Here is a 57,671-nt window from a genome sequence, read left to right as displayed (position 1 = left end):
CCGTCACCATGATCCGAGCGAGAGACACAACGCCCATGCGGCAACAGCGATTTTCACGACTCCCTTTTTCCTACCTATTGGCAAGCCTGCTCCTGCTCGCTCTGGCGCTGTGGCTGGCGCTGGGGGATTTCAACGCCTTTCGCCGCGATGCCCCCGCCGACACCATTTCCGAACCCGCCCCCACGCGCGTTGAAATCCAACAGATAGAGAGCATGGACTACACGCCCGTCCAGGTGGTGCAGGGCGAGCTTGAAGCCGCCCGCGACGTCGCGCTGCGGGCAAGCGTCGAGGGCTTTGTCCAAGATAAGCCGGTCAAGCAGGGCGAGCGCGTCAGCCAGGGCGACACATTGCTGGTGTTGGATAACGACGCCCTGCCCGAGCGCCTCAAGGAGGCCCGGGACAACGTCGAGCTGGCCCGCGCGGAGCTTGCCGGTGCAGAAAAGCTGCGCCGCCGGGAGCTGATTGCCAAGTCCGAGCTGCTGCGCCGGCGCGCCGCGCTCAGCCAGGGCATCGCCGAGGTCGCGCGGCTGGAAAAGCAGCAGGCAGACACCCGCCCCCAGGCCCCCTTTGCCGGCCGGCTCGATCGCATCAGCGTGGACCTGGGCGAGCTGGTGCAGCCCGGTGAAGAATGGGGGCGGCTGATCGCGGACGACACGCTGAAAGGCATCGGCTGGGTCTCCCAGCAGGACGTGGGCCCGCTCGAAGAAGGCCAGCGCGTGACTGCCCGGCTGCTTAACGGCAACGCCCTGGAAGGCACGCTCACTCACGTGGCCAGCCGCGCCGAGGACGACACCCGCAGTTTCTACATGGAAGCGACCCTTGCCAACCCCGAGCACCGCGGGCTGGCCGGCGCCAGCGCCGAGCTCAGCGTCGAGCTGCCCACGCGCCGGGTGCATACGCTGTCCCCGGCGCTTTTGCGCCTGAACGATAGCGGCGAGCTCAGCGTGCGCCACGTCGGCGACGACGACTGCGTCAGGCAGTCCGCCGTCGAGCTGATCAGCGCCGACACCGACCGTGCCTACGTGGCCGGCCTGCCCGACCCCACCCGGCTGATTACCCTGGGCGCCGGGCTGGTCGAGCCCGACGACCCGGTCAAGACCGTGCCGGCGGACGGCGCCAATCAGGGTGAACGCTGATGCGCCAGCTGATCAACGCCGCGATGACCTATTCGCGCACCACCCTGATGCTGCTGGTGGGGCTTCTGCTTGCCGGGATCGCCGCCTGGCAGGTCATTCCCAAGGAAGCCAACCCCGACGTCACGATTCCCATCATTTACGTGTCGATGACCCTCGACGGCGTCAGCCCCGAAGACGGCGAGCGGCTGCTCATTCGCCCCATGGAACAGGAGCTGCGCGGCATCGAAGGGCTCCACAAGTTCACCGCTCAGGCAAGCGAGGGCCACGCCTCGGTGACGCTTGAGTTCGACGCCGGCTTTGACGCCGACACTGCGCTTTCCGACGTCCGCGAAAAAGTCGACATCGCCCGCAGCGACCTACCCGATGAAGCCGATGAACCCCGGGTCAACGAAGTCAACGTCTCGGAGTTTCCGGTGCTTACCCTGGGGCTTTCCGGCGAACTGGATCTGCGCGAGCGCGTCGCCGTGGCCCGGCAGCTCAAGGATGAAATCGAAGGCATCGCCGACGTGCTGGAAGTCGAGATCGCCGGCGAGCGCGACGACCTGCTGGAGATCGTCGTCGACCCGCTGGTGCTGTCGAGCTACCGGCTGGACTTTGACACCCTGCTCAACCGGGTGCGCAACAACAACCGCCTGGTCGCCGCCGGCAGCCTCGATACCGGCGCCGGGCGCACGCCGCTCAAGGTCCCCGGCATCATCGAAAACCTCGACGACGTCATGAACATGCCGATCAAAGTAGAAGAGGACCGCGTGGTCACCTTCGGCGACGTCGCCTGGATACATCCCACCTTCAAGGACCCCGACGGCTTTGCCCGAATTGCCGGCAAGCCCGCCGTGGTGCTGGAAATCTCCAAGCGCGCCGGGGCCAACATTATCGCCACCATCAGCGCGGTGGACGAGCTGATGGACACGGCCAGCGAGGAGTTTCCCGACGCGCTGAGCCTGACCACCATCCTCGATCAGTCGACCACCGTGGAAGACATGCTCGGCGAGCTTCTGAACAACGTGCTCACCGCCGTGGTGCTGGTGCTCATCGTGGTCGTGGCGGCCATGGGCTGGCGCACCTCGCTGCTGGTGGGGCTGACCATCCCCGGGGCGTTTCTCACCGGCATCATGCTGATCTGGGCGCTGGGTTTCACGCTCAACATCGTCGTGCTGTTTGCCCTGATCCTGGTCGCCGGCATGCTGGTAGACGGCGCCATCGTGGTCAGCGAGCTGGCCGATCGCCACCTGCGCGAAGGCATGGCCCCGCGCGAGGCCTGGCTTGCCGCCGCCACGCGCATGAGCTGGCCGGTCATCGCCTCCACCGCCACTACTCTGGTGGTGTTTCTGCCGCTGTTGTTCTGGCCCGGCGTGGTCGGTCAGTTCATGAAATACCTGCCGGCCACAGTGGTGCTGTGCCTGCTGGCGTCCCTTGCCATGGCGCTGGTCTTTCTGCCGACCCTGGGCAGCGTCTTCACCCGCCGCAGCGTCGCCTCAGCCGACGCCACCCCCGCCGGCGCCACCGCCTTTGGTCGCGGCTACCGGAAGCTGCTGGCACGGCTGCTCGGCCACCCGGGCTGGGTGGTGCTGCTGGCCGTGCTGCTGATGGGCGTGGCCTACAGCGGCTATGCGCGCTTCAACTACGGGGTGGACTTCTTCCCCAGCGTCGAGCCCGACAGCGCCCAGGTCCTGGTACGCGCCCGGGGCGACTTCTCGGCCGAAGAAACCGACGCCATCGTCAAACGGGTTGAGCAGCGCCTGGGCGGCATGGGCGAGGTAGAAGCGCTTTACGCCCGCTCCTTTGCCGTGCCCAACGAGCAGATGGGCAACGACGTCATCGGCGTGCTGCAGTTTCAGTTCATCGACTGGTACAAGCGCCGCCCGGCCCGGGCCATCCTTGACGATATGCTCGAGCGCACCGCCTCGCTGCCCGGCATCGTGCTGGAAACCCAGGAGCAGGAAATGGGCCCCACCAGCGGCAAGCCCGTGGTGCTTGAAGTCAGCGCCGCCGAGCCCGACAAGGCCAACCAGGCCGTGGATCAGCTCAAGCGCGCCATGCACGACCTGGGTGGCTTTATCGACATCGAAGACAACCGCAGCCTGCCGGGCGTGGAGTGGCGCATTAAGGTCGACCGCGAGGCCGCCGCCCGGCTGGGCGCCGACGTCACCACCGTGGGCAGCGCCGTGCAGCTTTTGACCAACGGGCTGAAAGTTGCCGAATACCGTCCGCCCACCGCCAACGACGAAGTAGATATCCGCGTGCGGATGCCCGAAGGCTGGCGCTCGCTTGACCAGCTCGAACGTCTCACCATCAACACCCCCCGCGGGCAGGTGCCGATTACCCACTTTGTCGATATCACGCCGTCGCCCCGGGTAGGCACGCTTAGCCGCATCGACGGCCGGCGGGCGATCACCGTCAAGGCCGACCTGGCGCCCGAGGCCCAGTCCGCCGAGCGCCTGGAGGCGCTATTCAATACCTTGGAAGGCACGCTGCCCGACGGCGCGCGGGTCAACGTCGCCGGCCAGCAGGAAGACCAGCAGGAAGCATCGCAGTTTCTGTTCAGCGCCTTCGCCGTCGCCATCGGCCTGATGACGCTGATTCTGGTCACCCAGTTCAACAGCTTCTATCAGGCTGTGCTGGTCCTCTCGGCGATTGTGTTTTCCACCGCCGGGGTGCTGCTGGGGCTTTTGGTCACCGGCCAGGCGTTTGGCGTGGTCATGGTGGGCATGGGGATCATTGCGCTGGCGGGCATCGTGGTGAACAACAACATCGTGCTGATCGACACCTACAACGAGCTGCGCCGGGGAGGCGAAACGGCAAACGAGCCGATGGCGCCGACGGCGGCGGCGCTGGAAGCGGGCTCCCTGCGACTGCGTCCGGTGCTGCTCACCGCAATCACCACGGTGCTGGGGCTGATGCCCATGGTGCTGGGGATCAACGTCAACCTGATGGCGCCGGCGCTGGGTTTCAACGCGCCCTCGACCCAGTGGTGGGGGCAGATGTCCAGCGCCATTGCCGGCGGGCTGACCTTCGCCACCGGCCTTACGCTTTTGCTTACGCCCTGTATGCTGGTGCTGGGCGAGCGCCGTCGCCGGGGAGGTTGACCGCGTGCAGCCGCGCGATCAGCTGATCTTCCAGAGCAAAGCGCTCGGCAAGCCCCCGGGCCAGGCGGTCAAGCCAGGCCGGCAGGCGCCCCAGGTTCTGCCGGCAGCGCACCGGACTTGAATAGTCGTCGTCGAACGCCAGGGTCAGCTCGGTCGACATTTCCAGGCGTTCGAGCAGCTTGCCGGCAAGCGCCAGCGCTGCGTGGTCGTCAAAGGCGCGGGCCTCCTTGGCGAGCTGCGGATAAACGCTGAAGTGCCCGGCGCTGATGTAGTCCATCAGGCGCTCGCTGAACGTGTCCAAATGCGCCTTGTCGACCTTGGAAAGCTCGGCATCGCAGCTCTCCTGAAGCACGATGAGGCTCTCCAGCAGCGCCCTGCGCTGCACTAGCCAGCGGTCGATGACGTCGTGCACACCGCCCCTGCGCTCCAGGGCATCGTTGCAGTGATCCAGCATGGCGAATCTCCTTTCCAGCAGCGGCGGCAACCTGCCGAAGGCCGCTTGACCCTGAGCAGACCAGACAGCCTGTCAGCCAGAGAGTCGCTTTTCCCCGCGCGGGTGTCAATTGCCGCCGCCCGCCGGGCCTTTCAACGCTTGGCGGCGCGCCACAGCATGGCAAGCGGAAACGCCGCCAGCACGATAAAACCGACCAGGGTCCAGGCCGGGAGCGAAACGCCCAGCAGCGCTGCGTCAACGTCGGCGCACTCGCCGGAGCCGGAAAGCACCGTGGCGATCACTTCCTGCATGGGCAGCACGTCGATCATGTAGTCAAGCCCCGGGCCGCAGCTGGGCACCTGGTCTGCGGGCAACGACTGCAGCCAGACGTGGCGCCCGGCAACGAACGCCCCGCCGGCCACGGCAACGAGCCCCAGCACGGCGTAAACGCTGCGACCGATGCGACCGCCAGGGTTATGCCCCGCCGCCACGGCCAGCGTAAGCCCGGCGGCGATGACGCCCACGCGCTGGAAAACGCACAGCGGGCAGGGTTCGAGTCCGCCGATATGCTCAAGCCCCAGGGCCACCGCCATCATCAACGCGCAGAACGCCACGCCGGCCAGGGGCAGCCACCCCCACGCCGGCCTCACCGGGCGGCTCCCAGGCTCAGCGGCGTTACCGCGTGGGACTCGCGCGCCTGGGCAAAGTAATCTTCCAGAAAGCGATCAAAGCACGGCTCGTCGGCGGCGTCCATGTCGCGCTGCTGCTGACGCGAGGTCACCGCCTGCTGTTCCATCAGGGCTTCCCGGGTGGTGGTGGCCGGCTGCTGGCGCAGCATGTCGGCCTGATCCCGGGCCAGCGACATCACCACGTCGGCGAAGGAGCCGTCCCCCTCGCGCAGCCGCTCAAGCAGCCGGGCGGAAGGCGTCAGCGCGGCATCCTGCAGCCGCGGGGCAAGCGCAGCGACGGCGTCCAGGTGCGGCGTACCGTCTTCGTCGGCATCAAGAAGCCCTGCCACCGGCTCCATCTCGGCGACGATCTGCTCGCCCCATTCGCGCAGGCTGATGGCGCCGCCGTCCTTGTTCAGACGCAGCGCCGGGTCCCGGCCGCGCTCTACCACCAGCCGGCGGTTGTCGTCCAGGTGGTCGCACTCCTCATCCGAAATCCACGGGCTTTCGCTGAGCAGGCACCACATGAGAAAGGTGTCCAGAAAGCGCATCTGGGGTTCGCTCACGCCTAGCGGCTCGAAGGGGTCAAGATCCAGACAGCGTACCTCGATGTACTCCACGCCCTGGGCCTCCAGCGCCTGGCTCGGGGTTTCCCCCGACCGGGCCACGCGCTTGGGGCGGATATCGCTGTAGTACTCGTTTTCGATCTGCAGGATATTGGCGTTGAGCTGGCGCCAGTCGCCGTCCACCTTCACCCCCTTGGCCTGATAGTCCGGCCAGGGCGTGGAAATGGCGTTGCGCAGCGTGTTGACGTAGTTCGACAGCGAATTGAAGCAGATCTTGAGCTGCTCCTGCACCGTATTCTGGTAACCCAGATCGGACATGCGCAGCGTCGTGGCGTAGGGCGCTATATAGGTATCGTCGCCCAGCGGCTCGAGCTTGGTAGGCACTTTCTTGCCGTCGAGAAAGCTCTTGTCGATGGCAGGCGACGCGCCGAACAGATAAAGCAGCAGCCAGCTGTGACGACGAAAATTGCGGATCAGGCTGAAATAGCGCGTCGACCGGTAGTCGTTGAACGCCGTATCGTCCTCGCTTTCGACTTCGCGCAGGGCCTGCCACATCTCATCGGGCAGCGAGACGTTGTAGTGCACCCCGGCAATGGCCTGCATGATGCGCCCGTAGCGCACGTCGAGCCCCTTGCGATACACGCGCTTCATGACGCCCGAGTTGGAGCTGCCGTAATCGGCGATGGGCACGCTATCGTTTCCCGAGAGCCTGGACGGCATGCTCGCCGGCCAGATCCACTCGCCCTCCAGGTGACGATAGCTGTAAGCGTGCAGATCAGAAAGAAACGCCATCGCTTCCCGGGGCTCGCTGAGCACCGGCGTGACGTATTCCAGCAGCGCTTCGGAATAGTCGGTGGTGATGTGCGGGTGAGTCAGCTTCGAGCCCAGCGCCTTGGGGTGTGGCGTCTGGGCAATATGGCCACTCGCATCCACGCGCAGCCCTTCTTTCTCGATGCCCCGGCGCAGGCGGCCAAGGCGCCCGTCGCGTGCCGCCGGCAGCAGCTTCTCGATGCGTTGGCCAAGCGTGGACGACACGGTGAGTGGTTCAGACAAGGGGTGCACTCCCAGTTAAGCGGCCCGCCGTCGCGGGCCTGAATGCCTGGTTCATCGGCTCGCCGTCGCGAGCCTGCATAAAAGCGTCAGGCTGTACCATCGGGGTACAGCCAAAAAACGGTTACGCGTAAGATATGATGCCTGGCTAACGATATTCAAGCGGTGTTACTTGCCGCCCCTGGCCTTCAGCAGCGCAGCGCCCAGCGCCCCGACGTCAGCTTCCTTGCTGTCTGCCTTGCCGCCGCGCGATCGGCGGCGGGATTTGTTGGCCCCGGCCTTGCCGTCGGCTGCGCTTCCGGCATTGCTGCTGGCGGCATCCGCCTTGTCCGCTTCCGGCTGGTCATCAAGGCGCATGGATAGCCCGATACGCTTGCGCGGAATGTCCACGTTCATAACCTTCACCTGAACGATATCGCCGGCCTTGACCACGCTGCGCGGGTCTTCCACAAAGCGGTGGGAAAGCGCCGAGATATGCACCAGGCCGTCCTGATGCACGCCGATATCCACAAAGGCGCCGAAGTGGGTGACGTTGGTGACGGTGCCTTCCAGCACCATGCCCGGCTCAAGGTCGTTCAGGGTTTCCACGCCTTCGCGGAACTCTGCGGCCTTGAACTCGGGGCGCGGGTCGCGGCCGGGCTTGTCCAGCTCGGAAAGAATGTCGGTGACCGTGGGCACGCCAAAGCGCTCGTCGGCAAAGTCGGCGGGCTTGAGCGCCTTGAGCGTGGCGCTGTCGCCGATCAGCCCCTTGAGTTCGCGGCCGCTCTGGCGGGCAATGCGCTCCGCCAGCGGGTAGGCCTCGGGATGCACGGCGCTTGCGTCCAGCGGGTTGTCGCCGCCGGTCACGCGCAAGAACCCCGCGCACTGCTCGTAGGTCTTGGGCCCCAGGCGGTTGACGTCCAGCAGCGCCCGGCGGCTGTTGAAGGTGCCGCGCCGGTTGCGCTCGGCGACGATATTGTCGGCAAGCGTGGATGACAGCCCCGCCACCCGAGAAAGCAAGGCGCTCGAGGCGGTGTTGAGGTCTACGCCGACGGCGTTCACGCAGTCTTCGATTACCGCCTCGAGGCTTTTGGACAGCTGCAGCTGGGAGACATCGTGCTGATACTGGCCCACGCCGATGGACTTGGGCTCGATCTTGACCAGCTCGGCCAGCGGGTCCTGGAGGCGACGGGCGATGGACACCGCGCCGCGCACGGTGACGTCGAGGACGGGAAGCTCCCGGGAGGCGTATTCCGAGGCCGAATACACCGAGGCGCCGGCTTCGGACACCATTACCTTGCTCAGCGGCTGCGAGGCTGACAGCGCCTTGACCAGCTCGCCGGCGAGTTTGTCGGTCTCGCGGCTGGCGGTACCGTTGCCCACGGCGATCAGCGCCACGCCGTGCTGCTTGACCAGGCGGGCCAGCTCTTCCAGGGATTCGCGCCAGCGGTTTTGCGGCGCGTGGGGGTAAATCGTGGTGTGGGCGAGAAACTGCCCCGTGGCGTCCACCACCGCCACCTTGCAGCCGGTGCGCAGCCCCGGGTCAATGGCCAGCGTCACCTTCGGCCCGGCGGGGGCGGCAAGCAGCAGATCCTGCAGGTTGGCGGCGAATACTTCGATGGCGGTAAGCTCGGCCTGCTCGCGCAGCTGCCCCAGCAGCTCGGTTTCAAGCGCAGTGTAGAGTTTCACCCGCCAGGTCCAGCGCACGACTTCGGCGAGCCACTTGTCGCCGGCGCGGCGGTCTTCAACGGCCGAGGCCAGCCTGATACCCACCTGCTTGGCAATCATGACCTGAGCCGGATGAATCGGCGCCTCGTCTTCGCCGGGCAGGCGAATGGCTAGGCTCAGCACGCCTTCGTTGCGCCCGCGAAACATCGCCAGCGCCCGGTGAGACGGCACCTTGGCCAGTTTCTCATCGTGCTCAAAGTAGTCGGCAAACTTGGCGCCCTCGCGCTCCTGACCGCCAAGCACCCGAGCGGAGAGCTCGCCTTCCTGCCACAGCCGTTCGCGCAGCCGGCCGATGAGCTCGGCGTCTTCGGCAAAGCGCTCCATCAGGATCTGCTTGGCGCCGTCGAGTGCGGCCTTGGCGTCTTCCACCGCCGGCGTCTCGCCCTCGGCTGGGCGCAGGTAGGCCTTGGCTTCCTGCTCGGGATCGAAGCCGGGGTCAGCAAGCAGCGCATCGGCGAGCGGCTCAAGGCCGGCCTCCCGAGCCATCTGGGCCTTGGTGCGGCGCTTTTTCTTGTACGGGCGGTACAGGTCTTCCAGACGCTGCTTGGTATCGGCGGCGTTCAGGTCGGCGGCAAGTTCAGACGTCAGCTTGCCCTGCTCGTCAATCGCGGCAAACACCGCCTCGCGGCGCTCTTCCAGCTCGCGCAGGTAGCGCAGGCGCTCGTCCAGGCGCCGCAGCTGAGTATCGTCCAGCGCGCCGGTGACTTCCTTGCGGTAGCGGGCGATAAAGGGCACCGTCGCGCCCTCGTCCAGCAGGCCTACCGTGGCGGCTACCTGGGCAGTGCGAACGCCCAGCTCATCGGCCAGGCGTTCCAGAATACGCTGATTGACATTCATATATCGCAACTAACTCATGCAGCAATGAAGAGGGCCACAAGGTACCACACTCGTCCGCGCCCCGCTTCCGGCAGCGGCAAACACGGCAGCGTCCCGAAACGCCGATACTGGCGACGCCTTGCAAGTGACCTACGTAACGATTAAAAAACCCTTCAGGCTAGGGCCTGTTGACGTTTCACATTGGTAGCCATAAAAAGCCGCATGCCAAGGCCACCATGCTTTCGTAATTTCGTTTGAGCTTATCGTAGCGCGTCGCAATGGCGCGATACGGTTTCAATCGAGCAAAGGCATTCTCAACCAGATGCCGGTAGCGATATAACCCTCTGTCCAGATTGGCATTTCCTTTTTTCGAGTTACGCCTGCGTGGAATGACGGCAGCCATTCCTTTGGCTTCGACCTGCTCACGGATACGTTCACTGTCATAGCCTTTGTCAGCCACCAGCGCGTCACCTGCCGGCAAACCGTCAATCAATGCCTGGGCTTCCGTGCTGTCGTGCACTTCACCCCCGGTTATTCTGAAGGCGATCGGCAACCCATAAGCATCCACGGCCAAGTGGATCTTGCTGGTATTGCCTGCACGACTTTTGCCAATGGCTTCTGCATCTTCCGTGGCAGCCCCAGTGCTATCTTGGTGAGCCTTGACGTAGGAACCATCAATAAATAGCCACTCGACATCAGGATCTTCCACCAGAGAGATGAAAATCCTCATCAGCTTTCCACTCGCTGACCAGGCGTTGAAGCGCTTGTAGACCGTGTTCCAGGGGCCAAACGCCTCCGGTAGGTCCCGCCACGGGCAGCCGGTTCGCATCCGATAAAGGATGCCTTCCACCGTGGTACGCAGATCGGTCTTGTCATAAATACCTTGTTGAAGCAGGATAGATTTCAGCTTCGGCCAGTGTTCATCCGTGAGCATTTGTCGGGGCATGGCAGGCTTGCAGTTTGTTGGCTTAGGAACCTTTATTCTGTGAGCTTGCCCCTATCCTGCCAATACCCCTGCCATGAAACGTCAACAGACCCTACAAGGAACACGCCCAGCTTCCACCTTACAATATCGTGCTGGACAGCGGCTATCCGGCCATCATTGCCGAAAAGGGCTTTGGTACCGTTGACGCCTACTTCCCTCTCACCGAGGTAGACGGCAACGGCCCGATCATCACCGAGATCACGGGCGGACTGGCCACCAATCAGATCCCCTCCAAATCGGTTGCCACCATTGAAGCCAATAACGCCGGGGCAATAAGCCAGCAGCTCAAGGCTCAGGGCAAAGCGTACGCCGAGGACAACGGCGGCGACTTCACGGTAGCCACTGAGGTGGAAGGCGATACCGTCAATCTGACGCTCAAGGGGCAGTCCGCCCATTCTTCCCGCCCGCAGTCCGGCGTCAACCCTGTCCCTCGCCTGGCAGGGCTGCTGGCCGAAGTCGACATTGACTTTCAGCCCAACCACTATACCCGTGCCGTTCACTATATCGACGACAACTACGGGTTGGACTACCAAGGCAAAAAGCTCGGCGTCGGCTACGACAACGACTTTATGGGACCGCTGACGCTGACGCCGACCTACCTGGAGGAGCAGGAAAACAGGCTGCGAGTCGCCGTCAACGTGCGCGCACCCGAGGGTGAGCAGTCCGTTGACGACCTGGCTCAAACGATCCATGACAAGCTGATGGCCTACGGCCAGGAACAGAACCTGGACATGGAAGTGGACGCCGAAATCCGCGACTGGATGCGTCGCGACCCCCAGGGGGAATGGCTGCAGACCCTGCTCAATATCTTTGGCGACACGACCGGCCAGAAGGCAGAACCCATTGCCACTGCCGGCAGCACGACGGCCAAGCTGCTGCCCAATGCCATCAACTTCGGCCCTTCCATGCCGGGTGAAGACTATACCGGCCACACGGCCAACGAATTCAAAAAAATAGATAACCTGATGCTGGACATCCAGATGTTTACGGAAATGCTGGCACGAATTGGCAACCAGGATCAGCTGGACTAACAACGTCGCCAAGAACTGATAGCAGGAAGTATCGCCGCTGCTGACTTATCGTCAGCGGCGGCTTTTTTGTGGGCCGGTCAGGCAGGCTCAAAGCGTAGCGCCAGACCGTTGTTGCACCAGCGCAGGCCGGTGGGCTCGGGGCCGTCTTCAAACACGTGCCCCTGGTGGCCGCCGCAGCGCGCGCAGTGATATTCGGTGCGCGGCCAGATCATGCTGAAGTCCAGCTTGCTGAGCAGGTGCCCTTCGACGTGTTTGAAAAAGCTCGGCCAGCCGGTGCCGGAATCGTACTTCATGGCGCTTTTAAACAGCACCAGGTCGCACCCGGCGCAGCGGAACTCGCCCTCCCGGTTCTCGTCGTCCAGGGGGCTGGAAAAAGCAGGCTCGGTGTCGTTTTCGCGCAGCACCTTGTAGGCCTCGGGCGACAGGCGTTCGCGCCACTCGTCCTGCGTCAGTTCGAGCGGCTGGATATCGTCGGCCGCGGTCAGATCAAGGCTCGGGTAGCCGAATGACATGCCGGGCAGCGCGCCGACGACGCCGGTCAGGCCGGCAAGGCCAAGAAAATGGCGGCGTTTCATGAAAGGCCTCCTCAGGGTTGTGGGTCTTTCAGCCAGTATAGTAGCACCACACCTGTACACCGCATCCAATAAAAAAGACCAATGTACAACCATTGGCCTTTTTAATACGAAGCCACCGCCCTCGCGCGGCACAGCCGCCCTCCCACAAGCTCACTGGCGCTATCAGGTCATATGTGGGAGGCCGATTTATCGGGCGACGCGGGCCAAAGGCCCGCCGAGTGATGGCCTTCCAAGGCGCCTGGCGGTGCCGGTAGCCACAAACCCCGAGATTGCTTCGCTACGCTCGCAACGACACTGGAAACGAGTGCTGCATCTGCCCTGCCCGTCAATGCACCGTGGGCGACGGGGCATCCGGGTCGCCGGAGAGCAGCGCTTCTATGTCGGCGGCGGTATAGCGATAGTTCGAGTGGCAGAAGTGGCACTGAGTGTCGATGGCGCCCTGCTCCTTGACGATATCGCGCAGCTCTTCGGCGCCCAGGGTCAAGAGACCGTCGGCCATGCGCTCCCGGGAGCAGGTGCAACCAAAGTACAGCGCCTTGGGCTCGAACACGCGCACGGTTTCTTCATGGTAGAGCCGGTAGAGCACCTGGCGCTGATCCAGGCCCAACAGCTCGTCGGGCTTGATGGTCTCGGCCAGCTTGACGCTGCGCTCCCAGGCGTCCACGTCCTGGTTCTGCGCTTCGTTGGGCAGGCGCTGAAGCAAAAGCCCGCCGGCGCGCTTGCCGTCGGCCTCAAGCCACAGCCGGGTGGGCAGCTGTTCAGACTGGCTGAAGTAGGCCTCCAGGCATTCGGCCAGGGTCGGGTGGTCCAGCGCCACCACGCCCTGATAGCGGTTGCCCTCGCGCGGATCCAGAGTAATCACGATCTGGCCTTCGCCCACCAGCTCGCGAAACGCCGCGCCGGCATCCGGCAGCGCGGCGTCTTCGGCGACCCGGGCAATGGCACGCAGCTCGCCGCCGGGGTTGGACTCGGCCATCAGCAGCGACAGCGCACCCTCTCCGCGCACCTCAAGGCTCATCACGCCGTCGAGCTTGACGGTATCGGTCAGCAGCGCCACCGCGGCCAGCAGCTCGCCTAGCAGCGCGTTCACCGCCGGGGGATAGGCGTGGCGGCTGAGCACGTCGCTGTAGGCTTTCTCCAACGTGACGATTTCGCCGCGCACGTTGGTGTTATCAAACAAAAAGCGTTGTATCTGGTCGTTCATTTATGCGGTTACCTGCAAAGAAAAAATCGCGGCCGACGCGAGGATTAGCCGCCCTGGTTGCGCTGGAACTGCTTGATCTCGCGGCGCTCTTTTTTATCCGGGCGCCGGTGCGGATGCTGCATGACCTGCTGGCCCAGCCGCCGGGCTTCCAGCTCGCGCGCCCGGCGCTCGGCGCTTTCCGCGGTCTCTTCGTAGAGCTTTCTGGCTTCCGGCGCCCCTCGGCGCTGGCCGGAAAGTCCGGTCACGCGGACCTCGTAAACGTCAAATCCCTGGGGCACGCGAATCAGCGCGTCCAGCTCCACCAGCTTGCTGGTTTTGGCCCGGCCGCCGTCGTAGTGCACCTTGCCGCCCTCAATGGCTTTTTTCGCCAGCTGACGGGTTTTGAAAAACCGCGCCGCCCACAGCCACTTGTCCAGACGTACGCTATCAGCCATGAAGCCCCTCCTTCATTGCGGTTTCCGGCACCTCGGCGGGATAGATCTCGGCAAAGCGGCCAAGCGCGGTAAAGGTCTGCAGCTCCCGCTCCGGGCGCCGGCTGTCCGGCTGTTTGATACCCAGAAGATGGCGGATGCCAAACGCTTTGGCGCTTTCCAGCACCCGCGGATTGTCGTCGATGAACAGCGTCCGCGCCGGGTCGAACGGCTCCCGGGCCCTGAGCGCGTGCCAGAACGCCTGCTCCTCCTTGGCCGCCCCCAGATCCTGAGACGACACAATCGCATCCAGGTAGGGCTCAAGGCCGGTCAGCGGCAGCTTGAGCTCAAGACTTTCGCGGTCGGCGTTGGTCGCCAATACCACCCTTGGGTGGGCGACTTTCAGCCAGCGGAGAAAATCCAGCGCGTCGCCGCGCAGGCCGATCAGGTGCTGCACTTCGCGCTTGAGCGCGACGATATCCACGTCAAGCTCTCGGCGCCAGTAGGCCAGGCTGTACCAGTCGAGCGTGCCCTGCTCGCCCACAATGCGCGCCTCGAGCGCGCGCTGGGAGGCCTCGTCAAGCTGGTGCAGCTCCACGTAGCGGCGCGGCAGATGCTCAAGCCAGAAATGGCTGTCAAAGTGCAAATCCAGCAGCGTGCCGTCCATGTCCAGCAACACCGTATCGATGGTCTGCCAATGTATCATCGCCGCTCCTCTTGGGGTGTTTTCCGCGCGGTACCCGGGGCCGTTGGGCAACGTCAGGGCTTGCCTGCGCCGGCCCGGTCAGGCGTGCTATTGTAGACTATCGATGATGCATCAACGACCGCTGGCCCACGAGTGCCGATCCGCGTTCACCGATCGCAACCCATTTTGCCAGGGGCGCCGCGCCTCTGCCCTGCCACGGAGACAGCATGTCCGCGAACGCTTCTTCTACCGTCCTGCAAAAGCCGCAGATCCTTTCCTGCACGCCCGTTGCCCAAAGCCGCCTGTTTCGCGTGGAAGCTCTTGACCTGCGCTTTTCCAACGGCGAAGAGCGCCAGTTCGAACGCCTGGGCGGCAAGGGCAGCGGCGCGGTCATGATTGTCGCCATGCCCGACCCGGAAAGCGTGCTGCTGATCCGCGAATACGCCGCCGGCTTCGAAGACTACGTGCTCACGCTGCCCAAAGGGCTCATCGACCCCGGCGAAGACGCCGTTACCGCCGCCAATCGCGAGCTGATGGAGGAATGCGGCGTCGGCGCTCGCCAAATTGAGCCGCTGTGCGAGCTGTCGCTGGCGCCCAACTACATGCGCCACCGCATGAACGTGCTGCTGGCCACCGACCTCTACGATAAGCGCCTGCCCGGCGACGAGCCCGAACCGCTGGTGGTGGAAAGTCAGCCGCTCGACGACATCGACGCCCTGCTCGCCCGGGACGATTTCCACGAGGCCCGCGCCATCGCCGCGCTATATATTGCCCGGGACCGGCTGCGCGCCGAGCGCGAAGGGCTGGTGCCGTAACGGCTTGCCACAGCGCCCACCGGTCTTTCGTCAAAAGGGGCTGCCTGCATGGCAGCCCCTGGCGTTGACGGCCTATTACAGAAGCCGACGCGGCATTACTGAAACACGACCTTGGCCACGTCGCGGTAGCGATCGGCGAAATGGACCGTCATGCCCTCGCGGAGAAACTCGGGCAGCTCGTTATAGTCCTGGCGGTTGGCCGCCGGCAGCACGACTTCGTAGATGCTGCTTCGGCGCGCGGCGATGATTTTTTCGCGGATACCGCCCACCGGCAGCACCTGGCCGGTCAGGGTCAGCTCCCCGGTCATCGCCAGCGGCCGGCCGATAGACTGGCGCCGGGCCATGGACAAAAGCGCGGTGGTCATGGTCACCCCGGCAGAGGGGCCGTCCTTGGGCGTGGCGCCTTCGGGCACGTGCAGGTGTATAAAGGACGAGTCGAAGAAGTCCGCCGGCGCGCCGTTTTCGCGCAGGTGACCAAGCGTATAGCTGTAGGCGATGTTGGCCGACTCCTGCATCACCTCGCCAAGCTTGCCGGTGAGCTTGAGACCGCGGTCCAGCCCGTGCACCCGGGTCGCCTCTATCGGCAGCGTGGCCCCGCCCATGGAAGTCCAGGCAAGGCCGGTGACCACGCCTTCGCCCTTGAGCACCTTCTCCTTGCGGAACAGCGGCGCCCCGAGGAAGTCTTCGAGGTTTTTCACCGAGACCTTGACCGTGGCCTCGCCTTCCTCCTGCTCGCTTTCCAGCAGCCGTACCGACGCCTTGCGCACGATGCGGTGGAGCTGCTTTTCCAGCTGGCGCACGCCGGCTTCCCGGGCATAGCCATCGATCACCTGCCTGAGCGCGGCATCGGTCAGGTTGATGCGCTTTTTGCTCAGGTTGTTGCGCTTGAGCAGCTTGGGCCAGAGGTGATGCTTGGCAATGGCGACTTTTTCTTCGGCGATATAGCCGGAGAGCCGGATTTGCTCTGTGCGGTCCAGCAGCGCCCGGGGAATGGAATCCACGGTGTTAGCGGTACACACGAACAGCACCTTGGAAAGATCCATGCGCACGTCGAGGTAGTGGTCGAGAAAGTCCACGTTTTGCTCGGGGTCGAGCACCTCCAGCAGCGCCGAGGCCGGGTCACCCTGAAACGACTGGCCAAGCTTGTCGATTTCGTCAAGCATTATTACCGGGTTTTCCACTTCGACTTCCTTGAACGCCTGGACAAACTTGCCCGGCATGGCGCCGATGTAGGTGCGCCGGTGGCCCTTGATTTCGGCCTCGTCGCGCATGCCGCCTACCGAAAAGCGGTAGAACTTGCGGCCCAGCGCGTCGGCGATGGAGCGGCCTACCGAGGTCTTGCCCACGCCTGGCGGCCCTACCAGCAGCAGAATCGAGCCGCCGACGTCGCCCTTGAAGGTGCCTTCAGCGAGGAACTCGACGATGCGCTCTTTCACTTCCTCAAGCCCGTCGTGGTCGCGGTTGAGCACCTCACGGGCGTGATTCAGATCCAGCTTGTCGTCGCTGGTGATGCCCCAGGGCAGGCTGGTCAGCCAGTCCAGGTAGTTACGCGTGGTGCCGTATTCCGGCGAGCCGGTTTCCAGCACGCTGAGCTTGCCCAGCTCCTCGTCGATGCGCCCCTGCACGCGCTCGGGCACGGTGAGCCCCTCAAGCCGAGCGCGGAAGGTGTCGACGTCGTTTTCGCGGTCGTCCTTGGAGATGCCCAGTTCGCGCTGAATGACCTTGAGCTGCTCGCGCAGAAAGAATTCGCGCTGGTGCTCCTGCATCTTGGCGTTGACCTGCTCGCTGATTTCGCCTTGCAGCTTGGCCACGTCAATTTCCTTGCGCAGCAGCGGCAGCACCTTCTGCATGCGCTCGATCACCGGCAGCGTCGCCAGCACGTCCTGAAGCTCGGGGCCCTTGGCCGAGGTGATCGCCGCGGCGAAGTCGGTCAGCGGCCCGGGCTGGTTGGGGCTGAAGCGGTTGAGATAGTGCTTGAGCTCCTCGCCGTAGAGCGGATTGATCGGCAAAAGCTCCTTGATGCCGTTGATGATCGCCATGGCCCAGGCGCGAGTTTCCTCGTTTTCGCTATCGACAGGCTCTCTGGGGTAGCTCACCTCGACCAGGTACGGCGGCTTTTTCGACAGCCAGCGCCGGATACGAAAGCGCTGCAGCCCCTGGGCGATAAACTGGATCTGGTGGTCTTCAGCCTTGAGCTTGTGCACCCTGACGGCGGTGCCGAACTCGGGAAAGTCGTCTTCCCCCGGCGCCTCGCCGTCGTCATCGCCGTCACCGACAAAGGCGACGCCGATGGTGTGATGCGGCGTATTGGCCACCCGCTGCATGGTTTCTTCCCAGCGCTCGCGGTTGATCAGCAAAGGCTGCACCTGGGCGGGGAAAAACGGCCGGTTGTTGATGGGTAAAAGATAGATGCGCTCGGGCAGCGCTTCGCTTGCCGGCACGATATCGTGGACGCGCTCGCCGTCGGAACGGTACTCGTCCTTAAGCTCGTCGCCGGCATCCTCGTACGCCGTGGTCTCGTCTTGCGCGTCCCACTGGGGAGCCTGGTCGTCGCGGTCAAAGCCCTGGTCGCTATAGTCCTGGTCGCTCATGCACCCTCCGTTAACAAAAGCCGGCGATATAGCTGCCGGGCGGTTGCTAAGGGAATGCGGGCGCCAGGGCCAAACTTCAAGCCATCCCCCTGTTTTACCCCTCCGGCAGCGGGCGGCCGTTGACCCGCCAGTCGCCCTCGATCAGGTCAAACACGAGCTCGCGCTCGTCAAGCGGCAGGCCCAGCCACAGCGCGGCCACGGCGGGCGCCTCGTGCCAGGTAATGTCGCCGTTCAGGTGCTGACGAAAGCGCGCCTGCATGGCGGGCTCGTCGAGCCGGGAAAAATCCAGGTCATCGAGCTTGCGGGTATCAAAAAACAGCGCGCCGTCGGCCTCCATGGCGATATCCAGCAGGGGGCTGGTCAGCGCGATTTCCTCGACGTCCAGCCGCGGCGCCTCGCTCAGCATCTGGCGCAGCAGAGGCGAAAGGCGCTCGAGTACGCCGTCGGCCACGGGCATATCGGCGTCGCCCCGGGCGGCGTTCTGGCGCAGCCGGGCGAATATTTGCCGCACGGCGTCGGCGTCCAGGCGCGAAAGCGTCCCCGCGATCCGGCCGTTGAGCGCCGGCGTATCCGGCGCCTCTTCCGTCAGCCAGACGTTGTCGAGGATGAGCTCGCCGTCGATGCGCAGCTCGCGCTCGTCCAGCGCCATGTCGGTATGCAGCACCAGCGGGGCGAACCTCAGCGCCAGGTCGGGATGGTCGAGATTCAGCGATTCGATGCGCAGCTTGTCGTGCTGGTTGAAGTGGTAGGCATCCTCGATATAGGTATAGCGGCTTTCAAGCGTAGCCGGCCCCAGAGTGAGACGGGCCCCGTGATCGATCAGGGAAAGCTCGTCGAGCTCGGCTGCCAGGCGCCAGTCGCCGTAAACGCCGCGCAGCTTGACCCGGGCACCGCGCACGGCAAGCTCGCGCCCGTGCTGGGTAATCGCCAGCGGCGCCAGCGCCACGCGCATTGCATAGCGTCCGCTATAGGTATGATAGCGCCCGTTCAGGCGCGGAGCGGCGCTCGCTCCCACCTCGCCCACGGCCTTTTGCAGCGTGCCGTCCAGCCGCGGGTGCAGGCTGCCGGTAATGTCGCTTGAAAGAATACCGTGGCGGGCTTCGTAGTTGAGCTCCAGCCGCCAGGGGCGGCCCAACAGCGGCGAAAGCAGAATGCGCCCCCGGGAGCTCAGCCAGCCGGCGTCGTTTTCGATACGCTTGACCCGCCACTCCCCCCGGGCCTGGAGGTCGGAAAGCGCCTGGCTCAGGCTGCGCTCGAACAGCACGCTGGACACCAGCTGGGCGACCAGCCAGGCAACCGCCAGGGCCGCAAGTACAGGCACTATCAGGCGCTCTTTACGCATCACGCTTCCTTAGGCCTCAGGCCGTTTGCCTCCCGGGCCATACGGCTAATGCAGCCAGAACCACAGGTGCATGGAACTCCAGGCATAGAGCCCGGCCATCACGTCATCGATCATGATGCCAAAGCCCCCAGCGACCCGGCGGTCCGCCCAGCGAATCGGCCAGGGCTTGAAGACATCGAAGATACGAAATATCACAAAGCCCCAGAGCGCTGCCTCCCAGGAAAACGGCACCGCCGTCATGGTAATCCAGTAGCCGACAAACTCGTCCCAGACGATCCCCGAATGGTCGTGCACTCCCAGGTCGTGGGAGGTTTTATCGCACAGCCAGACGCCGATGGCGAAGGCCACCAGCACGATGCCCAGATACCAGCCCTGGCTAAGATCGGCCATCAGCCAATAAAACGGAATCGCCGCCAGGGTGCCGAAGGTACCCGGCGCCCAGGGCATGGTGCCGCTGCCCAACCCGAAGGCAAAAAAGTGAGTCGGGCGCCGCCAGACGCTGGCCGGGGCGCGGTTCATCGGCGGGGCTCCGCCGACGCCGGGGCCGGCGGGGCAAAATGCTGCCAGCCACGCCGGCCGCCGGTGGCCGTCTCCAGTATCTCGGCGGCGTCCTGCCCCTCACCCGGTGCCACGCAGCGGCCAATGGCCGTCAGGGCCACGCCGGCTGCCTCCAGCGCTGCCCGGGCCCGGGCGACGTTCGTCGGGGCCAGGGTAACCAGAAGCTCGTAGTCGTCGCCGCCGGAAAGCGCCGCCCGGCGGGCCTCGTCGGCGCCCAGCGCGGCGCTCAGGCCGTCGGCGAGCGGCAGCGCGTCGATATCCAGCACCGCATCGACGCCGGAAGCACAGCGGATATGGCCGAGATCCGCCAGCAGGCCGTCGGAAATATCCATGGCGCTCGAGGCCAGCCCGCGCAGCGCCACCCCGGCGTCAAGCGCCGGCTCGGGCAGCAGGTAGCGGCGCAGCAAAGGGTGGTCAAGATCGCGCTCGCCGCGCTGCCACAGCGCCAGCCCGCCGGCCCCGCCGCCGAGCGCGCCGGTCACCGCAACGATATCGCCTAGCTGCGCCCCGCTGCGCCTGAGCGCCTGGCCGGTGGGCACTTCCCCCATCACCGTGACGCTGACGGCCAGCCGCCCCGAAGTCACGTCGCCGCCGGCAAGCGCCGTTTCCCAGCGCGCGCAGCCGTCAAGAAACCCGCGGGCATAGCCGCCAAGCCAGGCATCCGCCGCGCGTTCATCGGCCAGGCGCGGCGCGTCCAGGGTCAGCGCCATCCAGCAAAAGCGCCCCCGCGCGCCCATGGCCGCCAGATCGCTCACTGCTACCGCCAGCGCCCGGTGGCCCACGGCGCGCGCCGGGGCATCGCCGGGAAAGTGTACGTCCACCACCGAGGTGTCGACGCTGACGGCAAGCTCAAGGCCCGCCCGGGGCGCGAGCAAAGTGGCATCGTCACCGATGCCCAGCGTCATGCCGCGGCTCTCCGCCCGGGCGGTATCACCGGGCGTGAAATAGCGTCGGATCAGGTCGAATTCGGCAAGCACAACGGCCTCTTAAACAGGGTGTGGCACCTTGAACGCGGGGGCAGGCATCAGCGTCGCCGCGCGCTGACTTCGGCACTGCGCAGCCGGTTGGCCAGCTTGTCCAGAATGCCGTTGACGTATTTGTGCCCGTCGGTCGCGCCGAAGGAGCGGGCCAGCTCGACGCCCTCGTTGATCACCACGCGGTACGGGACTTCCAGGCGATAGCGTAATTCATAAGCGCCCAGGCGCAGAATGGCAAGCTCCACGCCGTCGAGGTCTTCCAGGCGGCGGTCGAGCACCGGCGAGATATCGCGGTCGATCTCGCCCTTGAGCCGGGCAACGTTGTGCAAAAGCTCGGAAAACAGCGCCTGATCGGCAATGCCCATCACCGTGGCCCAGTTTTCGTGGGGCTCCAGGTCATCATCCGGCGTTTGCGCACGGAATTCGGCTTCGATGACGGTCATCGACTTGTCGTTCATCTGCCACTGATAAAGCCCCTGCACGGCAAGCTCGCGGGCGGCGTGGCGGCTCTGCTGCGCCGCGGCAGGCTGGCGCTGACGGCTCATTGTGCCGCTCCTGCCCTACCTACCGTGCGCAGCAGCGAGACCATTTCCATGGCCGCCATGGCGGCTTCGGTGCCCTTGTTGCCGGCCTTGGTACCGGCGCGCTCGATAGCCTGCTCGATGGTCTCCACGGTCAGCACGCCGTTGGCCACCGGGGTATCGTACTCCAGCTGCAGGGTGTTCATCGCCGAGTTGCAGCCGCCGGCGACGTACTCGAAGTGCGGCGTGCCGCCGCGGATCACCGCGCCAAGCGCGATCACCGCGTCGGGCTTGACCACGCCCAGCACGCGCTTGATCGCCAGCGGCAGCTCCCAGGCGCCCGGGGCATGAATCAGTTGGATATTTTCCGGGTCAACGCCGTGGCGCACCAGGCTGTCAACGGCCCCTTCCACCAGGCTGTCCACCACGTGGTGGTTAAAGCGCCCGACTACGATGGCGTAGCGGCCGTTGGCGTCGAAAAAGTTGCCTTCAATTTGGGCGAGCGGTTCCATCATGTCTTCCTGCTAGCTGTGTTTCCATAGACAGGGCCTTCAGGCCTTGTCATTCGGTCCAAGGCGCTCGACAACTTCGAGATCGAAGCCGGAAAGCGCGGAGAATTTCCACGGCGAGCTGAGCAGGCGCATCTTGCCTACGCCCAGGTGACGCAAAATCTGCGAGCCGGTGCCAATGGTCAGGTAGTTGCCGGCGCCGTCCGAATCGCTGGTGCGTGGGGTGCGCGTACGTTCGAGAAAGACATCCAGCTGGTCTTTCAGATCTGGCGACGGCAGGTTTTCATCGATCAGGACAAACACCCCGGGCTCGCTGCCGGCGATTTCGGCCAGCGCGCTGCCGGCGTTCCAGCGGTTCTTGTCATCCTGCAACAGGCCCAGCACGTCGCGCAGGGTATCGGCCAGATGCACGCGCACCGTGGTCGGCGTTTCGCTCTCGGGCCGGCCGTTGACCAGCGCCAGATGATGCGCGCCCTGAATGCGGTCGCGGAATACGTGCAGGGTCATCTCGCCGTGAGCCGTATGCTGGGGGCGGGATTCCAGCAGTTCCACCGTCTGTTCGTTGACGATGCGGTAGTGGATCAGATCGGCAATGGTGCCCATCTTGATGCCGTGAGCTTCGGCAAACGTTTCCAGCTCCGGGCGCCGCGCCATGCTGCCGTCGTCGTTCATGACTTCGCAAATCACCCCGCTGGGGTCGCAGCCGGCAAGCGCCGCCAGGTCGCAGGCGGCCTCGGTGTGGCCGGCGCGGCGCAGCACGCCGCCGGGCTCGGCCATCAGCGGGAAAATATGCCCGGGCTGGACGATATCCTGGGGCCCTGCGCTGGGCGCCACCGCGGCCTGCACCGTGCGTGCGCGGTCGGCGGCGGAAATCCCCGTGGTCACGCCTTCGGTCGCCTCGATGGACAGCGTGAACTTGGTGCCGAAGCCCGAGGCGTTGTTGTGCACCATCAGCGGCAGGCTCAGCTGCTCGCAGCGCGCCCGGGTCATGGGCAGACAGATCAACCCCCGGGCAAAGCGCGCCATGAAGTTGATGTGCTCGGCCTCGACCTTCTCGGCGGCCATGATGATATCGCCTTCGTTCTCGCGATCCTCATCGTCCATGAGGATCACCATCTTGCCCTGGCGAATGTCGTCAACCAGATCGGCGATGGGGGCCAGCCCCCCAACGGAGGATTGCGCCATGAAATCTCCCAGTGTTGTCTTTGCCATGCCGAAAACGTCAACCTGCCGGAGCGACAGCCTGCGCCAACAGCCGCGCGTCAGGGTACCTTGGTATCGCCCGGTGCGCCAGCCGGCAGCGGCGAGGCGATAATGCGCCAGTCCGGCCCCACGGCGCGAACGTCGTCAATCCTGAGCCGGCGCTGGTCGGCCATGCGCTCAAGTCCCGGCAGCGCAAACGCGCCCCGGGCATCGGCGCCCAGCAGCGTCGGCGCCATGAATAGCCACAGCGAGTCGACCAGCCCGGCATCCAGCATGGCGCCGGCCAGGGTGGCGCCGGTTTCAACCAGCAGCTCGTTGACCGCCTCGGCCTCGGCCAGGTGGGCCACCAGCGCGGCCAGATTCACCCGGCCGTCGGCGCCGGCGTCAAAAGTCACTATCTCGGCGCCGGCAGCTTCAAGGGCGGTGCGCTTTTCGGCGCCGTGGCCGGGAACCGTCGCGATCAGCGTGCGCCCGGGCTCGGCCAGGCAGGCCGCCGTCGGGGGAAGGCGCAGGCGAGAATCGACAATGATCCGCAGCGGCTGGCGGCGTGCCACCTCGTCGGCGCTCTCCAGGCCCAGCTGGGCGGCGCGCACCGTCAGCCGCGAATTATCCATGAGCACCGACGCCACCCCGCTCAGCACTGCGCTTGAGCGCGCGCGCAGGCGCTGCACCTCGGCGCGGGCCTCGGGGCCGGTGATCCACTGGGACTCCCCCGACGCCATGGCGGTGCGTCCGTCCAGGCTCATGGCCATTTTCAGCCGCACCAGGGGGCGGCCGGTTTCCATCCGCGCAATGAAGCCCGGGTTCAGCTGCCGGGCGTCGTCCACCAAAAGCCCCGTTTCCACGACCGCGCCGGCGCTTTGCAAAAGCGCCACGCCGCGTCCGCTGACCCGAGGGTTGGGATCCTCCATGGCGATAACGACTCGGGCGATGCCGGCATCCACCAGCGCTTTGGCGCAGGGGCCGGTGCGCCCGGTGTGGGAGCACGGCTCCAGGGTGACGTAGGCGGTGGCGCCCCGGGCGCGCTCGCCGGCCGCCGCCAGGGCGTTGACTTCGGCGTGGGCCTCGCCGGCCCGGCGATGAAATCCCTCGCCGACGACAGTCGACGCCGCGTTGTCTTCGCCGACGATGACGCAGCCCACTCGCGGGTTGGGGTCGGCGGTATAGCGCCCGCGCTCGGCCAGGCGCAGCGCCCGGGCCATATAGCGGTGGTCAGCGGCAGAAAAGTGCACCATGGGGCTAGCTCTCCCCACTCGAATTGCTGCGGTCGGCAGCGTGACGCTCCGAGGCGCCGGCCAGGCGGTCGATTTCGGCGCGAAACTCGTTTAAGTCCTGGAACTTGCGATACACCGAGGCAAAACGGATATAGGCCACCGGGTCAAGATCGTCCAGCGCCTGCATCACCAGCTCGCCGATGTCCCGGGCGTCGATCTCGCGATCCCCCCGGGAGCGCAGGGTCTGGCGGATGCGCTCCACCGCCACCTCGATGGCCTCAGCGCTGACCGGGCGCTTCTCCAGCGCGCGCAGCATCCCCGCGCGCAGCTTGTGCTCGTCAAAGCTCGCCCGGGAGCCGTCGGATTTCACCACCCGCGGCATCAGCAGCTCGGCGGTTTCGTAGGTGGTAAAGCGCTCCTGGCAGCGGGCACACTGGCGGCGGCGGCGCACCTGATCGCCGTCGGCCACCAGGCGCGAATCGGAAACGCGGGTGTCGTGATCACCACAAAAGGGGCAATGCATTAAAGGCTACCCTGATTCAGCAAGACATTTTACCGGTGGAACATGGGCCGGCCAGTGTAACGATTTGGCACATAATCTGCAGTATTTCTTGCACTTTACCCGTCGGCAAGCTAATTCGGCCCTAATCCGGCGCTGCCAGACTGGCGGCGATCGACGCCTTCTGTTAATAACCCAATACCGCCAAGGCAACCACCGTGAAAGGCCACCAACATGACACCACGATTCAAGCGTACTCCCAGCGACAGCACTCTGCGCACCGCGCTGGCAGCGCGCCTGCTGGGCGGGCTAAGTATGACCGCCATCGGGATGGCGGCAGTAAGCCCCACCGCCCTGGCCGACGAACCCTTGCCTGCGCCGGTGCAGGCGCTCTCCCAGCAGGGCATCGATATCCACGAGCGCTTTGACGCCCCGAGCGGGCTGACCGGCTACGGCGCCAGCTCCCCCCAGGGGGAAGAGATGGCCGCCTACCTCACGCCGGACGGCGACCACGTTATCGTGGGGACGCTGATGGACGCCGACGGCAACGATCTCACCGAGCCCAAGCTCGACGAGCATGTTCGCGCACCGCTGGAGGCCAAGACCTGGAGCCTGCTGGAAGACAGCCACTGGATTCAGGACGGCGATAAAGACGCTCCGCGCATCATCTATACCTTTACCGACCCCAACTGCCCCTACTGCCAGCAGCTGTGGGAAGCCGCCCGCCCCTGGGTCGACGCCGGCAAGGTCCAGATGCGCCATATCATGGTCGGCATTCTCGCCGCCGACAGCCCGGCCAAGGCCGCTACCATCCTCGCCTCGGACGACCCCTCCGCTACTCTGCGCCAGCAGAAGCAGGGCGAGGCCGTAACGCCCAGCGCCCAGCCCGAGAAGTTTGAAGAGCAAGTGTACGCCAACAACCAGCTGTTTGAAGGTCTGGGGCTTTACGCCACTCCGACCAGCGCCTACCAGCGCCAAACCGACGAAGGCAGCACCCGCATCGAGCGGGTACAGGGCATGCCCGCCGACGACGCCCTGGTCAAGATGATGGGCAGTGAAAAACCCCAGTAACCCGAAACGCAACCCCAGGGCGCCTGACGGCGCCCGTCGCGCGACATAGCCGCCCTCCTACAAGTTCAGTGCTTTCACACAGGCTCAACAGCTTCTCTTCCTCAACTTCAGCAGCCTCTCACAGGTTCGCCAAAGGCCCGCCGAAACGCGTATCCACAAAAAACCCCGCTACCAATGGCAGCGGGGTTGATCGTGCCGGCAAGCAAAGCGGCTTAGTCGTCGATACCGTCGGGGTGTTCGCCGAAGTTTTCGTGGTCCCCCAAACGCTTGCCGTCGACTTCCTTGCCGTAAAAGCCCTGGTGCTGGTGGAACAGCTCCTGGGTCTTGTCGAGCGAATCCACCGTGCGGCGGCGCGGGTCCTGGGGGCGTTCGTGGCTGTTGACGAAGGCCGCGACGTCCCAGGCCTGCTGCTCGCTCAGCGAGTACGACTTGCTCAGCGGCATATTGGCGTGGATGAAGTTGGCAGCGGTATTGACCCGGTGCATACCCGCACCCCAGTTGTAGGCGCCGTCACCCCACAGCGGCGGAAATACCTGGCGCTCGCCGACCTTCTGGCCTTCGCCGCTGTCGCCGTGGCACACCGCGCACTGGTTGGCGTAAACCTCGGCGCCGCGCTCGCGGTCGGGCTCTTTCTCCGGGTCGTCGAGCGTCGGGTAGCTGCGCCCGGGCATCGAGGTATTGTTGGGCGCTTCGGTGGCCATCCAGTGCAGGTAGGTCTGCAGGGCAACCAGCACGTCGCTGCCCTCCTCCGGCGCCTTGCCGTTCATCGAGTAGGTGATACAGCCCTGAATACGGTCTGACAGGGTATTGACCATGTCGTTTTTGCCGCGATAGGCGGGATAGACACCGTAAGCGGCCCACATGGGCGCAGAGTGCGCCAGGCGGCCGGCATCCAGATGGCAATTGGCGCAGTTCTGTTCGTTGAACACGTTTTCGCCGCGCAGCGACTGGGTGTTGATGAAGAGGTCGCGCCCCCGGCGCACCATCTCGTCATACTGATCGTCACCAAGCGACGACTCCGCCGGCGGGGTGAACGTCACTTCGCCCTCGGGCGGCTCGGGCAGCTGGATCTGATAGTCGCGCTCGACGTCGTCGTCCTGGGCCAGCGCGGCAAGCGAGAGCCCCAGCGCCGAGGCGCTCAGCACAGAAACGACGCCACCGGTGATGAGCCAACGGGATTTGGGCAGGTTCATTGGGCGCTCTCCTCTTGCTCGGTGCCGCGCGCTTCCAGGCGCTGGGGAAGCGTGGCGTAGTATTCCGCAATCATCTCGACCTGGTCGTCGTCCAGGCGGTTGGCAACGCCGGCCATCAGCTCGTTGGGATCGTTATGACGCTGGCCGTTGCGCCAGTGTTCGAGCTGCGTCTTGAGGTAGGCTTCGTGCTGCCCGGCAAGCGGCGGAAAGCTATCGCCTACGCCCTGGCCGTTGGGGCCGTGGCACTGGCTGCAGGCGGGAATAAAGCTGCCGTTTTCCCAGTCGCCGCGCTCGGCCAGCCACTCGGCGTCATCGTCCGAATCAGCGGCGTGATAGGCGGTGGGCAGCTCGGGCCAGGGCTCAAGCCCGGCATAGTAAGCCGCCACGTCGGCCATATCCTGATCATCAAGCGTACCGAGAATGGGCGCCATGCTGGCGTTGTGGCGCTTGTCGGCCTTCATGTCATGAAGCTGTTTGACCATATACGCTTCCGGCAGCCCGGCAAGTCGCGGCCAGGACTCGGCATCAGGGTTGTTCTTGCCCATGCCGTCGGCCTGATGGCAGGCCACGCAGACGCGCGACACCTCCTCACCCTGCTCCGGATCGCCTTCCAGCGCCGTGGCGGCGCCGGCGTAGACGCCGGCCCCCAATAGCAGGCCAAGCCCGCTAAGCATCTTCTTGTTCATCACGGTCTCCCTTGCATTATTGTTTGCCCGGCAGTGCTTTGCCGGGATTCTACGGTGCCGTTTAGCCGCGGTCAGGGGGCACGGCCGGCACAATCAGTTCGACGCTGAGGCCTCCGCCGGCGGGGCTATGGAACGCCAGCCGGCCGCCGAAACGTTCGGCAATAGCAGCCACAATGGCAAGCCCCAGCCCGCTGCCCCCGGCGCGGCTGTCGTGCCAGAAGCGCCGGGTCAGCCGGGCCAGCCCGTGGGGGGAAAGCCCCGCGCCTTCATCGCGTACGCAGAACGCCAGCTCGGCAGCCTCCCCGGGGCCGGGCGCCCCGGGGACGGCGTCTGCGGCTTTATTGTCCACCCAGCGGGCGTCCAGCCACACCGGCGTTTCCGGCGGGCCGTGGCGCAGGGCGTTGTCGAGCACGTTGCGCAGCGCCGTCACCGCGAGTTCGTACGGCATCAGCAGCTGCGCCCGGGGCCACTCGTCGGGCAGTTTGACGCGCTCGGGCTGGCCGGTATCTTCCACCGCGCTTTCGGCGACGGCAACGACGGCGCAGGACTCTTTCTGCCAGGGCTTGCGCCCCTCGACCCGGGCCAGCAGCAGCAGCTGATCCAGCGTGCGATTGAGCCGCACGATACCCTGCTCGGCGTAGTCCAGCGCCTCAGCGGCGGCCTGCCCCTTTACCTTCTTGGCCACCTGGACGTGGGTCTTGATCGCCGTCAGCGGGGTGCGCAGCTCGTGGGCGGCGTCGTTGGTGAAGCGCTGCTCCCGGGTAAACGCCTCTTCCACTCGGGCGAGCAGCGCGTTGAGCGTTGCCACCAGCGGGCGAAGCTCCGCCGGCAGCCCTTTCAGCGTCACCGGCGCAAGCGTCTCCGGGTCGCGCCGGGCAAGTGATTCGCGCAGCCGCGCAAGCGGTGCTAGCCCGCGCCATACCGAGACCCACAGGGCCAGCAAGCTGCCCACCAGCGCGACAATGAACGGCACCACCGCGACCCGCAGCACGCCGCTCATCAGCGTGTTGCGCTCGTCCATGCGGTCGGCGGTGGTGATCGTCAGCCCGCCGCGCCGGTAGGTGAACACTCGCCAGGTCACGTCGCCTTGGCGGCGGTAGGCGTGGCCCGGCTCCTGGGAATCGAGCACGCCCTGCATGTCGCTGTGGGTCCGCGCCATGATTTCGCCCTTGGGCGAGTGCACCTGGCAGGCCAGCCCCTCGATGGCAGGGATCGACAGCGAACGGCGGTCGGCCTGTTGCCACACCTCCGGCGGCAGCTGCAGCATCAACCCCGCCACCATGCGCGCCGACTGCGCCAGGCGCTGGTCCAGCGTCTCCACCAGCTTGTCTTCCAGATCCTTGGCCAGCCAGGCAGCGGCGCTTGCCCAGAACAGGGCAAGCGCAAGCCCCAGCGTCAGCAGCAGGCGCGCGCGCAGACTCATGGCGATGGGCCTCTGGGCCGGTCCTCCCTGGCGGCATCCGGTAGCGCTACGGCATCGGCACGGCCCAGGCGGTATCCCAGGCCGCGCACGGTTTCAATCACGCCGCTGCCCAGTTTGCGGCGCAGGTGGTGAATATGAACGTTGAGGGCGTTGCTTTCGACGTCGTCGTTCAGGCCATAAAGGCTGTCCTTGAGCTGCCCGGCCGACAGCACGCTGCGCGGCGCGTATATAAAGGCCTCCAGCAGCACCAGCTCCCGGCGGGAAAGCGCCACCGGCTTGCCGCCCACGCACACCCGACGGGCCGTGGGATCAAGGCTCAGCTCGCCGTGGTGCAGAACGCCGCTGGCACGCCCGGCCGCCCGGCGCAGCAGCGCGTACAGCCGGGCCACCAGCTCGTCCAGATCGAACGGCTTGACCAGGTAGTCATCGGCGCCGCCGGAGAGGCCGTCCACCCGGTCGCGCACGGCATCCCGGGCGGTGAGAATCAGCACCGGCGTCGGTACCCCGGCAGCACGCCACTCCTCCACCAGGGACAGGCCGTCGCCGTCGGGCAGGCCGCGGTCAAGAATGACCGCATCGCTTTGCATGGAAGCCATCACCCGGCGCGCCTCGGCGATGGTGGCTACCCCATCCACCACAAAGTCAAAGGTTTCCAGTCCGGCGCGGATGCCCGACGCTACCAGGGCGTCGTCCTCGACCAGCAGTACGTGCATAGGTGGCCCCCTCAGTTGGCCCGAGCATGGCAAACAAGAATTAAGTGGAGGTTAAGCGCGGCCAGGCTCCGGCATGGGTACAAGCCAGGGACGCCGGCAAAAGCTCAACCTCTGGGCGCCGGCCAGCGAAAGTCCTGCGCCAGCAGCGTCTCCCCTTCCAACCCCGGGGCGCTTTCCGGCACGCACTGGCCCAATGCCATGCGCAGGCGCTCAAGCGCCTCTGCCCCATGAGCGTTACCCACCACTCGCGCCCACCACTGGCGGTGTATCGCCCGTACCTGCACCGGCACCGTGTCAAGCCCCAGATACTGAGCCATGGCCAGCCGATGCAGGCCGCGATTAATTTTTAACAGCCTCCCGTCGCGGCTCACCGCTACGCCGAGGGCATCCTTGCCCCGGGCAGCGTTAAAGCCGTGCTCGGCCATATCGTCGAGAAAGCCCAAATACGCCTGCAGATAGGTCAGAATACGCGCCCGAGAGTTGAGCAGCACGCCCTGCTGATGCGACTGCCAGGGGCGCCCTTCGGCCAGCCTTGAGGCCAGCTCGCGAAAGCGCCGGGTTTGAGTGAGCGCATCGCGTTGGGTATCAAGCTCGCTGATCAACTTATAGCGCGAGCTTTGGCGCAGATCACCGCGGTGTTGATCCCATTCGCCGTTCCAGATGAAGGTTACCGACGACGGCCGCTTGCGGCGGGGAATGGGGCCCCAGCGCACGCTCTGGATCAGCTCCCGGGGGCGCACGTTAAGCGTCAGCGCCTCGCCCATTGCCTCGCCCAGTGCACGACGCGGCAGGCCCAGCTGCTCAACCGCCGCATGGCCGGGCACATGACCAAGCCAAGCCCCCATCAGCAAGCGTTCAAGAGGCATCCCCAGCGCTGCCTGCACGCCCTCACGGACAAAAAGTTCCAGCCAGGCCCGGCGCACCGGCCAGCGCAAACTGGGATCGTAAAGCGGTGCAAACGCCGCATCGCCTGCCGGGGCCCGGGGGGCTCTGCCGGGTCGCGCCGACGGCTTTAACTTGATCACCTGCCACCTCTTGTACTCTGGGTCTAATCGATACTTACAGCCCCAATATTAACATGCTAATAAAGGATTCACTCGAAAGTCTCGCGGCCCATCGGCGGCACACAAACAGCCGCCAGGGCGGAGATGCCGGAGCGCGGCTAGAACCCTTCTCCTGCCTGCAAGCGACGCCTGAGATACTGCCCGTAACCGGTCTTTTTTAGCGCCTTCGCCGCGGCGGCCAGGTCATCATCGCTCAGCCACTCCTGTGACCAGGCAATCTCCTCCAGACAGGCCACCTTCAGCCCCTGGCGGTGCTCGATGGTCTGCACGTACTGGCTGGCCTCCAGCAGGCTATCGTGGGTGCCGGTGTCGAGCCAGGCGAAGCCGCGACCCAGGCGCTCCACGTTAAGATCGCCGCGCTCAAGATAGGCGTTGTTGATGCTGGTGATCTCGAGCTCGCCACGCTCGGAGGGCTCAACGCTTCGGGCAATCTCCACTACGTCGTTGTCGTAGAAGTAAAGCCCCGTGACCGCATAAGGCGACTTTGCCACCTCGGGCTTCTCTTCGATGGAGATAGCCCGGCCGTCGGCGTCGAACTCCACCACTCCGAAGCGCTCCGGATCGTTGACCAGATAGCCAAACACCGTCGCCCCGCTGGGCTGCTCCGCGGCGCGTTTTAACTGCTCGGAAAAGTGCTGTCCGTGGAAGATGTTATCCCCAAGCACCAGGCACACCGGGGAATCGCCGATAAAGTCTTCGCCAATCAGGAACGCCTGGGCCAGGCCGTCCGGGCTTGGCTGCACGGCATACTCAAAGCGCACGCCAAAGGCTTCTCCGTTGCCCAGCAGGTTTTCATACTGGGGCAAATCCTCCGGCGTGGAGATGATCAGGATCTCGCGGATACCGGCAAGCATCAGCACCGAGATCGGGTAGTAGATCATCGGCTTGTCGTAGATGGGCAGCAGCTGCTTGGAAACCCCTCGGGTAATCGGGTGCAGCCGCGTGCCGCTGCCGCCCGCCAAAATAATGCCTTTACGCTGCATGTTGATTCCTTGTTTCTTCTACGGTCAGCGCCAGCTGTGCCTGCCAGTCCGGCAGGGTAACGCCCAGCGCTTGCTCCAGTTTGGTGATGTCCAGCCGCGAGTTAAGCGGCCGTTGGGCCGGCGTGGGGTAATCCGCCGTGGCAATAGACGCAACCGCCCCGGGCGTAACGGTAAGCGGCATGCCAAGCCCGGCGGCCTCATCAAAGGTCGCTACGGCGACGTCGTGCCAGCTGGCCTCGCCCCGGGGCGCAAGGTGATAAACGCCGCGGTCTATGGCGGCCTTGCCGGTACGCGGCCAGGGGCCCAGCGCCAGCGCGGTGATTTGCGCAATCAGCCGAGCGGGCGTCGGCACGCCGACCTGGTCGGCCACCACGCTCAGCGCCTCGCGCTCGGCACCCAGGCGCAGCATGGTATTGACGAAGTTACGCCCGGTGGCGCTGTATACCCAGCTGGTCCGGAAAATCAGGTGGTCGCAGCCGCTGTCGGCTACCGCCGCATCGCCGTCGCGCTTGGTCTCGCCGTAGGTATTCACCGGCGCGGTGGGCGCATCTTCCTGCCAGGGCGAGCACCCCAGGCCGGAATAGACGTAGTCGGTGGAGTAATGCACCAGCCATTTGCCGTGCCGGGCGCAGTACGTTGCCAGCTGGCCGGGCAGCTCGGCGTTCAGCCGCCTTGCAAGCCCGGGCTCGTCCTCGGCCTTGTCCACCGCCGTGTAGGCGGCGGCGTTGACCACCAGGTCCGGCGCGTGGCGCCGAAGCCAGATATCTACCGCTGCCGCGTCGGTCAGGTCCAGCTCGGCGCGAGCGGGCGCCAGCACTTCGCCAAACGTCGCCAGCTGGCGGCGCAGCTCAAAACCGGCCTGGCCGCTGCCGCCGGTCACTAATATTTTTTGCATACGACATGATCCTTCCGTTACCACAGATTCGTTACAGCGAACCTGATTGATCGTACCTCCAGAGCTTTACAGCACGCCCAGGCGCTGGCCCTGGTAACTGCCGTCCTGCACGCGCCGCCACCACTCGCGGTTATCCAGATACCACTGCACGGTCTTGCGCAGGCCGGTCTCAAAGGTTTCTGCCGGGCGCCAGCCAAGCTCGCGCTCGATCTTACCGGCATCGATGGCGTAGCGCAGGTCGTGGCCCGGGCGATCGGCCACAAAAGTGATCAGCTCGTGGTACGGCGATTGACTCAATGAGCTCCCCGGGGCCAGCTCGTCGAGCAGGTCGCACAGCGTATGCACCACTTCCAGGTTGGTTTTTTCGTTGTGGCCGCCGATGTTGTAGGTCTCGCCGTTTTCACCCTCGAGCGCCACCCGGACCAGCGCCCGGGCGTGGTCTTCCACGTACAGCCAATCGCGCACCTGCTGGCCGTTGCCGTACACCGGCAGCGGCTTGCTCGCCAGGGCGTTGAGGATCATCAGCGGAATAAGCTTTTCGGGGAAGTGGTAAGGCCCGTAGTTGTTGGAGCAGTTGCTCAGCACCACCGGCAGGCCGAAGGTCCGCTGCCAGGCGCGCACCAGATGATCCGAGCTTGCCTTGCTCGCGGAATACGGCGAGCTGGGTGCGTAAGAAGTTTCTTCGGTAAACAGCTCGTCGGGGTCTTCCAGATCGCCGTAGACCTCATCGGTGGAGACGTGATGAAAGCGAAACCCGGCGGCCTTTTCCGGCGCGCTCTGCTGCAAGCCCTGCCAATAGAGCCGGGCGGCCTCGAGTAAGGTATAGGTGCCCATGATATTGGTGTGCATGAACGCCGCCGGCCCGTCGATGGAGCGGTCCACGTGGGACTCCGCCGCCAGGTGCATGATGACATCGGGGCGATGCTCGGCGAGCACCCGGGCCATGGCCTCCGCGTCGGTAATATCGGCGCGCTCAAACGCGTAGCGCTCGCTATCGGCCACGCCGGCCAACGACTCCAGGTTGCCCGCGTAGGTCAGCGCGTCGACGTTGACGACGCCATATCCCGTGTCATTGATTAAATGGCGCACCACGGCCGAGCCGATAAACCCCGCCCCGCCGGTGACAATGATTTTCAACGCTCTGCTCCTTGAAACCGTCAATACCTCGTCACGCAGTGCACGTGCAGGTTGATAATGAAAAATCGCGTAGCATAGCATTATTGCCTCGGATCTTGCCGGCCGTCATTCTCCGGCAGTGTGACCCTCCATCCAAAATCCGACTGCCCAACATCCTTTTGATTGGCAATTGCAAACACTGTTCACTACAATACAGCAGTACCCTTGCAGGGACCTTGCTCCCTCTCTTTTTTCCGGTGCACGAATTTACCCAGCACTATTGCCAATGCACCATTCAAAGATCGCCCTTTCAGGAGGTTGTTCCATGCGCAAGACCAAGTTGATGTTCGCCGTTGCAGCGACTACCGTTCTCGCCAGCCAGGCGGCCATGGCCTACCAGGCGGGCGATACTTATGTCCGCGGCAGCTTCGAGAAAGCTGATATTACCACCGACAACATCTCCGACGAGAACGCCTTCTACCTCTCCGGCGGCTACCTCTTCCACGACAAGATGGGCGTTGAGCTGGGTATCGGGGAAAAGGTCAAGCACGACTTCTTCGGCCTGGCCAGCAACGACCTGGGCACCATGAAGCGCATGCCGGTCAACCTGCTGCTCAACTACTACCCGCTGGGCGGCATCGAAGAAGCGCGCGTACAGCCCTTCGTCGGCGTGGGCATGAACTATACTCGCTACTCTAACATTCACGCCGTCGACCCGTACGACATCGATATCGATGACGAATACGGCGTCGTCGGCCAGGTCGGCGTTGACCTGAATCTCATCGATAACCTGAGCGCCACCGGCTACGCCCGCTGGTCCGACGTTGACGCCGACGTCGACTGGAAAACGCCCGGTGGCAGCGGCAGCGGCACCGTCCGTCTGGACCCCGTCACAGTCGGCGCCGGTCTGACCTACCGCTTCTGATAAGCAGTCGTTCGCTGCCGGCTCTCGCCGGAAGCACGAGCTATATCACACGAGCTATACCAACAGTGCCGCGCCCCCATTCCGGGGGCCGGCATTTTTTGTCTCTGCTTTTTCGGGCGCCTTGATGGCCTTACCGACCGCGTGCTATTTCTCTTCGGGTATCGGCAAGATTCGTGCCCTTGCGACGTTTCTTCCCGAATTCGCGCTGCGCCGCCACCGTCCGGGCCAGGCGGCCGACTACGTGCTCGGCTGGGGACTCAAGCCTACCGCTCGCCGGGCGCGCGACTACGCGCAGAAGCACGGCCTTCCCTACGTCGCGCTTGAAGACGGTTTTCTGCGCTCGTTGGCACCGGCGGCAAACGGTTATCAGCCGCATAGCCTGGTCGTCGACCGGCAAGGCATTTACTACGACGCTTCGCGCCCTTCGGACCTGGAGACCTGCCTTAACGAGGCCGCATTTTCGGCCGCCGAGCTTGCCGAGGCCGAGCGGTGCATGACCCTGCTGCGCCGCTACCGGCTGTCCAAATACAATCATGTCCCCGAGGCCACCCTTGACCACCTACCCGCCTCGCGCGTGCTGCTGGTCGACCAAACCGCGGGCGATGCCTCCATTACCTACGGCCAGGCCGACGCCGACACCTTCCACACCATGCTGGACGCGGCCATGGCGCGCCATCCCGACGCCACGCTTTTGATCAAGACGCACCCCGACGTCATTGCCGGCACCCGGCAGGGCCACCTGCAGTCGGCTACGGCGCATCCGCGCTGCCGGGTGATCGGCGAAGACGTCAACCCCTGGGCGCTGTTTGACCAGGTCGATGACGTCTATACGGTGACCAGCCAGCTGGGGTTTGAAGCCCTTATGGCCGGCAAGCGAGTGCACTGTTTCGGCCTGCCGTTTTATGCCGGCTGGGGGCTTACCCATGATGCCCAGACTTGTGCCCGCCGACGCCGGCAGCGCACGCTAGCCGAAATGTTCGCCGCGGCGTACCTGCGCTACTGCCGCTACGCCAACCCCTACACAGGGCAGGCGTCAACGCTGCGCGAGACCATTGCGCTGATTGCCGACCAGCGCCGCCAGCGCGAACGCGGCCGAGGGCACTGGCTGGCCTGGGGCTTTTCCGGCTGGAAACGCGGCTTTGTCGATGCCTTTCTCGGCGACGCCGGCACGCTGACCCACTATCCCCGGACGCATTATCTCCGGCAGCAGGCGCTGCCGGCCTCCCGGGCGCCGCTTCTGGCCTGGTCGTCGGGCATTGATGCCTCCCTCATCGACCATGCCCGCCGCCTGCAGGCGCCGCTTTGGCGCATGGAGGACGGCTTTATCCGCTCGGCCGGGCTCGGCCTGGACCTGGCGCGCCCGCTCTCGCTGGTGCTCGACCGCCAGGGCATCTATTACGACCCGCGCCGGCCAAGCGACCTGGAAACCCTGCTCAATAACGCTACCTTCGACGATGAATTACGGCAGCGCGCCCGGGCGCTGCGAAAGCGTTTGGTGGCGCTGAAGCTGTCCAAATACAACCTGACCGCCGGCCGGGACGAGCCGCCCACGTTCCCCGACAACCGGGAGCTGGTCCTGGTACCCGGCCAGGTCGAAAGCGATGCCTCCGTTGCCGCCGGCTCGCCGGAAATCAACACCAACAGCGCGCTGCTCAGGGCCGTTCGCCTGGCGCGACCCGACGCCTGTATTTTATATAAAGCTCACCCTGATGTAGTATCCGGCATTCGCCTGGGCGAGCTGGACCGCCACGCCGGCCGGCTTTACGACCTTGACGTCAGCGACGCGGAGATCGCCGGCCTGCTCGAGCGCGTGGATAGCGTCCATACCATGAGCTCGCTTACCGGCTTTGAAGCGCTGCTGCGGGGCCGCTGCGTGCATACCTACGGCCTGCCGTTTTACGCCGGCTGGGGGCTCACCCAGGATCATATGCGCTGCCCCCGGCGCACCCGCCGTCTGGACCTGGACGCCCTGGTCGCCGGCAGTCTGATCCTTTACCCCGGTTATGTGGACCCGGCCACCGGGCAGCTGTGCAACGCCGAAACCACCGTGGCTCTGCTCGAAATCGCCCGGCAAAAGCCGACCCGTCTGAGCTGGCAGCAGCAGGGCTACCGCCTGTATCGCCGCTTATTAACCCGAAGGTACTGAATTTGGCCTCCGCTACGCGCACATTTCTTTTTTTACAGGGCGTTTGTTCGCCCTTTAATGCGCGTTTGGCCTCACGCCTGGAGCACGACGGCCACCGGGTGATCAAGCTGCACTTCAACGCCGGCGATATCGTTTACTGGGGGCGCCAAGGGCATCACCGGCACCTCTTTCGCGGCCGCTGCGAGGCGCTGGGCGACTATGTCCAAGCGCTATGGCAGCGCTACGGCGTTACCGACCAGATTGTCTTTGGCGACCGCCGCCCGGTTCACCGCACGGCAGTGGAAAACGCGCCGAGCGCCGGCGTACGCACCCATGTGTTCGAGGAAGGCTACTTTCGTCCGTTCTGGGTTACGCTCGAGCGCGAAGGCGTCAACGGCCACTCGCTGCTCCCCCGGGACCCGGCGTGGTTCCGCGAGGTCGCGGCGACGCTTCCCAGGCCGGCAGCGCCGAGGCGCTTTACCTCACGCTTTAAAGTTCGCGCGCTGCACGACGTCTGCTATCACCTGGCAGGCCTGGCTAATCCGCTGGTGGCCCCCCACTACCGCAACCATTCGTCGCTTAACGCCCCCCAGGAATATATCGGCTATATACGCCGCTTTACCTGGCTTCGCTACCGCCGAATCAAGGATCATAATCGCATTCGCGCGCTGCTCTTGAGCCGCCGACCGTTTTTTATCCTGCCGCTGCAGCTCAACACCGACGCCCAGATCCGCGACCATTCGGCCTACGCCAACATGCAGGAGGTCATCGCCGCCACGCTTGCCTCCTTTGCCCGCCATGCCCCCGAGCAGGCCATGCTGTGCATCAAGAACCATCCGCTGGATCAGGGGCTATGCGGCTATGAGCGGCTGGTCAACCGGCTCGCCCGGGAGTACGCCCTCGAGCGGCGGGTGGTGTTTCTCGAGTCGGGCGACCTGAATCGCATTACGCGTCACGCGGCCGGCACCGTCACCGTCAACAGCACCACGGGGCTTGTCTCGCTGGGTCAGGGCTGCCCGACCATCGCCCTGGGCGACCCGATTTATCAGCTCCCCGGCCTTACGTTTCAGGGCTCGCTGGACGCCTTCTGGGGCGCGCCGACGCCGCCATCGGCCGCGCTGTTTGCCTGCTTCCGGCGCACCGTCATGCACGCCACCCAAATCAACGGCGGCTTTTATAACCAGCCGGGCATTGACCTGGCCGTCGAGGGAGCCGCCAGCCGTTTGACGTCCCGGATCTCCCCGCTTGAGCAGCTCGGCCTCACCATGCCCAAAGACGTTATCTGACATGCCCGATACCACCGTATTGATTACCGGCGCCACCGGCGCCATCGGCGGCGCCCTGGCCAGACGCTACGCCGCGCCTGACACGCACCTGATCCTGCACGGCCGCCGGCAGGACGCGCTTGAAGCGCTCGCCCGCCACTGCCGTTGCCAGGGTGCCCGGGTCAGCACGTCTTGCGCCGAGCTCACCGACCCCGCGGCGCTGTCCCTGTGGCTGGACGAGGTATCCGCCGCTGCCGTCCCGGATATTGCCATTGCCTGCGCCGGCAAAAACGCCCATCCCTCGGCGCCCGGTGAGCTTGAGCCCGCCGCCGACGCCCAAGCCGTGCTGGCGCTCAACCTGGCCGTGCCCGTGGCCATGGCCCAGCACTTCGTGCCCCCCATGCGCGCCCGGGGCAGCGGCCAGCTCGTGTTCATCAGCTCGCTGGCGGCCTGGTACGGCCTGCCCACCACCCCGACCTACAGCGCCAGCAAGGCCGGCATCAAGGCCTACGCCGAAGGGCTGCGCGGCTGGCTAAAACCCTTTGGTATCGGCGTCAGCGTGGTCATGCCGGGCTATGTGACCTCGTCCATGTGTCAGGCCATGCCCGGCCCCAAGCCCGACGAGTGGCCGCCGACGCGCGCCGCCCGAGTCATTCAGCGCGGCATCCGGGCCAACCGGGCACGTATCGCCTTTCCCTTCTGGCTGAACTGGGGAGCGCGCTGGCTGGGGCTGCTGCCCGCCGGTCTGTCTCAGCGGCTGCTCAAGCGCCTGGGCTACCACCGCCTGCCGGGCGCCGGCGATGAGTAGCCTGCCGCTGGGGCCGCTGCTCATGGGGCTCGCAGGCTCCCTGGTGGTGGAAGCGCTGCTTATACCCCGCCCCCGGCCTTTCTGGCGGCGCGGCGCGGCGGCCGGCGCCGTCCACCTGGGCAGCTGGTGTTTGCTCTGGAGCATTGCCTTCTTGCTGCTCCAGCGCCCCTGGTTCGCCACGGTGACCCTCCTTTCGCTGCAGCTCGTGGTGGTACAGTCCAGCAATACCAAGTCGCGCACGCTGAACGAACCCTTCATCTGCCACGACTTCGAGTATTTCGTTGATGCCATCCGCCACCCGCGCCTGTACGTGCCGTTTTTCGGTATTGCTCTGGCCGTCGGCGCCAGCCTGGCCGGACTGATCGCCATCGCCGCGTTTTTCCTGCTGGAAGTTAGCTGGCTATACGCGGCCGGATTAACGACCTTTCTGGCGACAGGGCTTGCGCTCTGCGCCCTCGGTGCCGCCTTCATCGCCGCCGGCGTTGCCGGCCTGCCCAAGCTGACGCTTTACCCCCGGCGCGACCTTGACACCCTAGGGCTCTTTGCCTCGCTGTGGGCGTACGGCATAGCACTGCTGCGCCAGGCGCCGCCGCCGGCGAGCGCCTCGCCTTTTGCCGCGGCCGGCGCGTCGCCTTTATCTGAGCTTGCTGCCACCGATCGCCCCAACGTGGTACTGGTACAAAACGAATCGTTTTCCGACCCGCGAACCTGGTGCCCGGACGTCGCCCGGGGCGTGCTGCCCCAGTGGGACGACACCTGCCGCCAAGCCCGGCAGCACGGCACGCTTGACGTTCCCGCCTGGGGGGCCAACACCGTGCGCACCGAGTGCGCCGTGCTGACCGGCATAGCGCCGGCCGACTGGGGCATTCACCAGTTCAACCCCTATCGCTACCTGGCACGCCGGCCCTTCCCCGGCCTTGCCGCCGCGTTCAAAGCGGCCGGGTATCGCACCGTTTGCGTGCACCCCTACCCGGCGCGCTTTTACTTTCGCCACCGGGTCATGCCCCACCTGGGCTTTGATACCTTTATCGACGACCGGGCGTTTTGCGCGGCAGATAAAAACGGCCAGTACATCGGCGACGCCGCCGTCGCCCGAAAAGTGGCGCAGCTGCTTGCCGAGCACACCGAGGCGCCGCTGTTTGTGTTTGTTATTACCATGGAAAACCACGGCCCGCTGGAGCTTGAGCCGCCCCGTCGTGACCTGCTGGCGGCCACGCTGCCCGGAGCCGGCTGGCCACTGCCCGAGCATCAGCGTAGCCTTGCGGTTTATTTGCGCCACCTGCGCGAAGCCGACGCCATGCTCGGCGCGCTCAACCGAGCGCTTATCCAGGCGCCCCGGCCCGGCCTGCTCGGCTTTTACGGCGACCACGTGCCCATTCTGCCGAAGGCCTACGCCTACTACTCGCCGCCCACCGGCGAGACGCCGTATATGGTATGGTCAACCCGGCAAACCGCCGAGGCAAAGGCCGCCCCTTCGCGGCTGGCGGCACAGGCGCTTGGCAGCGCGCTGCTCCGCCACGCCGGGGCCCCGTCACCCGCTTATAAAAACGTCGATATCGAGAACGATTTATGAACAAACGCGTTGCCATTATTGGCGCCGCTTATCGCTTCCCCGGCACCGCTTCAGAGACGTTCTGGCAAGGCCTGCAAGACGGCAAGGATCTCGTCACCAAGGTCGCGCCCGACCGCTGGAGCCAGGAGGCCTTCTGGCATCCTGATCGCCGCCATCCCGGCACCAGCGTCAGCTTTGCCGCCGGCAGCCTGGGCGACGTCAGCGGCTTTGACGCGGATTTTTTCGGCATTTCCCCCCGGGAAGCGGCCCACATGGACCCCCAGCAGCGCATCATGCTCGAGCTTGCCTGGGAAGGGTTTGAAGACGCGGGCATCCCGCCCTCAGCCCTGCGCGGCAGCCAGTGCGGCGTCTACCTGGGGGTGGCCAGCCTGGACTACGCCTACCGCATGACCGACGATCTCTCCGCGCTGGAGGCCTCGTCGGCCACGGGCAACACGGCGAGCATTGTCGCTAACCGCCTCTCCTACGTGCTTGACCTCCACGGGCCGAGCTTCACCCTGGATACCGCCTGCTCCTCGTCGCTGGTGGCGTTCCACCAGGCCTGCCAGGCCATCGGCAACGGCGACATCTCCATGGCGGTGACCGGCGGCATCAGCCTGCACCTGCATCCGTTCGGCTTTCTGGTCTTCTCCAAGGCCAGCATGCTGTCCGCCTCCGGGCGCTGCCGGGTCTTCGATGAAAGCGGCGATGGCTACGTGCGCTCTGAAGGCGGCGGGCTTTTCGTGCTGAAGGACTACGACCAGGCCGTTGCCGACAACGACCGCATCCTCGCCGTGGTCGCCGGCACGGCGGTCAATACCGACGGCCATAAAAACGGCCTGACGGTGCCCAACCCTACCGCGCAGAGCGAACTGATGCGCCAGGCGTATCGGCAGGCAGGCATTGCCCCGGACGATATCGACTACCTCGAAGCCCACGGTACGGGCACCGCCGTGGGCGACCCGATCGAGGCGCGCGCCATTGGCGAGGCGCTGGCCCAGCAGCGCCGGCGGCCGCTCCCCATCGGCTCGGTCAAAAGCAACCTCGGCCACCTGGAAACCGCCTCGGGCGTTGCCGGCATGGCCAAGGCGCTCTACAGCTTGAGGCACCGTCGGGTGCCCGCCACCATCGGCATTCAAAAGCTCAACCCGGCGATCCACGTCCACGACTGGAATCTGGATATCGTCACCGCCTCGCGGCCGCTGAAGCCCCGGGGCGAGCTGGTGATCGGCGTCAACTCCTTCGGCTTTGGCGGCGCCAACGCCCACGTGATCCTGCGCAGCGCCCCCGATACGCCGGCAGCGGCTGCGAAAGCGCCCTCTGCCGAGGTGCCGGAGGCGCTGCCGGTACGCGTGACCGCCCGCAGCCAGGCGGCGCTCGGCGCCAATGCCGAGCGCCTGGCCGAGACGCTGCGCCGCTCGCCGGACGCCTTTTACGACATGGCCTATTCGCTGAGCCACCACCGCGAGCACCTGCCCCACGGGGCGCTGTGCTTTGCCCGCAGCGCCGACCAGGCGGCGGACGCCCTGGAGCGGTTCGCCGCCGGCGATACCGCTAACGCCGCCGTGGTTCGCGGCGAACGCCTGGCTGCCCCCGCCGGCCCGGTACTGGTGTATTCGGGCAACGGCTGCCAGTGGGCCGCCATGGGCCGCGACCTGCTGGATCACGACGCCGTGTTCGGCGAGCACTTTGACTGCGTTGACGCGCTGTTCCAGCCGTACGCGGGCTTTTCCCTGCGCGCCGAGCTTGAAGGCCGTAACGACGGCCAGGGCGAAGGCAGCCAGCGCCTGGACCATACCGATATCGCCCAGCCTACCCTTTTTGCGCTCCAGGTCGCGCTGACCGAGTGGCTTGCGCACCAGGGCGTCGAGCCCGCTGCCGTCACGGGCCACAGCGTCGGCGAAGTGGCCGCCGCCTGGGCCGCCGGAGCGCTGAGCCTCGCCGATGCGGTCCGGGTCATTTACCTGCGCAGCCACTACCAGGAGACCACCCGGGGCACGGGGGCCATGGCCGCGGTGGCCCTGGGCGCCGAGGCCATACGCGAGTGGCTTGACGACCCCGAATTCAGCGCCGTGGCCCTGGCCGGCATCAACAGCCCCAAGGGGGTCACGCTCGCCGGCCCGGCCGACGCGCTCAAGGTGCTCGAGCAGCGCCTCCACGACGGCGGCATCGTGGCCCGACGGCTGCCGCTGGACTACGCCTTTCACAGCGCGGCTATGGACCCCACCCGCGAAGGCCTGCTCCGGGCGCTGGACGGCCTTGCCCCCGGCGCAACGCGGCTGCCGTTCATCTCCACCGTGACCGGCGAGGCGCTGGCCGGCACCGCGCTGGATGCCCGCTACTGGTGGCACAACATCCGCCGGCCGGTGCTGTTTCATTCGGCCGCGGCAAGCCTGGTGCAGCAGGGCTACAACGTTTTTGTCGAGGTGGGCGCGCACCCGATCCTGCGCCGCTACCTCAGCGAAGCGCTGCACGAGCAGCAGCAGAGCGGCCAGGTCATCGCCACCCTGGTACGCCAAGCAGACGGCCCCCTGGCGCTGCGGGAGAGCCTGGGCAAGCTGCTGCTAAGCGGCAGCGTGCCGGATACCCGGCGCTTTTTCCCCGTCCCGGGGAAAAGCGTCGCGCTGCCGCACTACGCCTGGCAGCGAACGTCCCACTGGGTTGCCGATACCGCGGACAGCCTGGGGCAGCTCAAGCGCTACTATCAACATCCGCTGCTGGGCTACCCGCTTGCTCAGCAGGACAACGCCTGGGAAAGCCAGCTCGATACCCAGCGCCTCCCCTGGCTTGCGGGCCACGTCGTAGGCGAAGGCGCGGTCTTTCCCGGCGCCGGCTTTGTCGAGCTGGCGCTGGCCGCCGTGCGACAGGAGTCCGCGGCGGCGCTGATCGACGTGGAAGCGCTCGACATCCTCGCGCCGCTGCTGCTGGACGGCGCCCACGGCCGCAGGGTGCGGCTGCACCTGGACCCGGCCGACGGCCGTATGCGCATCGCCTCCCGGGAGCCCGCCGAAGGCCGGGAATGGCAGCGCCACGCCGTTGCCCGGCGCCTGGAAGAAAGCCGCGGCGCGCTGCTCAAGCGCCGCCCGCCCGCGCTTCCCGGGCGCGCTCCGGACTTCACCCGCGCCGACCACCTGGCGCTCGCCGAGCGTATTGGGCTTCACTATAGCGGCGCTTTCCAGGCGCTCAGCCACGGCTGGGTCGAAGGCGACAGCGTCATCGGCGAGCTGGCCCTGGACGACGCCATGCGCGCCCAGCAGGAAACTCTTCACCTGCATCCGGGGCTTCTGGACAGCGCCTTCCAGCTGTTTATTCCGCTGCTGGCGGAGCAGAACGACGCCGCCGGGGAGCCGCTGGCCTTTGTCCCGGTGCGCCTCGAGCGCATTCAAACAAACCTGGACGCCGGCCCCCCGGTGCTGGCCCAGGCCATCATGCGCCGCCGGTCGCCCCACTCCTTCAGCGCCGACTTTTGGCTGTTCGACGCCCGGGGCAACTGCGTCGCCGCAGTCAGCGAAGCGCGCTTCAAGGCCGTACGCCTGGCGCGGCCCAATCGGACCCCGATCCGCTACCTGGATGTCGTGCTCGCCCCGGCGCCGCTGACCGCCGCGCCGCTCGATCTGGATGACGCCGCCCTGGCCAAACTGCTGACCCTGAGCACCGCCTACGCCGAGCGCACCGAAAGCCGCTATTCCCGGGAAGTCGCGCCGCTGCTGGACAGCCTGAGCGACGCCTTTTCCGGCGAGGGGCTGACCCTGGAAGGCGAGGACGAGGCGCTGCCGCCCGAGGAGATCTGGCAGCTGCTGGTGCGCGACTACCCCGACTACTTCGCCCTGACCCAGCTAACCGGGCGGCTGGGCCTGCACCGCGACGCCCTGGCGCGCGGCACCCGGACGCTGGACACCCTGGGAATTACCCCGGGTCAGCTTAGCCGCCTCAGCGCCGCGATTCCCGGCGAGCGCGGCTGGCAGGTGCTCAGCGACGCCCTGGGGGAGCTGCTTGAGAGCGCGCTTGCTGCCCTGCCGAACGGCCAGCGGCTCTCCCTGCTCGAGGCCGGCCCCTGCGCCCCGCTGCTGGGCCAGCGCCTGCTCGAGCGCCTGTCGCCGGCGTCCGACGCCTGGCACTACCGCGCCGTCACCACCCACGATAGCGCCCGCCACCAGGCCCAACAGCTGCAGGAGCGCTTTCCGCTGATCGACCAGCACAGCCTGGACGACGCGGCCGGCGACGACGAACTCCCCTCGCTGGCTCCGGCGCAGCGGGCTCAGCTTGCGCTACTGAGCGTCGATGTGACCCGGCCCGAGGCCAGCCGGCAGCTGATCGTCCGGCTGCCCGAGCTGCTCGCCCCCGGAGCCCAGCTGATGGTGCTGGGAAGCCACCCCCACGCCTGGCTGGACGCCGTGCTGGCCACCCCCGGCATCGACCAGGCGCCGCCGGAACTTGCCACGGTCAGCGAGTGGCTGCGGCAAAGCGGCATGACGGTCGCCGCCCCCGTGCCCCTGGAAAACGGCGATACCGGCATGTACCTGCTGCAGGCGCAGCTGCCCGAAGCAACCCCGGATCTCCCGGCAGACGCCGCCGAGCCGGGGCACTACCTGCTGTGCGCCGACGCGCCCCGGGCCGGGGAAGCCGAGCAGCTGGCACAGGCGCTGCGCCGCCGGGGCGCTAGCGCCAGCCTCGCCGCGACCGGCGCGACCCCGGCGGAGGCGCTGGCAGGCTCACCGCCTTTCACCGACGACCTGCACGTGCTCGACCTTACCGGCCCAGCAACCGAACCGGCTGGGCGCTGCCTGCGCGCTCGCCAATGGATGCTGGCGCTGGAAGAACTGTCTGACCGCGATGCCGCTCGCCAGTCGACGCTGTGGCTAGCCACCCGCGGCGTTGCCGCGCTCTGGGGCGAAAGCGACTCGGCTGACGGCGCGCCGGCCGTTTCCGACGACGCCGCGCTCTGGGGCTTTGGCCGCACCCTGGCCAACGAGGCTCAGGGCCAGGACGTGATGCTGCTGGACCTCCCCGCCGCCCTGACCGCCGAGGCCCTGGCGATCTGCGCCGCTACGCTGCTCGCCCCGGACGACAATAACGAGCTGGTGATCACCGCCGGCGGCGAGCGTTTTGCCACCCGATTGCGCACGCGGCCGACCCCCGGCGACGCGCCCCACGCGGGCCCGGCGGCGTCCAATCAGGCCATGGCGCTGGGCTTCAGTATGCCCGGCCAGCTGCGCAACCTGACGTGGCAGCCGCAGACGCTGCCCGAGCTGCAGGCCAACGATATCGAAGTGCAGGTCAAAGCCACCGGCCTCAACTTCCGCGACGTCATGTACACCCTGGGGCTGCTCGCGGATGAAGCGATCGAAAACGGCTTTGCCGGGCCGACGCTGGGGCTGGAGTTTGCCGGCGAAGTCGTCCGCGCAGGCGCGAGCGTCACCGATCTGACCCCCGGCCAGGCCGTAGTCGGCTTCGGCCCGGCAAGCTTCAGCGACCGGGTCATCGCCAAGCGCGAGAGCGTCGCCCCCCTACCCGAGCACATCGGCTACGCCGCGGCGGCGACGATTCCGACCGCCTTCTTTACCGTTTACTACGCACTCAAACACCTGGCGCGGCTAGAGCCCGGCGAAAAAGTGCTGATCCACGGCGCCGCCGGCGGCGTGGGCATTGCCGCGGTGCAGATCGCCCGCTGGCTGGGCGCGGAGATTTACGCGACCGCCGGCTCCCCGGACAAGCACGACTTTTTACAGCTAATGGGCATTACCCGGCGCTACGACTCGCGCTCGCTCACCTTTGCCGAAGATATTCTTGAAGACACGCTCGAAGACACCCGGGGCGCAGGCGTCGACGTTGTGCTCAATTCGCTGGCCGGCGAAGCGATCAATCAGAACCTGCGCGTGCTGCGCCCCTTCGGCCGCTTTCTGGAGCTGGGCAAGCGCGATTTCTACGACAACACCCACGTCGGCCTGCGGCCGTTTCGCAACAACCTGAGCTACTTCGGGATCGACTCGGACCAGCTGATGCAGGTCCAGCCCGAGCTGACCCGGCGGCTGTTCAACGAGATGATGGCGCTGTTCAACGACGGCACGCTGCACCCGCTACCGTATACCCGGTTTGCCCACCCTCAGGTGGTGGATGCCTTCCGCTACATGCAGCAGGCCCGGCAAATCGGCAAGGTCGTGGTCACCTACGATGATGCCCGGGCGCAAGCGCCCGCCAGCCAACCCGCCACCGGCCGAGCCGCTACCTCGCTTGAGCTGTCGGCCGATGCCAGCTACCTGGTCACCGGCGGCCTCTCGGGTTTTGGCCTGAAAACCGCCCGGTGGCTCGTCGACAAGGGCGCGCGCAGGTTGATTCTGCTCAGCCGCCGCGGCCCGCAAAGCGAGGAGGCACAAACCGCCCTGGCCGCCTTTGCCCGCCAGGGCGTCGAGGTGCTCGCCGAGGCCTGCGACGTCACCTGCCGCGACGCTCTGGCCGGCGTTATCCAGCGCGGCCAGGACGAGCTCGGCCCCCTGGCCGGCGTCGTCCACGCCGCCACGGTGATCGAGGACGGGCTCGTCCGCCACCTTGAACCCGAAACGCTCAGCGCCGTGCTTGCCCCCAAGATCGACGGCGCCCGGCACCTGGACGCCCTGACGCGCGCTCTGCCGCTGGACTTTTTCGTGGCCTACTCGTCGGCCACCACGCTGTTCGGCAACCCCGGGCAGGCGAGCTACGTGGCCGCCAACCACTGGCTGGAAGGGCTGGTGGCGGCGCGGCGGCAGGCCGGGCTGCCGGCCACCGGCGTGCGCTGGGGCGCGATCGAAGACGTTGGCTTTCTGGCACGCAACGCCCGCACCCGGGAGGCGCTGCAGGAGCGCCTGGGCGGCCATGCCCTGCACTCCGACGAGGCGCTGGCGATACTCGAACAGGTACTGCTGGCCGACAGCGCAAGCCTCGGCGTGCTCGAGCTTGACTGGGGCGCGCTGTCGCGCTTTTTGCCCACCGCCCGGGCCGCACGCTTTGACGAGCTGGCCCGCACCGGGGATGATGCCCCCGGTCAGGAGACCCGGGAGGATATCGGCGCCCTGCTGCTGACGCTGCCGCCGGACGAGCAGTACGCAACCCTGGTGGAGGTGCTGCGCGCCGAGCTTGCCGGTATCCTGCTGCTTGACGAAAGCGGCATCGACGTCGATCGCTCCGTTTACGACATGGGCTTTGACTCGCTCATGGGCGTCGAGCTGATGACCGCGCTGGAAAGCCGCCTGGGCGTTCAGCTTCCGGTGATGGTGCTTGGCGAAGCCTCGACCGTGGCCCGGCTGGCCACGGTGCTACAGCAGAGGATTCAGCAGAAAGGCGACGGCGAGGAGACAACGGAAAACGCCCAGGCCCTGGAAACGCTGGCCGAGCGCCACGGCGTCGATACGCTGGATGACAGCTGACCAACGGGCATTACGATCAACGGGCACACGACATGGAAGACTCAACGTTAAAGCAGAAGCTCCTGGCCCGGGCCAGGCGCCGGTCGTCACCGCGCGCGGCCGAAGCGACGGGCGGCGAGCGCCCGGCCCCGTCCACCGGCAACCCGGCGGGCGATTATCGCACCTGGACCGACTTTACCGCGCACCCCGGCTACCAGCACCTGGCGCTGATGCGTCAGGGCGCCAGCCGGCTGGGCCTGACCGATCCGTTTTTCAAGGTACACGAAGGCACGGCCGGCGCCACCAGCACGCTCGAGGGTCAGACCTTCATCAACTTTGCCAGCTATAACTATCTGGGCTATTCCGGCGACCCCCGGGTGAACCAGGCGGCCCGGGACGCCGTGGAGCGCTACGGCACCTCGGTATCCGCCAGCCGGGCGGTGTCCGGCGAGCGCCCTATCCACCAGGCGCTGGAGCAGGCCCTGGCCGACGTCTACGGGGCCGAGGACGCCGTCGCCTTTGTCAGCGGCCACGCCACCAACGTTTCCACCCTTGGCTACCTGCTCGGCCCCAGAGACCTGGTGCTCCACGACGAGTACATCCACAATAGCTCGCTCGTCGGTACCCAGCTGTCCGGCGCCAAGCGAATGCCCTTCAAGCACAATGATCCCCAGAGCCTTGAGGCGCTGCTCGCGCGCCATCGTCACCGCTTCGAGCGCGTGCTGGTCATCATCGAAGGGCTTTACAGCATGGACGGCGATGCGCCCGACCTGGCCCGCTTCGCTTCGCTGAAAAAGCACCACGAGGCCTGGCTGATGGTCGACGAGGCGCACGCTCTGGGCGTGCTGGGCGAGCGCGGCCGCGGGCTTTACGAGCATTGCGGCACCGCGCCCGACGACGTCGACATCTGGATGGGTACCCTGAGCAAGACGCTGGCCGGCTGTGGGGGCTATATTGCCGGTTCCAGGCCGCTGGTGGAAATGCTGCGCTATTTCGCGCCGGGCTTTTTATACAGCGTGGGGATGCCGGCCCAGGTGGCCGCCCCGGCGCTCAAGGCGCTCGAACTGATGCGCGCCGAGCCCGAACGAGTGGCCCGGCTGCACGCTATTTCGGGCTACTTTCTCGCTCAGGCGCAAAAGCGCGGGCTGGATACCGGCTACAGCATCGGCGCGGCCGTGGTGCCGGTCATTGTCGGCAACTCCCCCCAGGCCACCCGGCTGTGCCAGGCGCTGTTCGATCAGGGTATCAACGTCCAGCCAATCGTGTATCCTGCCGTGCCGGAAAACAGCGCCCGACTGCGTTTCTTTCTCTCCTGCGACCATACCCAGGAGCAGATCGACCGCACGCTGGACATTCTTCAGCAGCAGCTTGACGACGCCAACACGCCACGGTGAAGAGGAGACGGCCTATCTGTCAGGATACGCAGACACCCAACGCCCCAAAAGCCGCCTGGTACGTCATTCAGTGCAAGGCCGGCGAGTCCTTTCGCGCCGCCGAGCACCTGTCCTATCAGGGCTACCGGGTATTTCACCCGGTGCTTGAGCGCAAGCGCCGCCGGCGAGGCAAGCTGACCCCGGTGTGCGAGCCGCTGTTTCCGTTTTATCTGTTTATCCGGCTCGACCAGATCAACAGCAACTGGCGCCCGATCCGCTCCACCCGGGGGGTACTGCGCATTGTCAGCTTCGGCAATATTCCCGCCGCAGTGCCCGACGCGCTGGTCGAGCAGCTGGAAACCTGCCCTCACGACACCGACGGCCCCCACAGCCGCTTTTCTGCCGGCGACCGCGTCAATATTGCCGACGGGCCGTTCAAGGGCCTGGAAGCCGTCTTCCAGTACGCCAAGGGCACCGAGCGCGCCGTGATACTGCTCAACATGCTGCAGCAGCAGCGCCCGGTCGAAGTGCCCAGCGACCACCTGATTCCCTAGGCGCCATCACACCACCCTCTACCAGCAAACCCGAGATAGCTTCGCTTCGCTCGCTATGACACAGCAGGGGGTGCTCGCCACGACACAACAGCCTTGTGCACGCCTCCCACCACCGTCTTCGCGAGGAGCGCAGCGACGTGGCGATCTCATACTTGCGGTGGACTTTTCCCTCTACCGTCATCGCGAGGAGCGCAGGCGACGTGGCGATCTCGTATGTGCGGTGGCGCTATAAGCGGTTCTTCGTCGTTTCATGTGGATTTGGCCTGATCGAACAGGCGCCCCACCGGGCTGCCAATCAGGTAGATCATGGCGATGAAGTTGGCCTCGTTCCGGTAACCCCGTGCGCGTGACCGAGCCGCCTGAAACAGACCGTTCATGCCTTCCAGTCGTGCGTTCGTCAGTCCCGAAATCCAACGCCTGACCACCGCATCGGCGTGGCGCTCCAACGTCGCCAGGGCTTTTCCCATCGGCTTCAGCAATGGCTTCTCCGAGACCGCCGCCTTCATGACCTTGAGGTAGTTCGTGATGCGCCATCGAGCCGCGCGTGGCGTCGGCGCCTTCTGGATCCAGCGCAGCTTCTCCTTGATCACCCAGGCATCGGACGTGGCGCTCTGGTCAGCCACCAGCTCCTGGAGCGCCGCCAGCTGCTTGGGCGTCAGGTTCTCGTTTTCCAGGCTCTTCAGCAGGGCCCAGCGCAGCGACTTGGGGTGTTCCTGCTCGCGGCGCTCCTTCTTGCGCACCTCGTCTAGCCGCTTGGTGAAGGTCTGCACGATATGGAACCAGTCGACCGTGACCTCGGCCTTGGGAAGGTACTCAGCCACGCCGCTGAGGAAGGCTTGTGACATGTCGCAGACGACCTCGACCACGTTGTCCGGATCGCCGCCATGGGCCGCCAGGAAGGCGCTAAAGGCCTTGATGGCGTCCTTGCCGTGGCCGGGGACGGCGAAGATCACCGGTTCCTGCTTGCGTTGCATATCAAGGAACACCGTCACATAGCGCTGGCCACGCCGGGACGCGGTTTCGTCCACGCCAACGGTGGCCACGTTGCTCAGATCCAGCTGCCCCAGCATCCGACCGACGTAGTGATGCACGATGCGCCACAGCCGCTTGTCGGAGATCTCCAGCTGTCGGGAGACGGCCAACACCGGCATCTCCTTGACCAGTGACATGGCCGCCTGCTCGAACAGCAGGGTGAAGTCGCTGCCCGGCCTCGCCCAAGGGACCTCGATACGCTTGACGCCATGCTCCGGGCACTTGGTACGCGGCACGCGAGCATGCAAGTAGCAGTGATGCTGGAAGAAGTTCAGGTGCCGCCACGTCTTGTCAGCGAAGTCATGAGCCGGACAGGCCTCGCCGCACTCAGGGCAGGGGTAGAGGCTGCCACGCTCGGCCTCGACGTAGAGGTCCAGACGGTGGGGCGATACGGAGGTGTCCAGGTGCTGGTCCTTGAGAATCCAGGGCGCTTCCAAGCCCAGGCCGAGGGTCAGAATCTGGGTGCCGTCCATGTCATACCTCCTGTCGTCGTGGAGGTCATATTCTGGCCCAGCTCAGGGGGCGAATTCCACACCCAACGACGAAGAGCCCTATAAGCAAACCCCGAGATAGCCACGCTTCGCTCGCTATGACACAGGAGGGGGTTCTCGCCACGACACAACAGCCTTGTGCACGCCTCCCATCACCGTCGTCGCGAGGAGCGCAGGCGACGTGGCGATCTCATACTTGCGGTGGACTTTTCCCTCTACCGTCATCGCGAGGAGCGCAGGCGACGTGGCGATCTCATACTTGCGATGGCACTTTTCCCTCCACCGTCATCGCGAGGAGCGCAGCGACGTGGCGATCTCATACTTGCGATGGCACTTTTCCCTCCACCGTCATCGCGAGGAGCGCAGCGACGTGGCGATCTCCTTGCTATGCTCTCTTCTACCGCCCCCAGACCACAAAGTGCGGGTTCAGCGTTTGTTTAGGGTTGGCATAGTTGAGCGGCGTACCGTCCAGCTGGGCGACGCAGCCGCCGGCCTGCTCTACCACGGCCTGGGCGGCACCGGTATCCCACAGGCTGGTCGGCCCCAGGCGCGGGTAGACGTCGGCCTTGCCTTCTGCCACCAGGCACAGCTTGAGCGAGCTGCCCATGGGGTGCAGCTCGTGTTTGCCCAGCCTGTTGAGCCAGGCTTGCAGTGCCCGGCTGGGGTGAGAGCGGCTGCCGACCACGCGCCAGGTCTCGCCGAGCGCCGGCTTGGCTGCGGCGTGAATACGCTGGCGCGTGCCGTCGGCTTTTCTTTTATACGCGCCCAGCCCCAGCGCGGCCGCGTAGGCGGTTTGTAGCGCCGGGGCCACCACCACGCCCAGCACCACGCGCCCCTGGGTCACCAGCGCGATATTTACGGTAAACTCGCCGTTACGCTTGATGAACTCCTTGGTGCCGTCCAGCGGGTCCACCAGCCAATAGCGGCCCTTTGCGTCCGGACCGTCAAAGCCGTCCACGTCCTCTTCGGACAGCACGGGAATGCCGTCCTGGCGCTCGGCAAGCTCCTGGACAATGATGTTATGAGCCGCTTTATCCGCTTCGGTCAGCGGGCTCTTGTCGTCTTTTTCTTCCACGCTGAAGTCGCGCGCGTAGATATCCATGATGGCGTTGCCTGCCCGGCGGGCAATGGCTTCAATCGACTCCAGCAATCTCTGGTCTACTATTTTCATATCAGCCGCCTTTGTCAGGTCACCGAAGCCGCCGGCATGTCGATTGGCCGGCGGCGATTGCTTGGTACCCGTTTCGGGTCGCTTTCCCTCTGTTACCAACTAGCGTATCAGATCACGCTCGCGCAGCACGGCAATCACGGCATCGGCCGCCTCTTCTTCGCTCATGCCGGCAGTGGGCAGATGAATTTCCGGCGCCTCCGGCGCCTCGTAGTCCGAATCAATGCCGGTAAAGTTCTTCAGCTCGCCGCGGCGGGCCTTGAGATACAGACCCTTGGGATCCCGGGACTCGGCGACGTCCAGGGGCACATCCACGTGTATCTCGATAAATTCGCCGTCGTCAAGCAGGTCCCGCGCCAGCTGGCGCTCATCACGAAACGGCGAAATAAACGCCGACAGCACGATCAGCCCCGCATCCACCATCAGCTTGCCCACTTCGGCAACCCGGCGGATATTTTCCACGCGGTCGGCATCGGTGAAACCCAAATCGCGGTTGAGGCCGTGGCGCACGTTATCGCCGTCCAGCAGATAGGTATGTTGCCCCTGGGCGTACAGCCGCTTTTCCACCAGGTTGGCAATGCTTGACTTGCCTGCCCCCGAAAGCCCGGTGAACCAGAGCACCGCCGGCTTCTGGTGCTTGGCAGTGGCGCGCGCCTGCTTGTTGATATCCACGTGCTGCATGTGGATGTTGTCGCTGCGCCGCAGGGCAAAATGCAGCATGCCCGCGCCCACGGTATTGTTCGTCATCCGGTCGATGAGAATAAAGCCGCCGGTATCCTGGCTCTGCTCGAACGCGTCAAACGCGACCGCCTTATTCACGCTCAGCGTGCACACGCCGATGCCGTTGAGCTCCAGCTGCTTGCCCGCGGTATGCTCCAGGGTATTGACGTTGATCTGGTATTTGATGTCGGTCACGGTAGCGGATACCAGCTGCGTGCCCAGCTTCATCAGGTACGGCCGGCCGGGCAGCAGCGGCTCGTCGTGCATCCACACCAGCGAGGTTTCAAACTGGTCGGCGGTGTGGGCCGGCTGGTCAACGCCGGAAATCACGTCCCCGCGGGAGATGTCGATTTCGTCTTCCAGCAGCAGCGTGACCGACTGGCCGGCCACGGCCTCGTCGAGATCACCGTCGAAGGTATAAATCCGCGACACCTGGCTGCCGCTGCCCGAGGGCTGAACGCGAATCGCGTCGCCGGGCTTTACCACCCCGCTGGTAATCATGCCGCTAAAGCCGCGGAAATCCAGGTCAGGGCGGTTGACCCACTGCACCGGCATGCGCAGCGGCGCCTGCTGCAGCGCTTCGTCCTCGATCTCGACGGTTTCCAGGTAGCCCATCAGCGTGGTGCCGTGGTACCAGGGCATGTTGGCGCTTTGCTCGGTGATGTTATCGCCCTTGAGCGCCGACAGCGGAATAAAGGTAATATTCTCGAGCCCCAGCTGCTCGGCAAATTCGCGATACTCGTCGACGATGGCGTTGTAGCGATCTTCGGCGTAGTCCACCAGGTCCATCTTGTTGATCGCCACCGCCACGTGGCGCATCCCCATCAGCGCCATCAAGAAGCTGTGGCGCCGGGTCTGGGTCTGGATGCCGTGGCGCGCGTCGACCATCAGGATCGCCGCGTCGGCGGTCGAGGCGCCGGTGACCATATTGCGGGTGTACTGCTCGTGCCCCGGGGTGTCGGCCACGATGAACTTGCGCTTGTCGGTGGAGAAAAACCGGTAAGCGACATCGATGGTGATGCCCTGCTCGCGCTCGGCGGCCAGGCCGTCGACCAGCAGCGCCAAATCCAGCTCGTCGCCCTGGGTGCCAAACTTGCGGGAGTCCGCCTCGATGGAGGCCAGCTGGTCTTCAAACAGCAGCTTGGACTCAAACAGCAGCCGGCCGATCAGCGTGCTCTTGCCGTCGTCCACGCTGCCGCAGGTGATAAAGCGCAAAAGCCCCTTGTGCTCGTGCGTCTTCAGGTACTGGTCAATATCGTCGGCGATCAGGTTGGATGCGTGCGCCATTAGAAATACCCCTCTTGCTTTTTCTTCTCCATGGACGCGGCGCTGTCGTTATCAATCACGCGGCCCTGGCGTTCTGACGTATGGGTGAGCAGCATTTCCTGAATGATGGCCGGCAGCGTATCGGCGTCGGACTCGATCGCTCCGGTTAGCGGATAGCAGCCCAGGGTGCGAAAGCGCACCTTGCGCATCATGGGCACTTCGCCGGGCTCCAGCGGCAGGCGCTCGTCGTCCACCATGATCAACGTCCCGTCGCGCTCGACCACCGGTCGCTCGGCGGAATAGTAAAGCGGCACAATGGGAATGCCCTGCAGGTGGATGTACTGCCAGATATCCAGCTCCGTCCAGTTGGACAGCGGGAACACGCGGATGGACTCGCCCTGGTGCCGGCGGGTGTTGAACAGCTTCCACAGCTCGGGGCGCTGGTTTTTGGGATCCCAGCGGTGCTGCGCGGTGCGGAAGGAAAATATCCGCTCCTTGGCCCGGGACTTTTCCTCGTCACGCCGGGCGCCGCCGAACGCCGCATCAAACCCGTACTTGTCCAGCGCCTGCTTGAGGCCCTCGGTCTTCATCACGTCGGTATGGATCGCCGAGCCGTGGGTAAAGGGGTTGATGTCTTTTTCGATGCCTTCGGGGTTGACGTGGACCAGCAGCTCCATGCCGCTTTCTCTGGCCATCCGGTCGCGAAACTCGTACATCGCGCGAAACTTATAGCGCGTATCCACGTGCAGCAGCGGAAACGGCGGCGGCGCCGGCGCAAACGCCTTGCGTGCCAGGTGCAGCATCACCGCGCTGTCCTTGCCCACGGAATAGAGCATCACCGGATTTTCCGTCTCGGCGACCACCTCCCGCATGATCTGGATGCTTTCGGCTTCCAGCCGTTGTAAGTGGGTCAGCGATGTCATGTCATGGATTTCCTTGATTGATAAAGCGTTCTTCGCAGTCTGCTACACCAGGGCTATTGCCCCAGCACCGGGATAGAAAATTATTGCCCCAGCCCCGGCGGCAGTGTGGGGAAACTGTTCCCCCAGCCTCGATATCAGGGTGGGAGCGCACTTCAGTGCGCGAATGCAGGCCGCAGGCCTGCCATCCGCCTGGCGGCACTTCCATCGCTGACTAAAGTCAGCTCCCACCACCTTCTGCTGCCACCAGGGCTATTGCCATAACCTATTCCCAAAGTGGAAAACTATTGCTCTCCCCCCGGCACCAGGGTGGGGAAACTATTGCCATAGCCCCAGCGGCAGGGTGGGAGCGCACTTCAGTGCGCGAATGCAGGCCGCAGGCCTGCCATCCGCCTGGCGGCACTTCCATCGCTGACTAAAGTCAGCTCCCACCACCTTCTGCTGCCACCAGGGCTATTGCCATAACCTATTCCCAAAGTGGAAAACTATTGCTCTCCCCCGGCACCAGGGTGGGGAAACTATTGCCATAGCCCCAGCGGCAGGGTGGGAGCGCACTTCAGTGCGCGAAAGCAGGCCGCAGGCCTGCCATCCGGCTCCCACCGGGTAGAGGGCTGGCCGCCGCAGTACGACCTCACTCACTTCCCCTCAGCCTGAACACATAAAATTCCGGCTGCTCGGCAAGCCAGGCCTGAATCTCCGAGCTCGCCGCCAGGTCCGCGCCGTGGAAAACAAGCCCTGCCGGGGCGTTTTGCGCCAGCGCCTCAAAGGCCAGCAGGTAGTCATCGGCGACCGGCGGGTGTGCCAGGCAGCGCATCCACAGCCGCCCGCGGGGGCCGTGAAAATACAGCTGATATACCGGGCGCTGGGGGTGCCGAATACGGCGCGCCCCGCCCTGCCAGCGCTGGGTGGCCCGCGGCAGCCGCTGCCAGATCGGCGCTACCGTCTGGCGGAGCCAGCGCCCGCGGGACGAGCGCTCGGCGCCCCACTGCTCAAGCGGCCAGGCCGGGAGTTTCAGCCCCTCGTCTTCCCACCAGTGCTCCACGCTGCGCCGGGTGAGCGTAACGCCCTGCTCGGTGCCAACGTCCGCGGCCAGCGCAGCGCCGGTCCAGCCCGGCTCGTCTGCCGGCGGCGGCGCTTCCATCCGCTGCCAAAGCGCCTGCTGCACGCCCGCCGTCAAGCGCGGCGCCCGGCCCCGGCGGCGCCCGCGTTCGCGCACCGGCACGGCGGCCCAACCCCCCTGGCAAAACGCCTTCCACGCCGCCGTGACCGTGGGCGCCGACAGGCCGGTTCGGCGCGCCGCTTCGGCCACCGTGACACCGTCCAGGCGCAGCCTGACGGCTTCCAGACGGCGCTCGCTAACCGATTCAGGCGAAAAATGTTTTATGCTCAACCAAGTTATAACCTGTTGTTTATAAACGCTTATAAAAAATTTAGCGCAGCGCTTATGATGCCTTCATGGACGCCATCATAAAAGCCCGCGTAACATACGGCAAGCCAGCCTACCGTTGTTAAGGATATCGTCATGATGGCCTGGGCCGTTCTTGTTTCCCTGTGCGTCTTCCTCGCCGTGCTGGTCAGCGGGCGCGTCAAGCCTGCGACCGCCTTCACCGGCCTTGCCACGCTCTACCTGCTCACCGGCCAGGTGGATACCGCGACGCTTTTGCGGCAATACACCAACCCGGCGCTGGCCACCCTGCTGCTGTTGCTGCTGGTCTCTCTGGCGCTGGAGCGCTCGCCGCTGCTTGACTGGCTGTCCGACCGCCTGCTGAGCGGCAGGCCGCGCTTGGCAACGGCCAAGCTGATGGGGGCCGGCGCGGTGCTGTCGGCCTTTCTCAACAATACCGCCGTCGTCGCGGCGTTTCTGGGGGCCGTTTCGCGCCAGAAACGGCTGGCGCCTTCGCGGCTGCTCATCCCGCTTTCCTACGCTTCGATACTGGGCGGGGTCACCACGCTGGTAGGCACCTCGACCAACCTGGTGGTCAACTCGTTTTACCTGAACGCCACCGGCGAGGAGCTGGGCATGTTCCAGTTTGCCCTGGTCGGCCTGCCCGTCGCGCTGATATCTCTGGGCGTACTGCTTTGGCGGGCGGGCAAGCTACCCAGCCATCCGGCAGAGGACATCCACGACCGGCTGGCCTACTTTCTCGCCGCCGAGCTCGCCGACGACTCGCCCATGGCCGGCAAAAGCATCGAAGACAACGGCCTGCGCAGCCTGGAGGGCCTCTATCTGCTGGAAATCGAACGCGACGGCAGGCTTCTGAGCCCCGTTGCGCCTGAGGAGCTGCTGGAAGCCGGCGATACGCTGGTGTTTACCGGAGAGGTGAGCAAGGTACAGGCGCTCAAGCGCTTTCCCGGCCTCAGGCTATTC

The 57,671-nt window shown here is 65.6% G+C and carries 45 protein-coding genes (1 of these 45 cut by a window edge); 14 read left to right on the top strand and 31 right to left on the bottom strand.

All coding sequences use genetic code 11. From position 1 onward, the window contains the following. The first annotated feature begins 35 nt into the window (after nt 1–35). A complete protein-coding gene (locus ACZ46Y_RS05610; protein ID WP_311954683.1) occupies nt 36–1,136 on the top strand; it encodes an efflux RND transporter periplasmic adaptor subunit in 1,101 nt (366 codons plus the stop codon). After that, nucleotides 1,136–4,222: an efflux RND transporter permease subunit gene (locus tag ACZ46Y_RS05605; protein ID WP_311954680.1), complete on the top strand. Its 3,087-nt coding sequence runs from the start codon at nt 1,136–1,138 to the stop codon at nt 4,220–4,222. Before ACZ46Y_RS05610 ends, ACZ46Y_RS05605 begins: the two co-directional genes overlap by 1 nt. On the opposite strand, the gene rsd is transcribed toward ACZ46Y_RS05605, so the two are convergent. The 5 genes from rsd to ACZ46Y_RS05580 all read right to left on the bottom strand — a co-directional run bounded on the left by rsd (nt 4,173) and on the right by ACZ46Y_RS05580 (nt 10,408). Continuing rightward, complete coding sequence (gene rsd, locus ACZ46Y_RS05600; protein ID WP_311954677.1) at nt 4,173–4,676, bottom strand: sigma D regulator; 504 nt, start codon at nt 4,674–4,676, stop codon at nt 4,173–4,175. The genes ACZ46Y_RS05605 and rsd overlap by 50 nt on opposite strands. 131 nt (nt 4,677–4,807) lie before the next feature. Then, nucleotides 4,808–5,251, bottom strand: coding sequence for a disulfide bond formation protein B (locus ACZ46Y_RS05595; RefSeq protein ID WP_464380090.1), 444 nt, complete (start codon nt 5,249–5,251; stop codon nt 4,808–4,810). Between the two features lie 50 nt (nt 5,252–5,301). Then, nucleotides 5,302–6,942: a glutamate--cysteine ligase gene (gene gshA, locus ACZ46Y_RS05590; RefSeq protein ID WP_311954670.1), complete on the bottom strand. Its 1,641-nt coding sequence runs from the start codon at nt 6,940–6,942 to the stop codon at nt 5,302–5,304. 165 nt (nt 6,943–7,107) lie between these two features. Beyond that, nucleotides 7,108–9,483, bottom strand: coding sequence for a Tex family protein (locus ACZ46Y_RS05585; protein WP_311954667.1), 2,376 nt, complete (start codon nt 9,481–9,483; stop codon nt 7,108–7,110). 175 nt (nt 9,484–9,658) lie between these two features. After that, nucleotides 9,659–10,408 (bottom strand): IS5 family transposase, encoded by a 750-nt coding sequence (locus ACZ46Y_RS05580; RefSeq protein ID WP_311881913.1) that lies wholly within the window; start codon nt 10,406–10,408, stop codon nt 9,659–9,661. Between the two features lie 128 nt (nt 10,409–10,536). Between ACZ46Y_RS05580 and ACZ46Y_RS05575 the strand changes: the two genes are divergently transcribed. Beyond that, nucleotides 10,537–11,478, top strand: a complete 942-nt coding sequence (locus tag ACZ46Y_RS05575) for a peptidase dimerization domain-containing protein (RefSeq protein ID WP_311956630.1) — start codon at nt 10,537–10,539, stop codon at nt 11,476–11,478. Nucleotides 11,479–11,555: 77 nt separating this feature from the next. Here ACZ46Y_RS05575 and msrB read toward each other — a convergent pair whose 3' ends face one another. The 4 genes from msrB to yrfG all read right to left on the bottom strand — a co-directional run bounded on the left by msrB (nt 11,556) and on the right by yrfG (nt 14,373). Continuing rightward, nucleotides 11,556–12,053 carry a peptide-methionine (R)-S-oxide reductase MsrB gene (gene msrB, locus ACZ46Y_RS05570; protein WP_311956628.1) on the bottom strand — a complete coding sequence of 166 codons (498 nt, stop codon included), beginning with the start codon at nt 12,051–12,053 and terminating at the stop codon, nt 11,556–11,558. 325 nt (nt 12,054–12,378) lie between these two features. After that, nucleotides 12,379–13,257, bottom strand: coding sequence for an Hsp33 family molecular chaperone HslO (hslO, locus tag ACZ46Y_RS05565; protein ID WP_311956626.1), 879 nt, complete (start codon nt 13,255–13,257; stop codon nt 12,379–12,381). 44 nt (nt 13,258–13,301) lie between these two features. Then, nucleotides 13,302–13,691, bottom strand: a complete 390-nt coding sequence (gene hslR / locus ACZ46Y_RS05560; protein ID WP_311956625.1) for a ribosome-associated heat shock protein Hsp15 — start codon at nt 13,689–13,691, stop codon at nt 13,302–13,304. Beyond that, entirely contained in the window at nt 13,684–14,373 is a 690-nt protein-coding gene (gene yrfG, locus ACZ46Y_RS05555) for a GMP/IMP nucleotidase (protein ID WP_311956624.1), read from the bottom strand. The genes hslR and yrfG overlap by 8 nt, the downstream gene beginning before the upstream one ends. 206 nt (nt 14,374–14,579) lie before the next feature. On the opposite strand from yrfG, the gene nudE reads away from it, so the two are divergent. Further along, nucleotides 14,580–15,167, top strand: coding sequence for an ADP compounds hydrolase NudE (gene nudE, locus ACZ46Y_RS05550; protein ID WP_311956623.1), 588 nt, complete (start codon nt 14,580–14,582; stop codon nt 15,165–15,167). A 95-nt stretch (nt 15,168–15,262) separates the two neighbouring features. Here nudE and lon read toward each other — a convergent pair whose 3' ends face one another. The 9 genes from lon to nrdR form a co-directional block, all read right to left on the bottom strand. Then, nucleotides 15,263–17,758: an endopeptidase La gene (gene lon / locus ACZ46Y_RS05545; protein WP_311956621.1), complete on the bottom strand. Its 2,496-nt coding sequence runs from the start codon at nt 17,756–17,758 to the stop codon at nt 15,263–15,265. A 94-nt stretch (nt 17,759–17,852) separates the two neighbouring features. Further along, nucleotides 17,853–19,079, bottom strand: coding sequence for a DUF945 family protein (locus tag ACZ46Y_RS05540; protein WP_464380081.1), 1,227 nt, complete (start codon nt 19,077–19,079; stop codon nt 17,853–17,855). Nucleotides 19,080–19,145: 66 nt separating this feature from the next. Then, nucleotides 19,146–19,619 carry a phosphatidylglycerophosphatase A family protein gene (locus tag ACZ46Y_RS05535; RefSeq protein ID WP_311956619.1) on the bottom strand — a complete coding sequence of 158 codons (474 nt, stop codon included), beginning with the start codon at nt 19,617–19,619 and terminating at the stop codon, nt 19,146–19,148. Beyond that, the gene (gene thiL / locus ACZ46Y_RS05530) at nt 19,616–20,635 is read right to left on the bottom strand and encodes a thiamine-phosphate kinase (protein WP_311956617.1); all 1,020 of its coding nucleotides are present in this window, start codon (nt 20,633–20,635) and stop codon (nt 19,616–19,618) included. The genes ACZ46Y_RS05535 and thiL overlap by 4 nt, the downstream gene beginning before the upstream one ends. Before the next feature lie 47 nt (nt 20,636–20,682). Beyond that, nucleotides 20,683–21,180, bottom strand: coding sequence for a transcription antitermination factor NusB (gene nusB / locus ACZ46Y_RS05525; protein ID WP_311956615.1), 498 nt, complete (start codon nt 21,178–21,180; stop codon nt 20,683–20,685). After that, nucleotides 21,177–21,668 carry a 6,7-dimethyl-8-ribityllumazine synthase gene (gene ribH / locus ACZ46Y_RS05520; protein WP_311956633.1) on the bottom strand — a complete coding sequence of 164 codons (492 nt, stop codon included), beginning with the start codon at nt 21,666–21,668 and terminating at the stop codon, nt 21,177–21,179. Before ribH ends, nusB begins: the two co-directional genes overlap by 4 nt. Before the next feature lie 39 nt (nt 21,669–21,707). After that, nucleotides 21,708–22,850, bottom strand: coding sequence for a bifunctional 3,4-dihydroxy-2-butanone-4-phosphate synthase/GTP cyclohydrolase II (ribBA, locus tag ACZ46Y_RS05515; protein WP_311956613.1), 1,143 nt, complete (start codon nt 22,848–22,850; stop codon nt 21,708–21,710). 77 nt (nt 22,851–22,927) lie between these two features. Then, on the bottom strand, nt 22,928–24,103 hold the full coding sequence (gene ribD, locus ACZ46Y_RS05510; protein WP_311956611.1) for a bifunctional diaminohydroxyphosphoribosylaminopyrimidine deaminase/5-amino-6-(5-phosphoribosylamino)uracil reductase RibD: 1,176 nt from the start codon (nt 24,101–24,103) through the stop codon (nt 22,928–22,930). 4 nt (nt 24,104–24,107) lie between these two features. Continuing rightward, a complete protein-coding gene (gene nrdR / locus ACZ46Y_RS05505; RefSeq protein ID WP_311956609.1) occupies nt 24,108–24,605 on the bottom strand; it encodes a transcriptional regulator NrdR in 498 nt (165 codons plus the stop codon). A 291-nt stretch (nt 24,606–24,896) separates the two neighbouring features. On the opposite strand from nrdR, the gene dsbG reads away from it, so the two are divergent. Then, nucleotides 24,897–25,652: a thiol:disulfide interchange protein DsbG gene (dsbG, locus tag ACZ46Y_RS05500; RefSeq protein ID WP_311956632.1), complete on the top strand. Its 756-nt coding sequence runs from the start codon at nt 24,897–24,899 to the stop codon at nt 25,650–25,652. Nucleotides 25,653–25,864: 212 nt separating this feature from the next. Here dsbG and ACZ46Y_RS05495 read toward each other — a convergent pair whose 3' ends face one another. The 8 genes from ACZ46Y_RS05495 to rfbB form a co-directional block, all read right to left on the bottom strand. Continuing rightward, nucleotides 25,865–26,845, bottom strand: coding sequence for a c-type cytochrome (locus tag ACZ46Y_RS05495; RefSeq protein ID WP_311956607.1), 981 nt, complete (start codon nt 26,843–26,845; stop codon nt 25,865–25,867). Continuing rightward, complete coding sequence (locus tag ACZ46Y_RS05490) at nt 26,842–27,531, bottom strand: c-type cytochrome (protein WP_311956604.1); 690 nt, start codon at nt 27,529–27,531, stop codon at nt 26,842–26,844. Before ACZ46Y_RS05490 ends, ACZ46Y_RS05495 begins: the two co-directional genes overlap by 4 nt. A gap of 61 nt (nt 27,532–27,592) precedes the next feature. Beyond that, on the bottom strand, nt 27,593–28,954 hold the full coding sequence (locus tag ACZ46Y_RS05485; RefSeq protein WP_311956603.1) for an ATP-binding protein: 1,362 nt from the start codon (nt 28,952–28,954) through the stop codon (nt 27,593–27,595). Beyond that, the gene (locus ACZ46Y_RS05480; protein WP_311956601.1) at nt 28,951–29,667 is read right to left on the bottom strand and encodes a response regulator; all 717 of its coding nucleotides are present in this window, start codon (nt 29,665–29,667) and stop codon (nt 28,951–28,953) included. Before ACZ46Y_RS05480 ends, ACZ46Y_RS05485 begins: the two co-directional genes overlap by 4 nt. A 104-nt stretch (nt 29,668–29,771) precedes the next feature. Beyond that, nucleotides 29,772–30,692 carry a hypothetical protein gene (locus ACZ46Y_RS05475; RefSeq protein ID WP_311956600.1) on the bottom strand — a complete coding sequence of 307 codons (921 nt, stop codon included), beginning with the start codon at nt 30,690–30,692 and terminating at the stop codon, nt 29,772–29,774. A 137-nt stretch (nt 30,693–30,829) separates the two neighbouring features. Then, on the bottom strand, nt 30,830–31,714 hold the full coding sequence (rfbA, locus tag ACZ46Y_RS05470; RefSeq protein WP_311956599.1) for a glucose-1-phosphate thymidylyltransferase RfbA: 885 nt from the start codon (nt 31,712–31,714) through the stop codon (nt 30,830–30,832). Then, the gene (rfbD, locus tag ACZ46Y_RS05465; protein ID WP_311956598.1) at nt 31,704–32,609 is read right to left on the bottom strand and encodes a dTDP-4-dehydrorhamnose reductase; all 906 of its coding nucleotides are present in this window, start codon (nt 32,607–32,609) and stop codon (nt 31,704–31,706) included. The genes rfbA and rfbD overlap by 11 nt, the downstream gene beginning before the upstream one ends. Before the next feature lie 66 nt (nt 32,610–32,675). Then, nucleotides 32,676–33,746 carry a dTDP-glucose 4,6-dehydratase gene (gene rfbB / locus ACZ46Y_RS05460; RefSeq protein WP_311956597.1) on the bottom strand — a complete coding sequence of 357 codons (1,071 nt, stop codon included), beginning with the start codon at nt 33,744–33,746 and terminating at the stop codon, nt 32,676–32,678. 304 nt (nt 33,747–34,050) lie between these two features. Here rfbB and ACZ46Y_RS05455 point away from each other — a divergent pair, with 304 nt between their 5' ends. The 8 genes from ACZ46Y_RS05455 (at nt 34,051) to rfaH (ending at nt 49,706) form a co-directional block, all read left to right on the top strand. Beyond that, entirely contained in the window at nt 34,051–34,650 is a 600-nt protein-coding gene (locus tag ACZ46Y_RS05455; RefSeq protein ID WP_311956596.1) for an OmpW/AlkL family protein, read from the top strand. Nucleotides 34,651–34,774: 124 nt separating this feature from the next. Continuing rightward, a complete protein-coding gene (locus ACZ46Y_RS05450) occupies nt 34,775–36,796 on the top strand; it encodes a capsular polysaccharide biosynthesis protein (RefSeq protein WP_311956595.1) in 2,022 nt (673 codons plus the stop codon). 65 nt (nt 36,797–36,861) lie between these two features. Then, nucleotides 36,862–38,061 carry a capsule biosynthesis protein gene (locus ACZ46Y_RS05445; protein ID WP_311956594.1) on the top strand — a complete coding sequence of 400 codons (1,200 nt, stop codon included), beginning with the start codon at nt 36,862–36,864 and terminating at the stop codon, nt 38,059–38,061. 1 nt (nt 38,062) lies between these two features. Continuing rightward, nucleotides 38,063–38,848 (top strand): SDR family NAD(P)-dependent oxidoreductase, encoded by a 786-nt coding sequence (locus tag ACZ46Y_RS05440; RefSeq protein ID WP_311956593.1) that lies wholly within the window; start codon nt 38,063–38,065, stop codon nt 38,846–38,848. After that, nucleotides 38,841–40,421 carry an LTA synthase family protein gene (locus ACZ46Y_RS05435; RefSeq protein WP_311956592.1) on the top strand — a complete coding sequence of 527 codons (1,581 nt, stop codon included), beginning with the start codon at nt 38,841–38,843 and terminating at the stop codon, nt 40,419–40,421. The genes ACZ46Y_RS05440 and ACZ46Y_RS05435 overlap by 8 nt, the downstream gene beginning before the upstream one ends. Beyond that, entirely contained in the window at nt 40,418–47,800 is a 7,383-nt protein-coding gene (locus tag ACZ46Y_RS05430; RefSeq protein WP_311956591.1) for a type I polyketide synthase, read from the top strand. Before ACZ46Y_RS05435 ends, ACZ46Y_RS05430 begins: the two co-directional genes overlap by 4 nt. 32 nt (nt 47,801–47,832) lie before the next feature. Beyond that, entirely contained in the window at nt 47,833–49,173 is a 1,341-nt protein-coding gene (locus ACZ46Y_RS05425; RefSeq protein ID WP_311956590.1) for an aminotransferase class I/II-fold pyridoxal phosphate-dependent enzyme, read from the top strand. Continuing rightward, entirely contained in the window at nt 49,170–49,706 is a 537-nt protein-coding gene (rfaH, locus tag ACZ46Y_RS05420) for a transcription/translation regulatory transformer protein RfaH (protein ID WP_311956589.1), read from the top strand. Before ACZ46Y_RS05425 ends, rfaH begins: the two co-directional genes overlap by 4 nt. Nucleotides 49,707–49,954: 248 nt before the next feature. Here rfaH and ACZ46Y_RS05415 read toward each other — a convergent pair whose 3' ends face one another. The 5 genes from ACZ46Y_RS05415 to ACZ46Y_RS05395 all read right to left on the bottom strand — a co-directional run bounded on the left by ACZ46Y_RS05415 (nt 49,955) and on the right by ACZ46Y_RS05395 (nt 56,693). Further along, complete coding sequence (locus ACZ46Y_RS05415) at nt 49,955–51,211, bottom strand: ISL3 family transposase (RefSeq protein ID WP_464380080.1); 1,257 nt, start codon at nt 51,209–51,211, stop codon at nt 49,955–49,957. Between the two features lie 415 nt (nt 51,212–51,626). Beyond that, entirely contained in the window at nt 51,627–52,400 is a 774-nt protein-coding gene (gene cysQ / locus ACZ46Y_RS05410; RefSeq protein WP_311957059.1) for a 3'(2'),5'-bisphosphate nucleotidase CysQ, read from the bottom strand. A 99-nt stretch (nt 52,401–52,499) separates the two neighbouring features. After that, entirely contained in the window at nt 52,500–54,404 is a 1,905-nt protein-coding gene (gene cysN, locus ACZ46Y_RS05405; RefSeq protein ID WP_311957057.1) for a sulfate adenylyltransferase subunit CysN, read from the bottom strand. Next, a complete protein-coding gene (gene cysD, locus ACZ46Y_RS05400; protein ID WP_311957056.1) occupies nt 54,404–55,306 on the bottom strand; it encodes a sulfate adenylyltransferase subunit CysD in 903 nt (300 codons plus the stop codon). Before cysD ends, cysN begins: the two co-directional genes overlap by 1 nt. Before the next feature lie 628 nt (nt 55,307–55,934). Beyond that, nucleotides 55,935–56,693 carry a helix-turn-helix domain-containing protein gene (locus ACZ46Y_RS05395; protein WP_311957054.1) on the bottom strand — a complete coding sequence of 253 codons (759 nt, stop codon included), beginning with the start codon at nt 56,691–56,693 and terminating at the stop codon, nt 55,935–55,937. Between the two features lie 132 nt (nt 56,694–56,825). Between ACZ46Y_RS05395 and ACZ46Y_RS05390 the strand changes: the two genes are divergently transcribed. After that, nucleotides 56,826–57,671: the beginning of an SLC13 family permease gene (locus ACZ46Y_RS05390; RefSeq protein WP_311957053.1), read on the top strand. The gene runs 882 nt beyond the window's last position; the window shows 846 of its 1,728 coding nt (coding positions 1–846); its start codon is at nt 56,826–56,828; the stop codon falls past the right edge of the window.

The sequence above is a fragment of the Halomonas garicola genome (genome assembly GCF_055382465.1).
The sequence above is the reverse complement of the archived record's forward strand: the minus strand, read 5'-3'. Positions and strand labels throughout refer to the sequence as shown.

What these genes read in the sequence shown, in the direction of transcription:
- ACZ46Y_RS05610 (WP_311954683.1), top strand. Translation starts at nt 36, where the DNA reads ATGCGGCAACAGCGATTTTCACGACTCCCTTTTTCCTACCTATTGGCA.
- ACZ46Y_RS05605 (WP_311954680.1), top strand. Translation starts at nt 1,136, where the DNA reads ATGCGCCAGCTGATCAACGCCGCGATGACCTATTCGCGCACCACCCTG.
- rsd (WP_311954677.1), bottom strand. Translation starts at nt 4,676, where the DNA reads ATGCTGGATCACTGCAACGATGCCCTGGAGCGCAGGGGCGGTGTGCAC.
- ACZ46Y_RS05595 (WP_464380090.1), bottom strand. Translation starts at nt 5,251, where the DNA reads ATGATGGCGGTGGCCCTGGGGCTTGAGCATATCGGCGGACTCGAACCC.
- ACZ46Y_RS05585 (WP_311954667.1), bottom strand. Translation starts at nt 9,483, where the DNA reads ATGAATGTCAATCAGCGTATTCTGGAACGCCTGGCCGATGAGCTGGGC.
- ACZ46Y_RS05580 (WP_311881913.1), bottom strand. Translation starts at nt 10,408, where the DNA reads ATGCCCCGACAAATGCTCACGGATGAACACTGGCCGAAGCTGAAATCT.
- msrB (WP_311956628.1), bottom strand. Translation starts at nt 12,053, where the DNA reads ATGAAACGCCGCCATTTTCTTGGCCTTGCCGGCCTGACCGGCGTCGTC.
- hslO (WP_311956626.1), bottom strand. Translation starts at nt 13,257, where the DNA reads ATGAACGACCAGATACAACGCTTTTTGTTTGATAACACCAACGTGCGC.
- hslR (WP_311956625.1), bottom strand. Translation starts at nt 13,691, where the DNA reads ATGGCTGATAGCGTACGTCTGGACAAGTGGCTGTGGGCGGCGCGGTTT.
- yrfG (WP_311956624.1), bottom strand. Translation starts at nt 14,373, where the DNA reads ATGATACATTGGCAGACCATCGATACGGTGTTGCTGGACATGGACGGC.
- nudE (WP_311956623.1), top strand. Translation starts at nt 14,580, where the DNA reads ATGTCCGCGAACGCTTCTTCTACCGTCCTGCAAAAGCCGCAGATCCTT.
- lon (WP_311956621.1), bottom strand. Translation starts at nt 17,758, where the DNA reads ATGAGCGACCAGGACTATAGCGACCAGGGCTTTGACCGCGACGACCAG.
- ACZ46Y_RS05535 (WP_311956619.1), bottom strand. Translation starts at nt 19,619, where the DNA reads ATGAACCGCGCCCCGGCCAGCGTCTGGCGGCGCCCGACTCACTTTTTT.
- nusB (WP_311956615.1), bottom strand. Translation starts at nt 21,180, where the DNA reads ATGAGCCGTCAGCGCCAGCCTGCCGCGGCGCAGCAGAGCCGCCACGCC.
- ribH (WP_311956633.1), bottom strand. Translation starts at nt 21,668, where the DNA reads ATGGAACCGCTCGCCCAAATTGAAGGCAACTTTTTCGACGCCAACGGC.
- ribBA (WP_311956613.1), bottom strand. Translation starts at nt 22,850, where the DNA reads ATGGCGCAATCCTCCGTTGGGGGGCTGGCCCCCATCGCCGATCTGGTT.
- ribD (WP_311956611.1), bottom strand. Translation starts at nt 24,103, where the DNA reads ATGGTGCACTTTTCTGCCGCTGACCACCGCTATATGGCCCGGGCGCTG.
- nrdR (WP_311956609.1), bottom strand. Translation starts at nt 24,605, where the DNA reads ATGCATTGCCCCTTTTGTGGTGATCACGACACCCGCGTTTCCGATTCG.
- dsbG (WP_311956632.1), top strand. Translation starts at nt 24,897, where the DNA reads ATGACCGCCATCGGGATGGCGGCAGTAAGCCCCACCGCCCTGGCCGAC.
- ACZ46Y_RS05495 (WP_311956607.1), bottom strand. Translation starts at nt 26,845, where the DNA reads ATGAACCTGCCCAAATCCCGTTGGCTCATCACCGGTGGCGTCGTTTCT.
- ACZ46Y_RS05490 (WP_311956604.1), bottom strand. Translation starts at nt 27,531, where the DNA reads ATGAACAAGAAGATGCTTAGCGGGCTTGGCCTGCTATTGGGGGCCGGC.
- ACZ46Y_RS05485 (WP_311956603.1), bottom strand. Translation starts at nt 28,954, where the DNA reads ATGAGTCTGCGCGCGCGCCTGCTGCTGACGCTGGGGCTTGCGCTTGCC.
- ACZ46Y_RS05480 (WP_311956601.1), bottom strand. Translation starts at nt 29,667, where the DNA reads ATGCACGTACTGCTGGTCGAGGACGACGCCCTGGTAGCGTCGGGCATC.
- rfbA (WP_311956599.1), bottom strand. Translation starts at nt 31,714, where the DNA reads ATGCAGCGTAAAGGCATTATTTTGGCGGGCGGCAGCGGCACGCGGCTG.
- rfbD (WP_311956598.1), bottom strand. Translation starts at nt 32,609, where the DNA reads ATGCAAAAAATATTAGTGACCGGCGGCAGCGGCCAGGCCGGTTTTGAG.
- ACZ46Y_RS05455 (WP_311956596.1), top strand. Translation starts at nt 34,051, where the DNA reads ATGCGCAAGACCAAGTTGATGTTCGCCGTTGCAGCGACTACCGTTCTC.
- ACZ46Y_RS05450 (WP_311956595.1), top strand. Translation starts at nt 34,775, where the DNA reads ATGGCCTTACCGACCGCGTGCTATTTCTCTTCGGGTATCGGCAAGATT.
- ACZ46Y_RS05440 (WP_311956593.1), top strand. Translation starts at nt 38,063, where the DNA reads ATGCCCGATACCACCGTATTGATTACCGGCGCCACCGGCGCCATCGGC.
- ACZ46Y_RS05435 (WP_311956592.1), top strand. Translation starts at nt 38,841, where the DNA reads ATGAGTAGCCTGCCGCTGGGGCCGCTGCTCATGGGGCTCGCAGGCTCC.
- ACZ46Y_RS05430 (WP_311956591.1), top strand. Translation starts at nt 40,418, where the DNA reads ATGAACAAACGCGTTGCCATTATTGGCGCCGCTTATCGCTTCCCCGGC.
- ACZ46Y_RS05425 (WP_311956590.1), top strand. Translation starts at nt 47,833, where the DNA reads ATGGAAGACTCAACGTTAAAGCAGAAGCTCCTGGCCCGGGCCAGGCGC.
- ACZ46Y_RS05415 (WP_464380080.1), bottom strand. Translation starts at nt 51,211, where the DNA reads ATGGACGGCACCCAGATTCTGACCCTCGGCCTGGGCTTGGAAGCGCCC.
- cysQ (WP_311957059.1), bottom strand. Translation starts at nt 52,400, where the DNA reads ATGAAAATAGTAGACCAGAGATTGCTGGAGTCGATTGAAGCCATTGCC.
- cysN (WP_311957057.1), bottom strand. Translation starts at nt 54,404, where the DNA reads ATGGCGCACGCATCCAACCTGATCGCCGACGATATTGACCAGTACCTG.
- cysD (WP_311957056.1), bottom strand. Translation starts at nt 55,306, where the DNA reads ATGACATCGCTGACCCACTTACAACGGCTGGAAGCCGAAAGCATCCAG.